The sequence below is a fragment of the Rickettsia aeschlimannii genome (assembly GCF_047973405.1).
Classification (GTDB): domain Bacteria; phylum Pseudomonadota; class Alphaproteobacteria; order Rickettsiales; family Rickettsiaceae; genus Rickettsia; species Rickettsia rickettsii.
The window spans coordinates 57672-115342 of record NZ_JBFQGO010000003.1 but is presented as its reverse complement, the minus strand read 5'-3'; the positions used below and the strand labels follow the sequence as shown (position 1 = coordinate 115342).

Below are 57671 nucleotides of genomic sequence, written 5' to 3'. Positions count from 1 at the left end.
TAAAAATCAAAAAGTTTTTTAACAGCTAAACCTTCTTTTTATCTTAAAGTATCATTAATTTTTTAATTATTTATTAATAATATCTATTGACACACAACCCAACATTTAAGTTATAATTGCGTCACGATTTAATTTTAAGAGGAAAAATCATGACAAAAAACTATACGGGGCCACAAACTTCAAAAAAAACATCTAGTTACTTTGACAGTGCTACAATTCATTTTCAAAATGCTACCAAAGCTGCGACAGATTTCACAATGTTATGCTATTAGCAACGGAACATGCTATTAATGTGATAGAAAACGGTGCAAAAACTGTATGTTCCATTCAAGGTTTTGTTTCTGATGTGAACAACTCTAATTATTCTGTTGTATCTGCATTTGCTCAAGCAACTGTAGTAAGCCTTGCAACTTTTGCTTATTATAATCCTCCGGTCCTTATTGGTGCTTTTACCTTAGGAGCAATTTTAATTTCGCCGTCCGATTCTATCGAATGTGTAAAAAATACAGTAAAAGCAGGGCTAACTGCAGGATATGTAGCTTATGAAACTGTGGAAGGTTTAGTAGCAGGAACAGCAGGTATAGTTTCTCTTATTGCCGATAATATTTACGGTGATACAGCAGAGCTTGCTGGTGCTATTAATACTAACATGATAGAGTATTATAGTTAAAATATTGTCATACTCAATCGTCATTGCGAGGAGTTGCGTGACTCTCTATGTCATTCCCGCGAAAGCGGGAATGACATAGAGAGTCACGCACTAGTTAAACGCTTTATTATCTCTTCTCTATCAATCAAAGGTAAAACGCCTGTAATTTCCGGTCCTGATTCTCTGGCGGTTAAAGCAAGACGAAGAGGTAAAAATAACTCCTTACCTTTCCTGCCTGTTGTATTTGTTATTTCTTTGGTCCAAATGCTCCAGCTATCTTTAGTGATTTCACCTTTCGGTAATAATTCTGCTGCTTGCTTTAAATATTCCTTATCTAAATTTAGATTTTCTACATTCGGAGTTTGATGGCAAATTTCCCACCAATCTTTTACATCACGTAATTTTTGCAAGTTAGGGCTTACCGATAACCAAAAATTTTCATCAATATACTCGGCATCTATTTCTTTAAGGCGTTCTTTTACTGTATCAAAATCTAAACTTATAAGTAATTTATGATTTAATCTTTCTAAATCTTCCGGTTGATAGATAGTTGGACTTTTAGAGAAACTACTTATCTCAAATTGATTTGCTAGCTTTTCCATTGATTTATAAGGCAAGATTTGTGCTGATGAACCAAGTAAACTAAAAAAGCTAGCGATTGCCATAGCTTCGATTCCAACTTCTTTTCTAAGAGTTGCGATCTCAAACCCTCCAACTCTTTTAGAAATTTTCTCATCTTTATTGATTATTAAACTTAAATGCCCAAAAGTCGGAGGAGTAGTATTTAAAGCCTCAAACATTTGAATTTGAATGGCGGTATTGCTAACGTGATCTTCACCCCTAATAATATGAGTAATATCATAATCAATATCGTCAATAACTGAGCATAACATATAGGTCATACTACCGTCTGCTCTTATTACTATTGGGTCGCTTAAAGCCTTGCCGTCATATTTAACTTCGCCTTTGATCATATCATGCCAGCTAATCGGTTCATGATTTATCAAAAATCTATAATGCGGTTTTCTTCCTTGTCCTATATATTTCTTTGCTTGCTCTTCAGTTAGATTTAAGCTAGCTCGATCATAAATCGGTGGTAAACCTTTAGATAATTGAAATTTACGCTTTAATTCTAGCTCTTCAGGAGTCTCATAGCAGGCATATAATCTTTTTTTGTCTAGTAATAGATTTTTGATTTCATCATATCTACTTAAACGACTTAATTGATTAAATGTCTGATCCCAATTAATATTTAAAAATTTTAGATCTTCCTCGATAGCGTCTTTATATTCCTGTTTACTACGCTCTAAATCCGTATCGTCAAATCTTAAAATAAACTGTCCGTTATGCTTCTTTGCATATAGCCAGTTAAGCAATGCTGCCCTGATATTCCCGACATGTAACATACCGGTCGGTGATGGAGCAAATCGTGTTATAACTTTTGTCATAAATAAGTAATTTTATTAATTGTCATCCCGCGGCTTGACTACGGGATCTTGTATTACAGCCTGTGTCCTGAGACCTTGTGATCAAGTCACGTGGTGACACTAAACCATTTATGCTTGTTTCTTCTCTAATTTCGCTTTATTCTCTTCAATTAGCTTCATCGCATCATCTAAGCTTAAATTTAGAAAATCATATTTTTTTTGCACCGAAATAAATTTACCCATATATTTTATGTAAGGACCGAATTTACCGTATCCTATCATAATTTCCTCGTCGCTATCTTTATGAATACCTATTTTTAGCGGTAAGCTTAGAAGCTTTAATGCTATATCAAGTGTAATATCATTTTGGTTCAAGCTAGCAGGCACAGGGCTACGTTTTGGCTTTACTTTGCCTTCTTGTTCGCCAAGTTGAATATAAGGTCCGTAAGGTCCTTTTTTCAGGTATATTTCTACTCCGTCTTTATCCGTACCTAAAACTTTATTCTCATTAGGCATAGCGGCAGGCTCGCCTTCATTCTCATTATTATCGTTACCACTAACAATAGATTTTCTAAAAGTACATTCAGGGTAATTACTACATGCTAAAAACGCTCCGAACTTACCAAGCTTTAAGCTAAGCTCGCCCGTGTTACATGAAGGACAAACTTTAGATTCTTTATTCTCACCGAACAAGTGATAATCAAGGGCTTTCTGTACATAGCTAATAATCTCGGTTATTTTCTGTTCGTTTACTGATTCAATATTATGGTTAAAACCGCTCCAAAAATTATTTAAAGCAGCTTTCCATTCAAGTTTGCCGGCTGCTATTTCGTCTAATTCGTTTTCAAGTCCTGCAGTAAAATCATATTCAACGTATTTTTTGAAGAAACCGACTAAAAATACCGTTACCAAACGTCCAAGCTCTTCAGGTATAAATCGTTTTTTCTCAAGAGCAACATATTTTCGATCTTGTAAAACCGATAAAATACTAGCATAGGTCGAAGGACGACCGATCCCAAGCTCTTCAAGTTTTTTCACTAAACTTGCTTCTGAATATCTTGGAGGCGGTTCGGTAAAATGTTGATTTGGAATAACTTCTTTAGTTTTAAGCGGCTCTTGTTTTTTTAAAGGCGGCAGCATTTTATTTTCTTCTTCAGCTTCATCGTCCACACTTTCACGATAAACCTTGTAAAATCCGTCAAAGGCTATAGTCGATCCGTTTGCTTTTGCCAAATATTCTTTATTTTCCGAAGCTAAATTTGCAACTACCAAATCCATTATAACATTTTCCATTTGGCAGGCTATAGTTCTTTTCCAAATCAACTCATAAAGCTTATAATAATCCTTTTCTAGCTTTTCTTTTAAGCTATCAGGAGTATAAGTAATATTTGTGGGTCTTATTGCTTCATGAGCTTCTTGAGCATTTTTTACTTTGGATTTATAAATTCTAGGGCTAGTCGGTAAATATTTATCGCCGTAACTTTTATCGATTAACTTACGTATATCTGCTATTGCATCATTTGATAATGTAACGCCGTCGGTTCTCATATAAGTAATAAGCCCCATAGTTTCCTTACCTATATCAACACCCTCATAAAGTTTTTGTGCTATTTGCATAGTCTTTTTAGCACTAAAACCTAATTTTCTCGCTGCTTCTTGTTGTAGTGATGAAGTAATAAAAGGAGGTTGTGGTTGACGTTTTTGTTGTTTTTTTTCTATCTTATCAACATGAAATTTTTGAGATTTTAATTTTTCGGTTAAATCTTTGGCGTTTTTTTCGTTAATAATTGAGAATTTTTCTAACTTCTGATCATTTACGTGAGTCAATTTAGCAGTAAATAGTTCGTTATTACTATTTTGCATTTTAAGGCTAATATCCCAATATTCTTCTGACTTAAAACGCTCTATTTCATCTTCTCGCTCACATATTAATCGCAGAGCCACGGACTGCACACGTCCTGCTGATTTACATCCCGGTAACTTACGCCATAAAAGAGGTGAAAGGGTAAAACCGACTAAATAGTCTAAAGCTCTTCTTGCTTGTTGGGCATTTACTAAGTTAGTGTCAAGTTTCCTAGGGTTTTCAACGGCATGAATAATTGCTTTTTTAGTGATTTCGTTAAATGCTACCCTTTTGAAAAAATCATCGGATTTAACTTGATTCTTTTCTTTTATTACCTCTGTAATATGCCATGAGATAGATTCACCCTCACGATCAGGATCGGTTGCAAGATATACTGCATCAGCTTTTTTAGCATCTTTAACTATGGCATCTACATATTTACCGGCTTTATCGGAAATATCATATTTCATTGCAAAATTTTCATCAGGTAATACCGAATCTTTTTTAGAAGGTAAATCTCTAATATGACCGAATGATGCAATGACCTTAAACTCATCACCTAAATATTTATTTATCGTTTTTGCCTTTGCCGGCGATTCTACTATTACTAATTTCATCTACTTAATTATAAACTAATGATATTTTATTATCGGCGTGACGCATTACTGTCCCGGCGAGTTCTAATTCTAATATTACCGTATATATTGATAGGAAGTGGTAATTCTATTTCTTTTTGTAAATATTTAAAGTCTATGGGTACTGCCGATAATAATTCCAATATAGCAGTACGCTTCTTTTGTGACGGTTCTTTAACATATCTCGTATTTACTGTTCCTAGCTCAACAAAATCCTTAAATAATCCATCATCTTTTTTCATAAATTCTTCATATTGCAGTAAATTAGCTACAATATCGTCTACTGATTACACTAAATATGCTCCATCTCTAATCAATTTATTTGTACCTTGACATCTTGGATCTAAAGGAAAGCTGGGAACGGCAAATATTCCCCTATTTTGTTCAAGTGCAAATTTTGCAGTTATTAATGAACCGGATTTTAAGCTTGCTTCTACTACCACTACTCCTAAGGCTAGTCCCGATATTATCCTATTACGCTGTGGAAAATGTTTTCCAAGCTGGGTAGAGCCGATAGGTAACTCAGCTAATATTAAAACTTCTTCTGCTAAATTTTCAAATAGTTTTTTATTTCCCGGTGGATATATATGATCAATACCGCCTGTAATAACTCCGATAGTTTGAGAAATTGCAGCTTGATGTACTATCTATTCCTCCTGCTAACCCTGAAACGGTTATATAACCTTCTTTTACTAAATACATTTGCAATTTTATGAGCAAAGCTTCTTCCGTTCGCAGCAGCGTTTTTTGCACCTACTATTGCAACGCATTTATTATGATTTAATAACTCTATATTACCTTTATAGCTTAATATTGGCGGCATAAATTTCAAGTAATAATTTTGATATTCCGGAGATTTATATGTGATGATCTTAGCATTGTCTTTTTCGAGAAGCTCTAATTCTTTTTCAGCATCGCTTTTACTGAAAATTTTAATTGGTTTTGACTTTCCGCCTCGCAATGAAAAATCTGGAACGTTATCTATGGTAGTTGCTGCATCACCGAATAATTTAATTAAACTAAAGAAAGTTTTAGGACCAATATTTTCACTTCTAATAAGACGTAAAATATTAATTGTTTCAATATTATAAGATATTCTAGGAGCAGAAAATAATTCTTTCAACATTATTTAGGGTTATTTGATATTGCATTAGTGCTGTATGTCATTCCTGCCTAGGCGGGAATGACATCAGAACCATACAACAACACTAGACAAGCCACGGTAGGACAGTTTTCCACTTTAATAACAGTAATATATTACAGCTTCTCTGCATGTGAGCTTAAATAATGCGCTATACCTTCATGTGATGGGGTAATTGCTTCCTCACCTTTATGCCAGCCGGCAGGACAAACTTCGCCGTGCTTTTGATGATGAGTTAAAGCATCGATTACTTTTAATGTATAATTAATATCACGACCGATAGGTAAGTCGTTAACTAGCATGTGACGTACTATGAAATCCTTATCGATTAAAAAAGTTCCACGCAAAGCAACACCGTCTTCATTAAGTACATTATATTTTGAAGAAATATCCTTTTTTATATCGGAAACCATTGGAAATTGTACTTGTCCAAGTCCGCCTTTATTATGCGGAGTATTTTTCCAAGCTAAATGGCTAAAATGAGAATCAACGCTAACAGCTACTACTTTAGTACGTCTTTCGGTAAACTCACCAAGCTTATTGTGAAATGCTATAATTTCCGATGGGCAAACAAAAGTAAAATCTAGGGGATAAAAAAATAACACTATATTATCCCCTGCAGCATAATCGCTAAGTTTAAACTTATCGTCTATATTATTATTAGGCATAATAGCTTTAGCTGTAAAATCCGGAGCAGTTTTGCCGACAAATACTGACATATTCATAACCTTTTATTAATTAATAATCTGATATGATATATAAAACTAATTATTATTACAATAATAAATCTTTATAAATTGCTACTTATCTATTTTCGTTCCCGAAGAAGCTTTTAATTGGTTAAATATAGTTAACGCTCCGGTTACAAAACTACTCGGTTCTGAAAGATTTGCGGGTAAAATTACGGTGTTGGTATCTTTAGCCAAATTACCGAACGCACTAATATATTGCTCGGCTATTTTAAGAGCTACTGCATCACTTCCTCCCGTTTTTTGTATAGCAGTTGCGACAATCTCAATACTATTTGCCGTAGCGGTAGCGACTAAGCCTATTGCTTCAGCTTCACCTTTTGCCCTGTTAACTTGATCTGTATAAGAAGCTTCTGAATTCAGTACGATTTGTGCTTTTTCACCTTCTGCATGGTTAATTTTTGCTTGTCTATTACCTTCCGACTCTAGAATTTGAGCTCTTTTTTGACGCTCTGCCGCTACCTGCAATTCCATAGCTTTAAGTATAGTTTGCGGAGGTTGAATATCTTTAATTTCATAACGCATACATTGTATGCCCCAATTTATAGCAGCCTGATTAATAGCTGCTACAATTGCTACGTTTAAAGTTTCGCGCTCTTCAAAAGTTCTATCTAAAGGGAGTTTACCGATTTCCGAACGCATAGTAGTTTGAGCAAGCTGTGTTATGGCATAGTAAGGATTATTAACACCATAAGATGCTGCTATTGGATCAATGATCTTAACATATAAAACACCGTCTATAGATAATGTTACGTTATCGTTTGAAATAGCTGTTTGAGCGGTAACGTCTATTGCTTCTTCTTTTAAAGTATGTTTGTATGCTACTCTCTGAATGACAGGGATGAGTAAATTTAAGCCAGGTTGCAGTACCTTATCGAATTTTCCAAGTTTTTCTACTACCCATGCTTGTTGTTGCGGTACAACTTTAACCATTTGTATTATAACTAAAATCGCTATAATACTGAAAATTAATAATGCATATTCCATAATTCAATACCTTTTTTTATTTCCACTCTATATTATTTTTAATTATAAAAAAAGGATTTAAGTTAAACGGTACTTAATTATATATTTTTTTATCACTAAAATGGGTTTTAATTACTTTGAGTAAAGAAAGAATGCTTGAATATTCTTCAAGTTGTTCATTTACCTTTTTTATCTCATTTAAAGCGCTATTAAAATCTTTCTGCAATAAATACGTTTCAGCAGCTTTATTTTGTTCTAGTGTTTTAAGTAAAATACTTTGTAAAAATCTATAATAATAGTCGTCTAGTTTAGGTATATCAGACATAATAATAAATCATATAATTATTGAGTTCTTAATTTATATATAAATTTTTTAATAATTCAATAATTTTTAACTAGATTTACATATACTTAAGTCTTTATCTATTATGTCGGAATCTATATTTAAACAGTCAAGGATTGAATGAAATACATAATCATGGCTAATTTCGGTATTAGCATAATTTTTAATTGAAGATACTGCTTTAGGATATTTGGCTTGAAAATTATCTGATACCCAAACTATAAGAGGTACGGTTATTTGTTCTGCAAGTAGTGGACCGCCGTGACCGTAATAACCATTTTCTCCGAGAGACTCGCCGTGATCAGATACATATAATAAAAATGCATTTTTATCTTTAAGCAAATCTATTAAATTAGATAAAAAAAAATCGGTATATAAAATAGAGTTATCATAACTGTTAACTAAAGCAAGCTTATCGCAATCACTTGCATCTCCCTTAACCTTAATAGGACAGGTAGGGGTAAAATACTCAAACTCTTTTGGATATCTCGCATTATAGTTCCAATGGCTGCCGGAAGTGTGAACTACTAAAAATTGTTTCTCTGAGTTTGTTATTATTTCTTTTATAAAAGGCAATATTTTTTCATCATGATCATTTAAAGAAAATAGGGTAGAGCCGCCCGGTACTATAGTAAAATTAACGTCATTATATATATTACTGAGGTCAAAATTTGCAAAACTCCTCATTAAAGTTTGAGTACCGATCCAGGTAGTATTAAAGCCAAGATTTGTTAAAATTGATAAAAAGCTGTTCTCTTGTCTACTATTTTCAATTTGACTTGCAGGATAACGTGAAAGTAACGACGGTACGGAAAGATAGGTAAGGTTAGAAGAAGATTTAGCTTTGAAAGAAATTAGGTTTTGAGTAGTCTTTAAGTAAGGAGTCGTATCTCTTTCATAACCGTTAATGCCGAAATGATCAAATCTTGCTGATTCTCCTATAACTAAAACACCGATAATATCTTTATCTGACTTATCTATAAAGTTATATTGTTTGCTAATATCTATACATGCATAATTTTTATCACCGAAATTTCCGGCAAAATTAAGGTAGCTATTATGTAAATACTGAATGGGAAAATAATTTTTTAGTATCTTAAATGAAGGAGTAATAATATTATATATAAAAATAAGTAAGCAAGCGGCAGATAATAGTTTTGTTACGAATGATTTAGAATTTTCAGCGGCAAAAGATTTGAGAGTATAAAAACAGGTAAAAAGGCAAAAAATTATCCATATTATTAACTTAATGCTGGTTAATTCATAAACTTCGTTTAAATCTGTTGAGAAAAAACTACCTATTACTTGTTTAGTAGGATTGATTTTGAAGAAATAAATGTAATAACTAGCAATAGCGGATGTTATAAATAAAAACCCCACGCCGATTTTTAACACTAATCTATGTACGCTAAGACCGAAAAACGCTATAAAAGAAAATATATAAATATAGCAAAAATCTTTTGATAACTCTAATATCCCTCTAAAGATTGTTGCTTTATAATAATCAAATTTATAAATCAATATTGCGGTATTAAATAATAAACAATAAATAAAGGCTAAAATCGCCGATAATTTCATTAATTTCGTATCTAAATGTTTCTGAATAGTTTTTAGCATAAATAATAATTAATAAAGTAATTTTTATAACTATCATGATCATAAAAAATCTTCAAGAATTTTATCGGCTTTTAATACCAAATGCTCCGCTTATCGCTATTGATTACGGAAGCAAAAAATTAGGAATCGCATTATCTAATCAAGAACGTAGTATTGCTATGCCCTTAAATACTATAACCGAGATAAATAAAAAAATTGTTATTACTTTCTTGCTTAATATCATCAAGAAATATAAAGTTTGTGGTGTTATAATAGGTCTACCGATTGATATGAGCAGAGCAGTAACGGAGCAAACAAATATAGTGATGAAATTTGCTGAAAAGCTAGCAAAATCTATAAACTTGCCTATATATTTACAAGATGAAAGATTAACTACTAAAGCTGCAAATAATTTCCTTAAATCGTTTGGAGTGAAAAGAAAAGACCGTAATAATAACGATGATGCAGTAGCTGCTAGTATGATTCTTGAAACCGTGCTTGATTCTATAAAAAATATTTAATTAGGAAAGAATTGAGGAGTTGTTGCATGGATCGAAAAACCTACTCAATGTCATCTCCGCAAAAGTGAGGATCCAGACTAAAAAATCTTTAAAATGAAAGATTTTTTAGTCTGGATTCCCGCCTTTGCGGGAATGACATAAAACGGTCAATGCAACAAAGCCAAGAATTTATGACAAACAAATTACCTCCTATTTCACCCGGACAAATTTTACTAGCAGAATTTGTGGAACCTATGGGGATTAGTCAAAGCAAACTTGCTCGTGATATTGATGTACCCGTTATTAGGATCAATAATATAGTTAAGCATCATCGTTCAATTACCGCTGATACAGTCCTTCGTTTGGGTAAGTATTTTAATATTAATCCTCGTTGGTAGATGAATATGCAAGACCAATATGATTTAGAGCTTGCAGAAGATGAAGGTTGGAAAATTACAGAAGATAGAATAAGAACCCTTTTCTATGGCAAGTTAATTATTTATAACTCAATATTGTTACGCACTCAAAACACTATTGTAAAGATATATTATTTATGATAGAACCGATTCGGTCAAAATAAATAATATACTATGAAAATATTAATTTTAGGTGTTACCGGTATGCTAGGTAATAGCATATTTAGGTTTTTAAGTAGTGATAAAAAATTTGACATTTTTGCGACAGCCCGAAATAATTCAGCTAGTTCTTACTTTTCTAAGGATTTATCCGATAAATTAATTACAAATGTAGATGTTGAGAACCATGATTCGTTAGTTGAGGTATTTAATCAAACAAAACCCGATATAGTAATAAATTGTATAGGGCTTGTAAAACAATTGGCAGATGCTAATGATCCGTTAAAAGCATTACCGATAAATAGTTTGCTGCCTCATAGGCTAGCTAATTTATGTAAACTAGCTAATTCAAGGTTAATCCATATTAGTACTGATTGTGTGTTTTCAGGAAAAAAAGGTAATTATAAGGAAAGCGATTTTTCTGACTGTTATGACCTTTACGGTCGTTCAAAATTTCTTGGTGAGGTAGATTATCCGCATGCTATCACATTGCGTACTTCCATTATAGGTCATGAGCTAGCAGGCAATAGAAGCTTAATCAATTGGTTTTTAAGTGTAGAAGGTTCAGTGAAAGGGTTTGAGAAAGCTATTTATTCAGGATTCCCGACAGTAGAGCTTGCAAGAATAATAAGGGATTTTGTGTTACCTAATAAAGAGTTGCACGGGCTTTATCATGTTGCCTCAAAACCGATTAATAAGTTAGAATTGTTAAAATTAGTAGCAGAAATATATAATAAAGAAATCGATATTATTCCATCAGATGAGCTTGTAATAGATCGCTCACTAGATAGCACTCGTTTTAATGAGGTGACGGGATATACGCCTCCTGAATGGCGTGAGCTTGTAAAGCGTATGTGTGAGTTTAAGTAAATTGTCGTTGCGAATATAGGTTTATCCACTCTTGTCATCCCGTGGCTTGTCCTATAGTACCGGACAGTTTTTAAAAAGATCTCAATGGAAAGCGAGGATCCAGAATAAAAAATCTTTCATTTTAAAGATTTTTTATTATATAGTTTTTTTAAGTAAAGCTTTTAAAAAAAGCTGTACTTTACTGGATTCCCGCCTACGCGTGGATGACATAGAAGAAAAATGTCCGGTTACTATAGGCTTGTACACGGAATCCAGCATAAAGTGAGATAAATCGAGCTTTTTATGTTTGTATTTTTATAACTGGACCCTGTGGACAAACCATAGGATGACTACCTTAGAGTGTTTCTCGATTGACACAATGACAGAATGAATAATAACAAAATAGGTATTATATATAATGTTTGTAGATAAAACTTTAATGATTACAGGAGGTACCGGTTCGTTTGGTAATGCGGTGCTTTCTCGTTTTCTTAAATCCGATATTATTAACGATATTAAGGAAATTCGTATTTTCAGTAGAGATGAAAAAAAGCAAGAGGATATGCGTATTGCTTTAAATAATCCGAAACTTAAATTCTATATTGGGGACGTACGCAATTATAAAAGTATTGATGAGGCAATGCACGGTGTAGATTATGTATTCCATGCCGCTGCTTTAAAGCAGGTCCCGACTTGTGAATTTTATCCTATGGAAGCAATAAATACTAACGTCTTAGGTGCTGAAAATGTTTTAAATGCTGCTATTAATAACAAAGTTACAAAAGTTATTGTATTGAGTACCGATAAGGCTGTATATCCAATTAATGCAATGGGATTATCTAAAGCATTAATGGAAAAGTTAGCAATAGCAAAAGCACGTATGCATTCTTCAGGTGAGACTGTGCTTTGCGTCACTAGATACGGTAACGTTATGGCTTCTAGAGGTTCGGTAATTCCTCTTTTTATCAATCAAATAAAACAAGGTAAGGAATTAACCATTACAGAACCGTCAATGACACGTTTTTTAATGTCGCTTGTAGATTCTGTGGATTTAGTTTTATATGCGTTTGAGCATGGTCATCAGGGTGATATTTTCGTACAAAAATCTCCGGCAAGCACAATTGAAGTACTCGCAAAAGCGTTACAAGATATATTCGATAGCAAAAATGAAATACGTTTTATCGGTACACGTCACGGCGAAAAACATTACGAATCATTGGTATCATCAGAAGAAATGGCAAAAGCTGATGATTTAAGGGATTATTACCGTATTCCTATGGACGGGCGCGATCTTAATTATGCAAAATATTTTATTGAAGGTGAAAAGAAAGTAGCACTTTTAGAGGATTACACTTCCCATAATACAAAACGTTTAAATTTAGAAGAAGTAAAAGAGTTATTACTGACTCTTGATTACGTACAAGAGGAGCTAAAAAATGCTTAAGGTAATGACGATTGTCGGTACTCGTCCTGAACTTATTAAATTATGCTGCGTGATTTCTGAGTTTGATAAATATACTAATCACATCCTAGTTCACACCGGTCAAAATTATGCATATGAATTACATCAGGTTTTTTTTGATGATATGGGAATTAGAAAACCCGATTATTTCTTAGAAGTAGCAGCAGATAATACGGCAAAATCTATCGGGCTTATTATCCAAAAAGTTGATGAAGTACTTGAGAAAGAAAAGCCAGCCGCTGTTTTATTTTACGGTGATACTAATTCATGTTTATCGGCAATTGCCGCTAAACGCCGTAAAATTCCGATTTTTCATATGGAAGCAGGAAATCGTTGTTTTGATCAGCGTGTACCTGAAGAAATAAACCGTAAAATCATTGATCATATTAGTGACGTTAACATTACGTTAACCGAGCATGCAAGACGTTATTTAATTTTCGAAGGTTTACCGCCTGAGCTTATTTTTAAATCAGGTTCGCATATGCCTGAGGTCCTGGATCGCTTTATGCCTAAAATATTAAAGTCTGATATTTTAGATAAATTGTCACTTACCACAAAGCAATATTTCTTAATTAGCTCACATCGTGAGGAAAATGTTGATGTCAAAAATAATCTGAAAGAATTATTAAGTAGTTTACAAACGCTTATTAAAGAGTATAATTTTCCTGTAATCTTCTCAACACACCCAAGGACTAAAAAAAGGCTTGAGGATTTAGAGGGGTTTAAAGATCTTGGCGATAAAATAAGATTTTTGCCGGCCTTTGGGTTTACGGACTACGTCAAACTTCAGATGAATGCATTTTGTATTTTATCCGATAGCGGTACTATCACTGAAGAGGCATCTATACTTAATTTACCTGCTTTAAATATTCGAGAAACACATGAACGTCCTGAAGGTGTGGACGCCGGAACGCTTATTATGTCAGGTTTTAAGGCTGAACGGGTACTACAATCAGTGAAAGCTATTACAGAAGAACACGAGAATAATAAACGCTTGCAAGATATCGTGCCGGATTATGCAGAAGCAGGACTTATATCAAAGAAAATATTACGTATAGTTTTAAGTTATGTGGATTATGTTAACCGTACAGTATGGTTTAAAAAGTAATCCTATTCATTATTATCATATCAAAAACATGAAATTCTTTAAATTAATAAAACTTAACACTTTATTTTTAAGTGTTTTTTTACTAATAACTCTTATATCTTCTTTTTGTTATTCCAAAGAAAATTCTTATAAAAAAATAGTTTTCCTTGTTAGTACAGAGACATTCGGCGGCAAAGGCGTATATGCAATGTATAATGAGATGAAAAAAATAGGTCATGATGTCAAAATTGTAATAGTACCTCATCCTCATCCCAATATTCAAGGAGGAATAGATACCGGGTTTATTAGTAAATTTGATACACAAGATGTGATATATCCATGCGGTAAGTATGCTTCTTATTCAAATGTTAATACAAAATGTGAAATTTCTGAATTAAAAAATTATCAGCCGGATTTTATCTTTACGCAAAACCCTTACGAAAATTTTCAAGGCTATATATCAGAACCTTTTACGGCTGCTAATTTGTATAAGAGCTTTAGAGGAACTAAAACAAAAATTATGTATATAGTCTATGGTCCGCATATCTTTCATCAAAAAAATATTGATGATGATAAGTTATCAAGTTGCATAGAGACGGTATTTGTTGATTCAGAAAGTACAAAGGATATCTTTATTAGTAATTATAAATTTCCTAAGGATAGAGTTATTGTTTCAGGTTATCAACCATACTATGAAGTAAGAAATTATAATATTAAAGAAAAACCAAACTCGGAAACCATTTTATGGCTTCCTAGATGGGAATTATCATTTAAAAATAGAGATTTATATGAAGGAGGTTCTACTTTCTTAAATTATCACTATTTTTTCTATAATTATGCATTACAACATCCTAATATTCATTTTATTATAAGACCGCATGTTACACTATTTACCTATGCGGTCAGTAAAAATTACTTAAGCCAAAGTGATATGGATAATATATTAAGTAGATTTAACTCTTTAAAGAATGTTACTGTTTCTGCACATGCATTCAGGTCGTTACTGGATGATATAATGGTGTCAGATATTGTAATAAGTGATGGTACTTCATCTCTTGCTGAAGTAGTGGTTGCCGATAAGCCTATAATTTACTTAAGTAATGGTTGGAATAATGAATTTAATAGCAATGCTCTATCTAAAGAATTAAAAAAATATATGTATTTTGCTTATGAGCCGCAAGATATTATTAACTATATAGAATTTATTAAGCAAAATCATTATTTACCTTATCATGAAAATAGTAGTGGCAGAAATCAATTTAAAAAGATGCTTGATCCTGTAGAAAACCCTGCTGCATTTATCGCCGAATATTTATTAAAATTATAATAGTTTAAATAATTTATGTTAGAAGAAATTTATAATGATGGAGAAAGATTAATTCCTGGGGAAACTTATGATGTTTTAGAGGTAATGCGTCATAAAAGTAGCTATAAGATTTTTAAAAAAATTATAGAAGCCGATATACTTAGTAGCCTATTAATGCTAATCAAAAAATAAAAATTTTAGATATAGATTGTGCAATGGGACACGGAACTTTCATGCTTAGCGATATATTAGGAGTAGAAATTACAGCAATAGATATCAGTAAAGAATTTATAATTTATGCTGAACAAAATTATGGAGCATCTAATATACAATATATTAAATCTGATTTAGTTAGTTTTATTAAAAAGGCAGAAGAATATGATTATATTGTATCACGATATGCACTTGAGCATATTGAAGATGGGTTAAATCTAGCACTTAATCTTAAATATAAAAAACGATTAATAGTAAATGTACCTTTTAATGAACCGGAAGGGAATATACATCATTTAGTTAATTGAATTACTGAAAAAGACTTTGAATCATATCCGAACAAAGAATTTTTCTATAAGGAGTAGATGGTGTAACTAACGACACGCATTCTGAAAAAATCCTCCTAATTCTATAATCTGTATATCTAGTAACTCAGATTTAAAGCCTATAAAACAATTATTTAACTATCCAATCTTAGCTTGGATTCTAGAATTTTTAGAAAAGCTAGGTTTGCAATCCCAAGATATATTAAAACAGTTGCTGCACACTAGAGATGCATTTAAAAATAGCAAAGAGAAAAACTTAAACTATGAAATTAAATTAAATAATACTGTAACAGAGCTAAATAATGCTTTAGAAGAAATAAAAATTCTTAAAAATAAACTAATTATTAGTGAAGAAGAAAAATCTATTTTTCTAAAGCTCTATAGAAAATTTAAACAATAAAACTAACATTTTATAAATTATTTTTAAAAGTTATGACAACTAGAAAAGATAAACCTCTAAATATTTATCATACTTTAGTTTCCATTATTATACCTGTCTATAATGGGACTAATTATATGAAAGAAGCTATAAATAGTGCTTTAGCACAAACTTACAAAAATATTGAAATTATTGTTGTTAATGATGGTTCAAAAGATAATGGAGAGACAGAACGTGTAGCATTATCATATGGTGATAAAATACGCTATTTTCATAAAGAAAACGGAGGTTGTGGTTCGGCCTTAAATTATGGTATAAAAAACATGAGAGGGGAATATTTTTCGTGGCTTAGCCATGATGATATATATTATCCTAATAAAATCGAGCATCAAGTTGACATATTAAATAAATTAGATAATAAAGATACTATCATTTACGGTGGTTATGAATTAATCGATGAAAAAGGCAACTTTCTACGTTATATTAAACCGGATAGTGTGCTACCTATAAATAAACTTAATATTTCTTTATTACCTTTATTACGAGGATTAATACATGGTTGTTCGTTATTGGTTCCTGCTAAATATTTTCATGAAGTCGGTATATTTAATGAGGCTTTACCGACAACGCAAGATTATGATTTATGGTTTAAAATTTTCCGTGTTGCCCCTATTCATTTTGACGAATCTATCCTAATTAAATCTCGTTTTCATTCAGAGCAAGGTAGTAAAAAAATATCAAATCATAACGAAGAATGTAATGTATTATGGTCATCGTTTCTTCACGAGTTAACAGAAGAAGAAATGATCAAAATGGAAGGTTCTCCTTATTTATTTTTAACTCGTACAGCTACTTTTTTATCCAATAATACTCCGTATAAAAAAGCCTGTGATTTAGCAAATACTATGGCTAAACAAGTACTAAATGATACTAAAATTAGTATTATTATACCGGTATATAATAGAATAAATTGGGCAATTGAAGCTATAAAAAGTGTACTTATTCAAACACACAAAAATTTTGAGATACTTATAATAGATGATGGGTCGACTGATGATATATCAGAATTAACTTCAATATGCAAAAAAGATAAAAGAATAAAATATTTTCATAAAAAAAATGAAGGACCTGCTGCTGCACGTAACTTAGGTATTAAAAATGCTATAGGAAAATATATTGCTTTCCTTGATTCGGACGATTTATTTTATAAGGATAAAATAGAAATCCAATTAAAGTTTATGGAAGAAAATAATTTTATATTTTCTCATACTTCATATCAAAAAATAAATGAAATAGGAAAATATATAGAATCTGTTCATTCCGGGTTTTTTAGTGGCAATGTTTTTCCTCAAGTCATACAAACTTGTCCAATAGCAATGCCGACAGTTATGGGAACTTTGACATTATTCCAAGAAAATTTATTTCCTGAAAATATAAGAAGCGGTGAAGATTGTTGTTTATGGATATCTATTGCTAGTAAAAACTCAATAGGCGGTATAGACAAAGAATTGTCTAAAGTACGAATTAGCGGTGGTACTAATACGTTTATGGACCCAAATAAATATTCAGTAGGTTTAATAAATATTACTTCTTATGTTCTTAATGATTCTTATTTAAGTAAATTTAGTCCGTTTACTATTAATTTGTTATTAGCAGCTGTTACACAATTAAGATTACTAGAAAATAAAAATGAAGACTATAAAAAAAGTAATATTTCTTTTTTCAAAAATAACTATGTAATTCAAAAAATACGAACCTATTGCTTTGTGACAAAAATTTTGATTTTATTAACTATTACTTCTATAAGGCAAGAAGGAATACGTGCAACAATCTCTAGAATACAGAGATGGCTTAAAAAGCATATATAAATAACTATTCCTCAAGTATCTTAACTTTTGAGCCGTCACCAATTTTAGTCATACCTTCGGTAACGACTAAATCACCTGCTTTAATATCGTCAGAGATAATTTCAATTAGACCTTCTGTACGTGTACCGATTTTTACATATAATTGTTTTATCGTATAACCGTCTATTTTATAAATAAAATTACCTTGATTATTTCGTTGAATACAACTTTCAGGAACGGTTAGGTTTTTATGAGGGTTAATTATAAGCATAACATCTACAAAGCTATTATGCAGGATTTTTGTACTCATAGGTAAAATAATTTTAGCTGTTAAAGTACCATTATCTGATAAGTAATGCGATACTGCCCCGATTGTACCTTTAATTTTTCCTGCAATTAAAACTTCAGTATCGACTCCAACTTTTCCGCTTAAAGATTCCGGCAATTCAATAAAAATACTTTGTGAGTTTTCTGTTCCGGTAATGCTAAAAAGATAGTCACCTATTTTTACTTCATCGCCGACCATAGACTTAATTACGCCTATTTTACCGGAGTAGGGTGCAGTAATTATCATATCATTATATGTTTTTAGAGCTTTGGAATAATTAAATTTTGCATTTTCAAGTTCGCTTTTTGACCTTTTATATTCCTCGTTGCTTACAAATTTTTTAGCGAATAAAGCTTCTTTTCTATTATAATCTTCTTGTTTTGTATTTAATAACGCTGCTGCTCTAGATTTAGTGGTTTCTGCTATGTTTTTATCTATAACTAGCAATATATCCCCTTTTTTTACTATTTCTCCTTGATGTGCTGAGACTTGTTCCACTACTCCGGTGGCATTAGCATAATAATCACGACTATTATCATTCTGGCATTGCCCTACAATATTAAATATGTCGTAAAGCTCGGCAATTTGTACTTTAGTTGCTTTCACTCCTATAATTTTTTCTTCTTCCTTTTTACTTGCCATAGTAGAAAGCGAGATGAGTAAGGTAAAAAGAACAATAAGTTTTGCAGACATAATATTATACTCTAAGGTGAATAGGTGTCATCTAGTAGTTTGTCCACGGCATCTAGGAAAAACAACTAAAAATGTATGTTGTTGTGACATTTTTAGTTGGATACTGTGGACAAACTACTAGATGACAAAGTATGCTTTTTAAGTTCCTCATCCGTTAACCATTTATATTCTTTTTCTAGAATTTCAAATCTAATTTTTTCTAATTGTGCATCAAGAACAGGTTCAGGAACGATAGCAGAACCGGTAAACTTAAATCCTTGATAGTTAATTTTTAGTTTCTTACAAATTTCTTGTAATGATAATAAATTTTCTTCTATATCATCGATAAATATTATTGATTGTGGATAATAATTTGTTTTTTGTAATACATACTCAAGCATGCTTCCTTTATCATATTCCGCAGTGTAAATTATTCCGTCTTTTAATGTAGGTTTACCGTAGCCGGCATTAAAATCTTCCACTATTATCTTATCTTCTAAAGGTGAAAATTCTTGAAAATTTACCTTTAATTCAGTGAGTTCACGAATTCTCCATTCGATCATATCTTCAATTACGCCGAATTTACCGGTAGGAAGTTTAGTAAGACCCATTGCCGGTACATTTTTTTCTGTAAGCAGAGCAAATATCGTTAAGATATCTGGGTTAACAAATCTAGCTTTCCTATCTTTAAGAACAATACTAAGTAATAATTCACATTCTTTTCTAGTAAGTCTTTTTTCAATGTTCTTCATTAATTCTTTTCTATAATCATGTGTTAACCTAGATTCATCACTATCCATTACAATTACTTCATCTACATCAAAAAGCACCAAGCTAGTATTATCGGCTTGTTTTACCGCTTCTATAACTTCTTTAAAATCATGAACTTTATTTATTTTGCTATACATATTTATTGTTTATTTAATATTACTTAAGAGTCTAATTACTTCTTCTAAGGAATTTGTCATTACCGTTAAATCTTCTTCTCGAGATAAATTATGGTAACCATCTTTAATTAGCTTCATTACTATTTGTTTGCTCGTTATTTTTTCTAATAATTTTACTGAAACATTATAAGGCACGTCTTCATCTAACATCCCATGAATTAGATGTACCGGTATATTTATATCAATATGTTTCTTTGTCAATAATAAATGTTTTTTTGCATCTTCTATCAGTTTATAGCTTATAGGATATTTATGCTCACAATTTTTACCGCTTACTTCTAGTATTTCCTCTTTTTGCATCTTATTTTGATCATTTAGAGATATATTTTGCCAAATATTTTCAGTAAAATCTGGAGCAGGGGCTACACACACAAGTCCCTTTATTTTATCAGGAAATCTTAAAGCCGCAAGAAGTGCTAGCCATCCTCCCATGCTCGAACCTACTAATATTGCCTCCGTATTAATTAATTTGTCTAAAACTAGTGATACTCCTTCTAACCAATCACTAATTGTTTGATCCTTAAATTGTCCCGATGCGTTTCCATGGCCGAAATTGTCAAAAATAATAAAATTATAATTGTTTTTTTTACAATAATCTATTAAATAGATAGCCTTAGTTGATTGCATACTAGACATCAAGCCGTGTAAAAAAATTACAGATGGAATATTTGTATTAATTATTCTATAATTATCATAGACAATAAATTTGTCTTGTGTTTTATTATAAAGCTTGTGCATTTTAAATAATTATTTTAATAGATTGAGATTTAATGTCTTCATTAAAGTCAAGTAAACGATACAATAAATATACTATTTTACAAGTAGTTCCTGCTCTAGTTTCGGGGGGGGTTGAAAGAGGTACTATAGAAGTTGCAAAATATCTTAAAATTCTCGGTCATACTCCTATCATAATTTCAGCAGGCGGTACTCTAGTTAAAGAGTTAGATAAGGAAGATATATTGCATATTGAAATGAATAGTAGCAGTAAAAATCCTTTTGTAATTCTGAATAATGCAAAATTGATAGCAGAAATAATCAAAAAATATAATGTTGATATAGTTCATACAAGATCAAGAGCACCGGCATGGAGTTCATATCTAGCAACAAAATGGACAAATGCTAAATTTTTGACTACCTTTCATGGGGTTTATAATATTTCGAATAGTTTTAAAAAATATTATAATAGCATAATGCTAAAAGGCAAGAAAGTTATTGCTGTGTCTAATTTTGTAAAACAACACTTGCTCGAAAACTATAAAATTGATGAAGATAAAATAGTAGTAATTAAGCGTGGAGTGAATTGTGATTATTTCGATCCCGCAAATTTAACGCCGGAAAAACTTGTAAAATGTTGTGATAAATATGATGTACCGAGTAACGTGCCGATAATATTCATGCCTTCTAGAATGACAAGCTGGAAAGGACATCTTGTTCTAGTAGAAGCATTAAGTAAATTAAAACATAGAGACTTTTATTGTTTAATGGTCGGTGATATATCTAGACATCCCAATTTTACTAATAGAGTAAAAGATCTTATAGCTAATCTAAAACTTCAAAATAAAATTCAAATTTTCGGTAATGATTCGGATATAATAAACCTATATGGGATTTCTGATATTATCGTTTCTGCCTCAATCGAACCTGAAGCTTTCGGGCGTACTATTATAGAAGGGCAGGCGATGGAGAAGCTTGTTATTGCAACTAATATCGGCGGGGCAGTAGAGACAATAAATAATAATATAACCGGTTTCCACGTAGAACCAAATAATGCCGAAGCGTTAGCACAGAAAATCGATTATTGTTTCTCGATTTTAGGTACTGATACTGCTAAGAAAATCCAAGAAGCGGCAAGACATACGGTAATTAATAATTTCTCTCTTGATCTGATGCTAAGAAAAAACCTTGAAATCTATAAAGAAATCTTAAAAAACTCCCATAATTGAACATCTAGATTTAGTATATACTCATGATAAATGAAAAGTAGTCAAGTATATAGGGTTGAATAGAATAGCTATTCTCCTAATAATTTTATTTCAGCATACAAATCTTCAAGATTTATATACTGATCATAAAAATTATTATAGTCATGAGATTTACCGTCATGATGTACTACAAGCATTAAAGTTTCCGGTAAAAATTCTTTTAAAGCTTGTTGTGTATTTTCTATAGGTATTTTATCAATATTAACAAATATCTCATCTAAAATTAATATTTTAGGGTTTTAAATTATAGCTTTAATGATTCCAATTTTTTTCTTTTGACTGTCACTTGGTGCATTTATTACATCATAATTTTTATCACTTAAGTGCATAATTAATGTGCTCAGATCTAAATTTTATAAATAGTGTGTTAATTTTTTCTTCTAATAATTGCTGATTACTTTTAATGATTGATTGATCAAGGCCGGAGGTTATTATTTCAAATTAAGTAGATTAAACCGGTATATAATTATTCTGATCAATAAATATTATTTTTGGATTTTGATAATGGGTAGGTATGGAAATTTCACCAATGCTATGGCATGGATCAACAATACAATTGATTAAACTCTTTAAAAAAGTAGTGTTGCCTTTTCCTGAGGAAGCTGAAAGAAGATAATGTGCTCCTAGTTTGAATACTAATTTTTCAAAACTCAAAATAGTTCTTTCTTCTATAATTAGGTTATAATCAGAAATTGCAAGTTCATCGTTTGTATCATTAGTAGACCATGTTATTCCTTTTTTATTCTCAGAAGAAATTGCCTCTATTAATTTTGTAATTCTCGCTTGTGATATAACTGCTCCACTAAAGATTATTTTTAATAAGGAACTTATTAAGAATGATTTTAAGGTTTCAAACCAAGGATTAAGTAGTAGAGCTTGCTCAGGTGTAATCTCTCCATTTTTTACTTTATAAATATAGTAAAGTGATTTTATGAATTTATCGGAGATATCTAGTATAGTAGTTATAGTATTTTTTGTGCTATCTAAAAACAACATTTTCTTTGATATTTCTTTTTTAGCTTTAAGTTGCTTGGCATAGAGGATATATTTCTTACTATGGAAGCTTTATTCTCGTTAATTTTCTCTGCTTCTTGCCTGTAAGAAATATCCAGTTGATATAATATATTTAAAAATCCTTGCTTAATATTTTCAAACTCATTAAATATAATAGCTCCTGGAACTAAATTCATTATATCTTGCAATGCAATAAGCTGTATAATTTTTTGAGTGGTTAAATTCCCTAATTGTAAAATTCCAATAGTGAAAGTATTATTAAGATCATTAAATAAATTATTAGTAATAGCTTCTTATATCCTTTAATCCTAAGATTTTACTTTTATATTCCTCGTTTAGTAACAGTTCTAAAGCTTTTTGTTCGATTAAATCTTGAGTATTTTGTGTTAAAGAAGCTTTATAGAATAGTGTGCTTATTATATTTTTTCCACACCATAAAATACTGATTTTTGCTCCTTGAGAAACAAGAGGTCCTATAGCAGCATTAGGGTTCTGTATGAGTAAGGTTAATGCAATTAATGTATTGCCATCATTTCCGGTATAGTTAATAAAACTACTATTTATGTATGCTTCAATTAAATCTAAAACCCTTGGGTTACATCTTTAATTTCATTTTTTGAATCATTTTTAAAATTGTTAGAAAGTATATTAGGATCAATTACCCTAATATTAGGAGTTAAGTTTGTCTGAATTTCTTTTAAATTTTCCTGATAATTAAAGAAATCAGTCCCATAATATGCTAAGCCTACTACTATTGCAGCTGTAGAAGTTAAATAAATTGGTACTGAATAATTAGGAAAAGTTGTGATGAGATTTGTAGTAATAGGGTAGATTAAATTTCCTTTAAACGTGGCAGAAGTAAGATAATGTTTCTGAAAATACCCTTCGGTTATTAAGATTTCATCAGCAAGAGTTGCTGAAACAAAAAGACTGCTTCCTGTTGTCCCATTTACAATAAAACCAGTTATACCGCTAATTATTAAATGCGTTCCATATGCTAACTTCTTGGAAAAGGTAGAAGCAGCATTATTTTTATTAAAAATAGGTATCGTCATTGTGAGCGGGCGTTGTTGTGTGTATCGAAAAAGGCACTCGGTGTCATACCGTGGTTTGAACACGGTATCCAAAAACAACTAAAAATACTAATAATGTTAGTATTTTTAACTGGATCCCGTGATCAAGTCGCGGGATGACAACTGAAAAACTGATCCACACAGCAATACCTTTCGAGCGATTGAAAGTAGCGTGGCACTCCATAAAAATAATAAAAAAATGCTAAAAATTAGCATTTTTATACTTTCTTGCTTCGTCACAAATTATAGTCTTTTATTAGCTCAGACGTTAAATTCTTAACTAATCTATCTTTAATAAACGCTGCCGAATTAGGTGATAAGTTGTATTATAGTATAAAGAAAAAATGTAGGTGTAGGGAAGAAAGTAAAAAGACAGATAAATAAAACCTGCCTTTTTGTAATTATTAACGAGAATATAACTCGATTACTAAATGCACTTCTGCTTCAAAAGGATATGGGACATCAGAAAGAGCAGGAACTCTTAAATATTTACCGGTTAATGAAGGTACATCAAATGATAAATACCCCGGTGTTGTTTGACCTTGTTTTGAAACGGATTCTTGGATAAGCGGTATTTGTTTTACAGATTCTTTAACTTCTATAACATCGCCTACCTTTAGTCGTATGCTTGCGATATCGGCTTTCTTACCGTTTAATTTAATATGTCCGTGTGAAACTAACTGTCTTGCAGCAAAAATAGTTGGAGCTATATTCATTCTATAAACTACCGTATCAAGTCTACTTTCAAGTAACCCAATGAAGTTTTCACCGGTATTACCTTTCATTTTTTGAGCAAGTGCAAAAATATTTCTAAATTGTTTTTCAGTGACGCGACCGTAGTGGCATTTCAATCTTTGCTTAGCTTTTAAATGTAAACCATAATCTGAAGTTTTAATCATGGTGGTATTCTGCCCATGTTGTCCGGGACGATAATTTCGTGTATTGAAAGCATCCTTGCTATCACCCCATAGACTTACTCCAAGTCTTCTACTAGCTTTATATTTAGAACGAACAATTTTTGTCACTGATAATATCCTTAACTTATTATTTATTATTTGAATTACAAAAAAATATATACATTTCTTGCATCAAAGTCAATCATTGATTTTTAACCTAAAACTTTTTATATTTAATTAAAAAATATTTCATATGAGTTCTTTAGTAAGACCAATCAATTTAGGTAAAATCAATCATTCACAAAGTACTGTTAAAGACTATATTTTACTTATGAAACCGCGTGTAATGTCGCTTGTGATTTTTACGGGTTTTGTAGGTATGTGGCTTGCTCCTTATTCCGTGCATCCGTTTATTGCTGGTATTGCAGTTGTTTGCATAGCTCTTGGGGCAGGTAGTGCAGGGGCAATTAATATGTGGTACGATAGAGACATCGATAGCTTAATGAAACGTACCCAAAAAAGACCGATAGTAAGAGGAGTTATAGAATCTGATGAAGCTTTATCTTTTGGTTTGATAACGGGATTTTTTGCAGTATTTTTTATGGCTTTATGTGTTAATCTACTTGCATCCTTTTTACTGTTATTCACTATTTTTTATTATATCTGTATTTATACTATTTGGTTAAAGCGTCGTTCTATACAAAATATCGTTATTGGCGGAGTATCGGGAGCCTTACCTCCTGTGATAGGTTATGCAGCGGTAAGCAATACTATATCTCTAGAGTCGATTATATTATTTTTGATTATTTTTATTTGGACGCCGCCGCATTCATGGGCTCTTGCTTTGTTCTGTAACGATGACTATAAAAACTGTAAAGTACCGATGATGCCTGCAGTAAAAGGGACTTTATATACTAAAAAACAAATTCTAATTTACAGTATTCTTTTATTTATTGTTTCGCTAATGCCTTTTTTTATTGGAATGAATAATTTTATATATTTAATAATTTCTGGTATTCTTGGGGTAGTATTTCTATATTATGCTGGTTCTTTATTCTATGACACCTCTGATAACAAACAAGCTAAACGATTTTTTGCCTATTCGATATTTTACTTGTTTTTTATATTTTTACTTTTGTACTCAACTAACACTATATTCCACTATTAGCTGAGAGATAATAGTGTTGGGTTACTTTTATGGAAGATAAAATTGAAACCCAATGTGAAGAAACATATCATAAGTTTATTTTCATGCAAGTGATTTTTTATTTATAACTGTAATTTTTAAATTTTATGCTTTTGTTCGTAATTTTGATAAGTAGGAAGAGTTAGAATATATAGTATTTTATTCCATAGGGACAACCTGTCATGCAACACACTCCATCGTTGGATAAAACTACTCTTAATACCGGCTTTATAACGTACCGCTTTGCCTACATATTCGCTTACTTTATTTTCCTGTATATTTGGTTGCCAAATTAAAGCTTCACTCTCTAATCTATTTGAGGCAATATTTCTTTCATGCTGCTTATCGTTATGTGTTAAAAATATGCATTCCGCTTTTATAAACGGTTTATATTGGTTATTTATATATTGAGCTAAATCTTCAAATAACTTTGTATATTTGGTAAGCCAGCCTTCATAAGCAATAATAGGAGCAAAGTTTAGATGAACTTCGTAACCTGCTTCAATAAAAATATTCACCGCTTTTATTCTCTCGATAATTGGACTCGTTTTTGGCTCTAATATCTCACTCATTCTTGCCAGCATCAAACTAAATCTAATCCTTATTTTGTTTTCAGGATTAAAATTAAGTAATTTAGGATTGACATATTTAGTAGCAAAAGTTGCTTTAGCACGTGGATCTTCTTTAAAGAAATTAAATATCTTTAACCAATTAGTGTGTTTCCAATTCAAACTTACATCGGTAGAACAACCTATATCATATGTCCAATATTTAGAATCTGTTTGATTGGAAATTTTAGTCGGTAAATTTGCTATATGTTTATCCAATACGTCAAGTATTTGATCTATATTTTCATTGATATATAATGTCTCGTAGTTATAACGCATAACATAACAATAACTATTTCTGCAACCTCCGGCACAGTCATACATGAAGTTAGGTGTTATGTAATCAGCTGATCTTCCATTAGGACGTACGTGCAAAGTTTTCGTATTTTGTACTATTTTCTTAATCATACGATTTTAAATTAAAGTTTATTTAAAATACTTACATTGAAATTGTAGTTATAAATTATTAATTACAAATACATCATATTTGATAATAAAAGTTATAAATGGAAAAATGATATTGAGTATCGTAAATGCCCGGAAAGCTATAGAGTAGGTAAAGGTAAGCAAGGAGTATGCATTTGTCAACCATATAAAAATGAAATTTTGCCTTATTGGAAGTTTAAAACTCCTGAAATTGCTAAAGAAAGTAGTGAAAAAATATATGAAATATTTTTAAAATACTTAGAGGATAATGATTTTGTTGGAGCTGATATGGTGCATAAATATTTGTAGATGGGTTTTACTAGAAGTAGACGTTATGCTAATTATAAAGGTGGGAAAAAATATAACAAAGAACATGATTATAAGAAATTAGAAAGAGGAGGGGAATCCAAAAAAAAGTGAAAAGTGCCGATATATTTTTTAAAAAATGACAAGCAGCAGCAGAGCATAGAAATATAAAAAGATGAAAATAGGATGGAAGAAACAATATGGGTAAATATTAGCTTTACCAAGTTAGTGTTTTTATATTATAGTAGATTAATAGAGGATAAATTATGACTAAAGATGAAATTGTGGAGCTGTTTAAAAAATATCTCGATCTTCATAACAGATATCAATATCAAGAAAAAAAAAGACAATCTACGAAAATTCGTTGACACTGATCCTGAAGAACTTTCAAATTTTATGAAACTTATGATAAAACTGAAAAATATAACAATAGAGAAGCTGAAGTTTTTCATAGTTTAAGTTCTATTTTAATGGAAAAACAACAAGATAATGCGATTAAATTATTAAAGAAAGCTATTGAACTAGATCCAAGTAAAGCATACACTATCACGAAGAGTTTTTTAATAAATTACATAAAATAAATCCGGAGGAAGCACTCGCTTCTATCAAAAGAGCTATAGGGTTAAATCCAAATAAAAAATCATTATATGAAGACCTTATTATTTTGTTGAAAAAGGCAAATTATGATGAAGAAACAGCAAAAATTACTAAAGCAATTCAATATTTCCCTAAAAACATACCTAATTTAGTATTAGATACTGAGGAAACAAAGGATGTGTATCCATTAGGTTTGGCACAGGAATAACTGTATCAAAACGTGGGTATTTACGAGTTTTTCACTGTCATCTAGTTTGCTTGCTAACTAAGTCTAGAAAAAATAACTTCAACATTGTTACTACACTATATGTTTTGCTGGATGATGACATAGAGAGGAATAATAAGTCATACAACACCCGTGACGGTCACATCAAAACAGTTTCTTCAATCCTTTTTGTAGAAGCTTATTCACAGGATCTGCTTGTTGGTTTTCCTGCAGGGGGCTGCTTTGTTCCTCTGTATTTGTATCCTTTTTCTTTCTGAGACCCAAAGCATCTTTAATAATATTTTCAGGTTTCTTCTCTCCGCTTTTTAAGTCTTTAATAACGCTATTAAATACGTTTTTAACTAAATATGTTTGAAAGGCTTGAACGTCTAATTTATGCTGCAGATTATTTATGAATCCGTATAATTTAACGGCTATAGGCGGTAAATCCGCAATAGTAACGCTTGCACTAACATCCATCATATATTGTGGTAAGTTAATTTGACCGCTTGCATTTGTTGTGGCAGGTGAAGCATCTAAACTACATTCATTTAAATTAAGATTGCCTTGCGTTATATTTCCGCTGGCAATTAAATTTTTGAAAGATGTGGATCCGCCACTAAAGGAGCTGTTAATAAGTCGCAATACTCCTTCGGTATTTTTAGCATTATTTACCGCATCTGCGATTCTGTTTAAATCAAATCCGCTTATTTTCCCGTTATCGCTATTTACGTTAAATTGTCCATTTAGATTATTAACATATGTATAAACGCTATTACCGTGAGAAGTAAGATCGGCTTTAAAGCTTAGTCGCCCATCAGTTATTTCTATTTTACCCGATTGCGGAGTAAAACTTTTGAGATAGGCATTTTTTAAATCGATTTTAATTGCAGCGTTTTGATCTTTTGCTGAACTCACATAACCGGTGCTACTTAGTTCGCCACCGTAAATGCTTGCATTAACTGAAGTAATATTCAGTGTGCCGCCGGTGATATTTAATTTTGCTTTTAAATTATTTATGATTAATGAGTTGTTAGTTAATTTATCAATATTTGTTGATAATTGCCCTTCAATTTTATTTAAAAACCCTAAATTAATAGGATTATTTGACCAAGGAGAATTATTTTTAGCTGTAGGTATGTTTTGAGTAGCAGGACTATTAGTTTTATTTGGAGCAGGAGTAGGGCTATTACTTGTGAGAATTTTATCCAAATTAACTAACGGACTGTATAAGTTAAGATTAAAATTTGGCTTCTGAGTTGCTAAATTAATATCTCCTTTAATAGATATATTAGTATTAAAAGCGGATATTTTATTATTAATATGGAAAGTATCTTTAATTTTTTGTACTTCCCCGTTTAACTGCAATACTCCAATCTTACTTAAATTACTTACTTCCATAAGAGACATAAACGACTCAAAATTATTAATTTTTAGATTGTGCGAAATAGTTATATCTTGTGCTAAATTTTTAAGCTCAATATCTCCCGTTAGATTACTATTTGCAGCCGATAAATTAATATTTTGTAATTTTATTGCTTGAGAATTACAAATTACATTAGAAGTAAGTATAAGTTTTTGATTAATAATAGGCGGTAATTTATCGGTCTTTAGTTTTAGAGCATCAAGTATAGGTTTTAAACTATCAACTTGTAGCATAATATTTGTCTTATCTAAATTAGATCTAATCTCGGTTATAATGTTCCCGGGATTGATAATAATATTTGATTTTAAGTTATTACGCTCTATATCATAATTTGTATTTGCTAGTAATTCTATATTTGGATAATTAAGTCTAGCATCTTTAATAGCTATATTTTTACTATCGGCAGTAATTGTCGTAGTTAGCTCGTAGTCATTTTGTAAATCAGCAGGCATACCTAAAGTTTTAGTATTACCTTTAATATTTGCGTTACCTATGAAAGAATTATTTTTGCTATCAAATTTTCCTTCAATTTTAATTTTTTCACCGGCAAGATTAATATTGGTACTTAACGGAATTATTTTACCGATTTCTTCAATATTTCCTTCTATATTAATTTGCTGTTCCAAAGCCTTTAAAGCTAAAGTCAAATCTATAGGACCTTTAAGGCTTTTAATTTTAGTCTCTAAGTTAATATCGTTAAATATTTTCTCACTGTTTTTTTCTATATATATTACTTTGCCGTCTATAATTTTAAAATGACTAATCAAAATAGGAAGTACTAATTCAGTTTCAGTATCGGTAGATTCTACAGAGCTAATTTCATTTGTTTTGGATGCATTATTAGGTGTAGAAAATTGCCAATTTTTTTGTCCATTACTTAAAACTTCTAGATTTATAATCGGTTTTTGCAGTTCTATAGAAGCTACTTCAATTGCTCCTCTAAAAAGAGGGAAAAGTCGCAATGACGCTTTAGCACCTTCAACGGAAACTAGATGAGGTTCTTTTGTACCGTTTATTGATGATAATTTAATTTCTGATAGTGATATTGCGGGATTCGGTAGTAAAGATAATTTTATGTCGCCGTTAATAGTTAAATCTCTATTTGTAGCCTCTTTAACTTTATCTATTACTATTCCTTTATAATTATTTAAAGGAATAAAGAAAGGAATAACAATTAATAATAATATTATACTTATAAATATAATAAGTGAGTATTTTAAAGTTTTAGGCATAGAGCTTAACCTTCTATTTATATACATGTATTAATTATAGTATTTAAGGATTAATTGTCAATTTTATATAATTTACTCAATTAAGGATTGAAATAATTATATTCTATGTCATTCACACGAGGCGTTGTTGTGTGGACCGGTAAAACCCACTGCGTCACCCTGTCCCCGTGGCTTGACCACGCGGTCCATAAAAACAATAAATACTAATAAATTTAGTATTTTTAACTGGATCCCGTGGTCACGCGACGGGATGACAGAGGTGAATAAGAATCGTAGGGTACTATAAAGAAATTGAAAACTATGGTAAATTATTCAAGCTTCTCTTTGATAATTTAAAATTACATAATCTTTAGTTATAATAGGAAAAAATTCTTTATTGAAAGGTAATAATTCGGTTGTTTGATCTGAAAATTCTATTTCAATTATGTCACTGGCACCAAAGTTAAGAATATTTTTAATTTTGCCTATTTCTTTATGATCTTGGTTTAATACCGGTAAATGAGTTAAATCCGCTATATAAAATTCATCTTCTTCTAGTTCCGGTAAACTTGCTCTTAAGCAAAATATTTTATAACCTTTTAAATTTTCAGCTTCATTTCGAGTAACTATATCATTAAATGTACAAATTAATTCTCCTTTGGCATTTTGGCTAATTAGCTTAATATGTATATTTGCTCCTGACTCATTTACTAAATTTCTTTCAAGTATTTTTGTAGCAGGATCGGTAAAAGATTTTAACATTACATGACCTTTAATTCCGTGACATGATTTTATTACACCGACTAAAATTAAATTTTCTAAAGAATTCATTAATTTGCCTTTAAATTTTGATAATTATATATAATAATATATTTAAAAACTTTTTTACAGACATGATAAAAAAAATAGCTGCCGGCGTCATAATTTGTTTCTCATTATTGTTATTTATAATGTTTGGTGCATTATCGTTTGTTAACTATAATTCGGTTACTAATAATTTTACCAGTCATTTAGGAATTGCGAAAGAAAATATCGGAAAAATAAAGGTGAATAAATTTCCTTTGTCCTATTTAGTTATTGAGACGATAAGAGAAGAAGGAAAGTTAGATTTAGAGCAGATTAAAATTTATTTTTCGTTGTGGTCGCTTATAAAATTTAATCCTAAAATTAATAAAATAGATATATTAGATGCTAAATTTTATTCACATTCTAATGTATTAAATATTTATAATCATGAAGAGTTAATAAAGAATTTCTTTAAATATAAATTACAAAATATAAATCTAAATGTTACTAATCTAAGTATTATTAATAAACAAGATTATTCTATTTTAAATTTTAATAATTGTATATTAAAAAAAGAAAATGCTTTATCGTCCAATTACATATTTAAAACTACAAGTAACTATATAGGTAAAATTTCAGGTTCAATTAATAAACGTGACGATATAGTAGATTTTAGTCTTAATATTGATAATAATGACTATGGTTTTAAGTTATCGCAAATTTACAAAGATTCTAAGCTTACTAGCGGTAGTGGTGAATATCAGATTAAAAATTTAGCATCGGTAATGTATAATATATTACCGGATTTAAACCATCTTTTTAATAAATTTAATCAACATGAGGTAGTAAACGTTAAATTTAATATTTCAAATAATGAAGATAAAATAGAGCTAAAAGGCATAGTAATAGCATCGTCTTTTATTATTGGTAATGGATTTGTTAATATTGCTAAAAATGATAATATTACTACTAATGTAAAACTAGATTTTCCTAAAATAGATTTAAGTTCGTTAATTTCTCCAAATGCAGAGGTAACATTTAATACTTCTTCTTCAAATATTAGATTTATTTTTGCCGATAAATTACTTAAAGCAGACGTAGCAATTAACGAAATAATCTTAAGTAATAATGAAGCACTAGAAAAAATAGTCTTTTCTTCTAACTTATCAAAGGGTACTTTAAAGATAAATGAATTTTCAGGTAATATTAAATCAGGTGGAGAATTTAAGCTTACAGGTAATGTAACACAGAATGCCGTTAGAAGTATGTTTGATGGACAGCTATATTTAAAGCACAACGATATAAATTCGTTACTGAATATTTTAGGATTTAACGACGTTACTATTAAAGAAGCTATTCCTTTTAGCTTGTCATCGGATTTAAAACTCACTTTAATAGATTTATTTTTTAAAAATTTATTACTCAAAACAGATAATTTAAATTTATCAGGAAATTTTTCTAGTAAATTTATTGCTCAAACACCTCGTTTAGACGCTACTCTTAATATATCTTCGCTTGACTTAAGCAGTAGAACGTATCCAATAATTTCGCCGCTTATCGAATTTACAAAAAATTTAACTAAAGATATGAAAGCTCTAGATTATCCAAGTAAATTCATCCCTATTAGAACAATAGGATATTTAGCTAATTTAGATATTCTGATAGATAGCGTTAAATATAACAATCATGTATTTGACAAAATGAATTTGCTTGCTAAAATCGTACCAGCTAATATAAAAATTAGTAATTTAGATTTTAAAACTGCTAACAGCTATTTATCAACTAGCTGGAACTTAGATGCATCGAGTGTATTCCCGTCTTTGACCGTAAAAATTAAGGACGGTAATCTTACTACTGATTTATTATCACCGGCAGGAATGCTTAATTTAAGAAATAAATTAATAAATGATTATAGTTTAGATAAAGCTACCTTACAAGTTTCCGGTACATTGTCGACATTATTACAAAATGATTTAATATTGAAAAATGTTAAATTTTATGTAGCAAATAATAATAATTTATTACAATTTAATAATATTGAAGCAGAATTATTAGGCGGTAAGCTTCAAGGTAACGGCAATATTTTATTAGAACCTTATGCTATAAATTTCGTATATGCTTTAAATACAATAGATTTAAACAAAGTTTCGGCTCTTATGCCTAAAATATTTACTGCAAGTAGCGGAAAAATAAGTATAAGCGGTAGTTTAGGAACTAACGGTAACACTCTTCAAAGCCAGCTATATAACCTTACTACAAAATCACAATTTGCTATAAACAATATAGATGTTAATAATTTTGCAATTGATTCTTTTATAGAAAAAATTGATACAGCTGATTATAAGGTACAAAATTTAGATAAAGATATAAATAGTGCTATAACCACAGGACAAGAAAATATTAGAGGTATAAGCGGTGATATTGAACTACAAAAAGGTATTGCCCTTTTAAAGAAAGTAAAATTTGCAACACAATATAGTAACGGTGCGGCCTCTTTTGCAGTTAATATATATAATTTTGATATGGATGCATCTAGTATTTTATCATTTTACGTACCGGCAAGGCTTGTTAAGTTAAATACCTCAAATACAAGTTCTGATAAAGATAGTGTGGCACATCTTAATATAAAAATGCAAGGGAGTATTTTTGCTCCTAAGAAAACTTTTGATAGCAGTGAGCTAAAAAAATTACTTATACCCCAAAACAACTGAAGACAAAACTACTACAGATAACCATTTAAAAATAAAAATAAATGACTAATACTAAAACTTTAGAAGCAAATATTAGCTTTGAAGAAGCTTTAAAAGAGCTTGAGGAAATTGTTAAAAAAATAGATAACGGACAAGAGAGTCTAGAGACGGCAGTTAATAGCTTTGAAAGAGGTATTTTACTTAAGAATCATTGTGAGAAAAAACTAAAAGAAGCTCGGTTAAAAATTGAAAAAATTACTAAACTTGCTGATTCTACAGTGGTCTTAGAAGAGACGGAAGTGTAGTATTGATATAAAGCATACATTGTACTAATATCATAAGATGACAAAGAAATGTAATTATAGCTTTTCTGCTGAAAAAAATTATAAGTTAATAAGTGAGCGCAAGGTAAGTTTTGAAGAAATAATATCAGTTATAGAAAGTAATTGTTTATTGGATATAATAGAACATCCAAATCCTAATAAAAATATTCAGAGCAAAAAATGTATATAGTTAAATTTAATGAATACGCCTATTTAGTGACTTTTATTATTGAAGTTGATGGAACAGTTTTTTGAAAGACTGTTATTCCACGTCGCAAAGCTACTTAGAAATATCTAAAAATAGGAAAAAGTAATGAGAAATAAAGAGAATATATCAAATATAATACTAGGTGCTGAAGAAAACGCCTTGCTAGAGTCTTTTGAAAATGATGAATAGCAAAGAATTAAAAATTTTGAACAAGAGAAACATATAGCACAAGTGGCAGCAGTTAATTATTTAAAAAAAGATACTCGAATAAATATTCGTATTTCTAGTAGTGATTTAATGAGAGTAAAACAAAAAGCTGCTTATGAGGGATTACCTTATCAAACTCTTATTTCTAGTATATTACATAAATATTCAGCAGGACATAATAATACCTATGGTTAATCATATAATTGACTTTATCTATACCGTTCCTAATATTGTTTTATTCATCATAATAAATATTGTTTTGATGAGTTTTTGTGCTGGATGTTACATTATTCCTAATAATTTTCAAAAAGAAGAGCTTGGAAGTCTTGGCGGGTTTTTTTATCGGGTGTAGTCGGTAGTATGTATGTATGCGGTCAACCGGTTTTGTATTAATTTATTTACTCGGTAATTTTAATAAAGCACAAGAAGGGGTGGCAGCAGAATCTATAGTGTTGATGAGGCTTGCAGATAGTGTAGGTTGGCTTCCCTATGAAATGAGACCTGCAATTTATCTAGATATTAAAAATTATACCGAAGATGTAATGCAGCGTGAATGGCAATTAATGAAAGACGGCAAGCAAATCGGTCATGAAGCTCTTAGTTTCCTCCAAGATATTAATAAGAGACTACAAGCTTGTAAAGCAAGCGAGCAAATGCAGCTATTGACTAAGCAGAAAATCATTGAGGAGATAAAAGAGCTTTATACCGTAAGGTATAACAGGATTAAAATGTCCTATTTTTCCTTAAATATTCAATATTGGATAGTTGTATGTATAATGACTGCTATTAATTTAATTTTTGTCTGTATGCTTGGTGCCAAGCTTTATTTACATAAGATTTCGGTTGGTTTAGTTTGTATCACTTTATCATCAATGCTTTTGTTATTATTTATATTAGACAAACCTTTTCGAGGTCCTTTCGCCGTAAATCAATATGACCTTATTAAGGCTATACATTATATTGAGAGATTAAATTAGTGATATCTGTAACAACATAACGCCATAATTTATCCGTGCCTTTAGTAATACCTATACGAGCAGTAGTAGAGTAGGGTAGCTTTAAGCCGATATCGCCGACAAAAAATTCGTTGTTATTTATAAGATCGCATTTATTATGAGAAATATTAATTCCTAAATATTTGCATAATTTACCCGGACCGTTGAGGTATAGATTTTTAGGCGAAATAACATGTACGCCTCTTATTAAGGTTGCAGCAGGGAAGCCTTTAGCTTCAGTTACGAAATTTAAACAATAATACATTCCGTAAATTAAATAGACATAGCTAAAGCCTGCAGGACCAAACATTATATCCGTTCTTTTTGTCCGCCCTCTTGCTGCATGGCAAGCAGGATCATTCTGCCCTATATAGCTTTCAGTTTCAGTAATGATAGCTGTTTTACCTTGGAAATAAAGAGCTTTACCGATTAACTCAGTACTTACTACATTAGTATCTTTTGCAAAAAATTCACGAGGTAAAGGGATTAGTTTATTCATGTTTTTGAAAAAAATATTTAAATTCTTATGCTATTTTGTAGGAGTGAAGTTAGTAATTTCATATTCAGCTATATTATTTATATAAAAACTTCTCTTAATATATCTTTAAGTTGACTTAGTTTTTCTATATTAGCTAAAATAATACCGCCAATTCTTGGATGTATAGGACCTGATAAAATAAAATATCCTTTATCATAACATGTATCTAAAAATTTTCTATGTTCCGTAATAAATTTTTCAACAGAAGAAAGGTCTAAGCCTAAGGTATATTTAAGGTTTACAATAAACATAATTTATATTTTTTTATTAAGTGGTTTGGAATTTTTTATAGAGATTGGAACGGTATCATATCCGCCGTCGCGAAACGGTTGGCATTTGATGATTCTTTTAAAGGTAAGCCACAAGCCTTTTATGCTGCCGTGCATTGATATAGCTTCTTTGGCATATTCAGAACAAGTCGGGTGAAACCGGCAATTATTGCCAAGTAGTGGAGAAATGAAATATTGATAAAATCTAAGTAATAATAATAAGATTCTAGTCATTTTGAAGCTTGTCTATTATTTTTTCCATTTTTTCTTGAGTTAGATGTTCATAATAATCGTCATTAATCTGTACGACCGGAGCGTTAACACATGCTCCCAAACATTCTATCTCGCTTAAAGTAAATTTTTGATCTTCAGTAGTTTCTTTGAGTTTTACACCTAATTTCTTTTCGCAAATTTTCATTATATCATCACTACCACGCAGCCAGCAAGGAGTAGTAGTACATACTTGGATATGATATTTACCAACTCGCTTTAAGTTAAACATAGTATAAAATGTTGCAACCTCATAAGCCCGTATATAAGGCATTTCTAACATATTTGCAACATATTCGATAGTAGGAACAGGTAGCCAGCCGCCGTTTTGACGTTGTGCTAGATCAAGCAGCGGAAGTATTGCACTTCTTTTTCCATGCGGTGGATATTTTTTTATAATCTCTTCTGCTAGATTTAAATTTTTCTTATCAAATGTAAAATTTGTAATTTTTGTATTCATATATTTTTAGTACGATATAGTTTTATGTCATTCCTGCGAAAGCAGGAACCCATAGAACTATTCAATTAAATCTTTCCATTCAGGATTAGTTTTTTCTATCAGTTTTATTTTCCAACTACGTTGTCATTTTTCAAGTTTTTTTCTCTTGTAAGTGCTTCTTGAATATCAGTCAATTCTTCTGTATAAACAAGCTTTATAATATTAAATTTTGAGGTAAAACCTTTTATTATTTTTTGTTTATGTTCATAAGCACGACGTATTATATTATTAGTAATACCAATATATAAAGTACCATGCTTATTAGAGCATAATATATATACTCAATACATTTTTTGTTTTTTAGTTTTATTTTATGGATTCCTGCTTTCGCAGGAATGACAGAGCAACGCAAGTACAAGCCCACGGCATGACCAATATATTACCTATCTATCTCACCAAATACTATATCAAGCGTTGCAATAATAGTAATAACATCTGCCATTAAATGACCTTTAGACATAAAATCTAGTCCTTGCAAATGAGCAAAACCGGGTGCTTTAATACGACATCTATAAGGTCTATTACCTCCTTGCGAGTATAAATATACACCAAATTCGCCTTTAGGGGCTTCTACGGCTTTATAGGTCTCGCCGGCTGGGACGTTATATCCTTCCGTATAGAGCTTAAAATGATGAATCATTGCTTCCATCGATTCTTTCATTTTGGCTCTTGTCGGTGGTGTTAATTTAGGATCATCGGTTTTAACTGCACCTTTCGGCATTTTTTCTATACATTGCTTGATTATCTTGATTGATTCGTACATTTCAAGCATACGAACGAAATATCTGTCGTAACAATCACCGTTTTTGCCGATTGGTACTTTAAAGTCCATTTCATCGTAAACGTCATAAGGGTTTGACTTGCGTAAATCCCAAGCTATACCCGAACCTCTAAGCATTGGTCCTGAAAACCCCCAGTCCATTGCCTCTTTTTGAGACGCAACGCCGACATCTACTAAACGTTGTTTCCATAATCTATTTTCATTTAGTAGACTTTCAATATCGTGAAGTTTAGGAGGAAACTGTTCTATAAACTTATCTATATCATCAAGTAAACCTTCGGGTAAATCTGCTGCAACCCCGCCCGGTCTAAAGTAGTTTGAATGCATACGAGAGCCGGAAACATGCTCGTAAAATTCCATGATCTTTTCTCGCTCTTCAAAGAGCCATAATAAAGGAGTAGTAGCACCGATATCTAAAGCTTGGCTGCCAATATTCAAAGTATGGTTCAAAATTCTTGTTAGTTCTGAGAATAGTACCCTGATAAACTGAGCTCTTCTTGGGACTTCGCATTCTAATAACGACTCGACAGCTAAAGCAAATGCATGTTCCTGACACATCGGCGAAACATAATCAAGACGATCAAAATATGGTATAGCCTGCAAATATGTTTTATGCTCAATAAGCTTTTCTGTACCACGATGAAGTAACCCAATATGAGGGGCGGCATTATTTACTACTTCCCCGTCCATCTCAAGGATTAACCTTAAAACTCCGTGAGTTGCCGGATGCTGTGGACCAAGGTTTAGAGTTATAGTTTTCGAGTTGTTAGTCATAGTATTTTTCCTACTGTCACCTAGTTCGCTTGACCACGGGGGCCAGTCTTTTTTATTTTTTCTGGATCACGCGGTCAAGTCACAGGATGACATTCATTTTATTTCTGGATTCCTGCTTTCGCAGGAATGACATCGGTTGTCTTCTCATCACCTGGCAATACATAACTCGGGCTATGCCAGTGCGAGCTAAAATCAAACTCACGATATTCTATGTCTAAATCGACAGGTTCATAAGCTACTTTCTTTAGCTTCTCATCATATTTAACTTGTGTATAGCCTGTTAACGGGAAATCTTTACGTAATGGATGCCCCTCAAATTCGTAATCGGTTAGTATGCGTCTTTTATCGTCATTACCTTCGAAATTTACCCCGTACATATCATAAACTTCACGCTCATACCAACAAGCGGCACTAAATATATTCATTGCTGAAGGTATAGTTTCTTTTTCAGATATATATACTTTTATTATAAGACGCTTATTTAATTTTAAGCTTAATAAATTATATACTACTTCAAACCTTTTATAGTCAATTGATTTGGACTCGCCTACATTGTCGCTCGTCGCTCTCCTATTAGTTATAGGTTTTGCGCCTTGCTCCTTGTAGCCAAGCCCAACTGAATTGACTACGTTATTCTGAGGAAAATCAGCCCCAAATAAATCAGTAAGTAAAGTGAAGCGTAATTCTTCCGATTCTTTTAAAGCTTTTAAAAACGGCAATAAAAAATTCGGCTCGATTTTATAAGCTAGGTAATCTTTAACCGTGATTGGAGTTATTAAAATACTAGATTTAGCTGCAAGTCTTTCAATGAGTTTGTCTAGCGTCATACTTAAAACCTGTAGTGCGTTTAATTTTTTTTTGTAACTGCATAAGCCCGTAAATTAATGCTTCGGCGGTAGGAGGGCAGCCAGGGACATATACGTCAACCGGTACGATTCTATCACAGCCACGCACTACCGAATAGGAAAAGTGGTAATAGCCGCCGCCATTGGCACAGCTACCCATTGAAAGCACCCATTTAGGTTCAGCCATCTGATCATATACTTTACGTAGAGCCGGTGCCATTTTGTTAGTAAGCGTTCCTGCAACTATCATAAGGTCGGATTGTCTTGGACTTGGTCTAAATAACATACCGAAGCGATCCATATCATATCTACTTGCTGCTGCCTGCATCATCTCAACAGCACAACAAGCAAGCCCAAAAGTCATAGGCCATAAGGAATTAGCTCTTGCCCAGCCTATAACGTCATCAACTTTAGTGAGTAAGAATCCTCTATTAGAAAGCTCATTACTTAATAATTCGTCTTCTTGATAAAAATTATTTTTCATATTACTACCAGTCTAAAGCTCCTTTCTTCCATTCATATATGAACCCGATAATAAGTACGAATAAGAAAAACATCATTGAGAAAAAGCCTATTTTACCTATCGTATTAAGACTAATAGCCCAAGGCACTAAAAATGCAATTTCAAGATCAAAGATAATAAATAAAATAGCAACTAAGTAAAAACGTATGTCAAATTTTGATCTTGCATCGCTAAAAGGCTCAAAACCGCACTCATAAGGTTCTAGCTTATCTTTATTATATTTTTTTGTCGATAATAGGTTAGGTAGAATCATTATTAAACCGGAAACCAATACCGCAATACCGAAAAATATAGCAATTGGTAGATATTCTTGTAAAAGTTCTGGGTTTTGTAGCATATGTTTTTTGTTATATTTTTCCGTCATTGCGAGAAGAATTGCACAGTAATTCGACGAAGCAATCTCAGGATATTTGATGAGATCGCCACGCAGCCTACGGCTGCTTGCAATGACGTAGGTTTAATGACACTTAACTCTATATTTACCTCAAATAGCATCAATTATCAATGACAATATCAGGTTTAACTAGTAGCTTCATTAAAACTAGTACCCAAATACCGCTTGATATCCACCATATTTGCCAAATATTATATGAAATCATGCCGATAATATAGTAATTTATAAAACATGCATAGGAAATTGCCTTGAAATTTTTATTTTCGAGATTACTAATTTGTTTGAGATATTTATAAACTAAGCATAAAAATAATATTAAACCTATTATACCGAGTTCAAGAGTAATTTGTAATATATTATTATGAGGATGAAGCGGCAAAGGATGCCATTTTTCTCCGTTGTAATCGATCATTTCACTATCACCAGCTTCGATATATTTAGAAGAAGCTAAGCCATAGCCTAAAATCGGCTTTTCAATGATTTTGTTTGCGACGAAATGCCAAATAAATAAACGATGAGCAGCGGAAGGTTGTGTAGCTAAATATTTTTCAGATAAATCTCGTGGTTCTATTTGTTTAGCTATCACAGGAAATAGTAACGAGCCGGTAATTAAACTTATTGCGATTAATTTGAAAAATATCGGCTTCATAAATCCTGTTAAAATAAATATTACTCCTCCTATACCGAAGCCTAAAAAACTTGCTAAACTATCGGAAATACTTAGTAAATAAAGCACTAATATATATAGCATTAATGCATGTCGTTTTTTACCGTTAGAAAGTAAAATTATAATCGCTACCCAAGCGGTAATTGAAAGTAAAGCACAACCACGATCTAGCATATATAAGCCAAAACTAGCTTTGAATATTCTTGTTAAAAATCCATGAGAAGAATATTCGATGAAGAATAATAATATTGCTGTGAGAATTCCGAATATTAAGGCTTTTTTAAGCTGTAAGCGATTTTGAAAAGGAGCAGAATTACTAACTGCAAAGCCAAGAAATAAGAGTATAAAAACTTGAGTAAAAGTAGCTAAGCTATTAATAAGATGAATTGCGAATAAACAAGATATAAAGCACCAAGCGGTGAATAACATTGTCATCCCGCGAGCTTGTAGCGGGATCCAGTCTTTTTTTATTTTTTGGATACCGTGGTTAAGCCACGGTATGACATTGTTACTGGATTGCCACGCTACTTTCAGTTGTTCGCAATGATGATTAATACCTCGCAGGGATGATATAAGCAAAAAAATTGTAACAGTAGCTGCAGCTGATAAGCCCGCCAGCATCCCAAGGCTTGGAATTAAAAATATTAAACTTGAAATTAAATATTGCATCTAAAAACAATCTTTAGCAAAAATTTCGTATATTGGGTGTTCAAACGTTGAAAGTGAAATGCTTGAAGAAATCATCCATCCTTGAAAGAGTAAATTAGGATCTTCGTCTATTTTATATTCCGTTATGGTCATCAACAAATAATTATCTTCATTATATGGATCAAGTTTTTTTATACATTTGTGCAATTTGATTTTTATATTACCGAAATATTTTTCTTCCCCGACTTTAAAATCTATCTCTTCAGAAGTAGCAGTAATGTTATTTAGAGCAATAATTTTGCCATTTGTATAATTCTTAAACTCAGAACTATCATTAATATTATCGTTTGGATTTAAAATAGGATGATTTTCATCAAGAGGGATAAATACGTCGTTTTCAATATCTTCGGTTATAGTAACCGACTCTAAATTTTCTGCGAATATAGGAAAATTAATGCATATAGTAATGATAAAAATAATTTTTAGTAATTTCATAGATAAATATATTATTTTTCAAAATTATATACTATAGGGGATTAATGGCAATGATAATTTATGATAAGGTTTTAAGGTCATTGCGAGTGACTTCAAGGAGCGTGGCAATCTCAGGAATCTTGCCTGAGATTGCTTCGTCAAAACTTACAATTTTTCCTCGCAATGACGATGTAGGACAATATGCTCCACTCTAAAGAGCTCTTAAATTCTATTTTACGACAGGATTTTCATAGTTTTATAATTAAGGTATTTAATACTATTAATCCTGGAGCGGAGTATTATCCAAGTAAGCATATAAGAATAATTACCGATTATTTAAATGCCGTGCAAAGCGGTGATATTAATCGTTTAATAATTAATATACCGCCAAAGGAGCTTACAATCTATTTGTGTTAGTGTTGCTTGGCCTGCTTATTTATTGGGGGTTAATCCTACCAAAAGGATTATGGTTGCCAGCTATTCTCAAATACTTAGCATTAAACACTCACTAGATTGTCGGTTCATTTTAAATTCTAATTGGTATAAGAACTTTTCCCAAGTACTATCCTTAGTAAAACCCATAATCAAAAAAGTAAGTTTTTAACGACAGCTAATGGCTTTAGATTTGCAACATCGGTTAGAGGATCGGCAACAGGTGAGGGTGGTAATATCTTAATTATCGATGATCCTCATACCCACAAGCAAATTCATTCTTATAAAATACATAAGAAAGTTATAGATTGGTTTGAGCAAACTTTTGTTAGCAGACTAAATAATCGTAATAAGGGAGCGATAGTTTTAGTTATGCAGCATCTGCATACGGATGATTTATCAGGTTATCTACTTAATAATAGCAATTCATGGCATCATTTAAAAATTTCGACGATTAGCATTCAAGATTACTCCTTTAAATTAATGAATAAAGAATATCAATATCTTGTGGTAATAAAGTATTAGACAGCTATAAAGAACCTCCTGATTGTTTAATGAAATTAGAGCAGGAAATAGGTAGCTATAATGATAATGCTTAATATTTACAAGAACCGATAGCACAAAGGTCATCGTTACTGAATATGGAAGATATTAGCTTTTATGAAAATCTACCTTCAAGATTTGATTATTTTGTGCAAAGCTGGGATGCGGCAATTAAGATTTCCGAAGATTCCGATTATAGTGTTTGTACTATATGGGGGATTCTTGAACAGAAATATTATCTAGTATCATTAGTACGGAAAAAAATTAATTATCCTGAGCTTAAGAATTTGATGGAAAAATTAGCTAGAGAATATCAGCCAAAATTTATATTAATCGAAGATAAAGTAAGTGGTCAACAATTGATTCAAGATATAGGATTTTTAGGTGGTAATATTAGAGTGATAGGGGATTAAGCCAAGATTTGATAAAGTTACAAGATTCGTCTCGGTAGTTCCTTTATTTCAATCAGCTAGTGTTCTAATACCTAAACAATCAAGCATAGTTTTAAAGGAATTACTGAATTTTTCCCATATTAAAAATGACGATATAGTAGATTTAGTTAGCCAGTTCTTGAATTTTATGAAGGATAAATTGTTTAAATATCCTGCAAGGATTAGGAGTGTAATATAAAAATAGTTGCTTTTTTGTATGGATGTTGGTAGTATTCATGTCATTCCCACGAAAGCAGGAATGAAATAGGATTGTGGTATGACATTGATTAGGCTGGGTAGCAAAGTGGTAATGCCGTGGACTGCAAATCCTCTATTCGTCGGTTCGATTCCGACCCTGGCCTCCATTATAGAAATTAAAACATCTTATGGAATTTATTTCGCAATTCCTAGAAATGCTTTTAGTCGAGAGAGCATTGTCAAAAAATTCCATACTTAGCTATAAGCGTGACTTATTCGATTTTCAAAATTATCTTGCTAAACAAAAATTATCCGAATTAAATATTACTACTGAGAATATTAGAGACTGGATTGAGTATCTAGCAAGTAATGATTTGCAAGCACGCTCAATCAACAGAAAAATCTCAACTATAAAAAGTTATTATGAATTTTTAATTAGCGAAAACCATAATGTTTTTAATCCGGTTCTTAACGTAGATTTGCCCAAATATCAAAATAAACTTCCCGAAATATTATCTATAGATCAAATTAAATCGTTACTTGAACATTGCTCTGAAGATAATTCTCTTGAAGGTATCAGGCTTAATGCTATGATTCATTTGCTTTATGCTAGCGGTCTTAGAGTCTCGGAGCTTGTTAGTCTTAAGCTTGCTGATATTCTGACTAATAAAACGTCTAAAGGAGAAGTAAGAAAAATATTTTCGGTACTTGGTAAAGGTAATAAGGAAAGAGTCATAGTAATAAATGAACAGGCAGTTATCAGTATTGCTAAATATCTTGCAATTAGAGATGTTTTTGTGAATAAAGCTAAACCAAGAAATCTAATTTATTTATTTCCCTCATCAGCTTTAGCGGGTTATATGACTAGGCAAAATTTTGCTATTCTGTTAAAATCTGCTGCCCTTTATGCAGGACTTAACCCTGAGCATATTTCTCCGCATATATTACGTCACAGTTTTGCAAGTCATTTGCTTGAGGGCGGAGCAGACTTAAGAGTAATTCAAGAGCTGCTTGGTCACGCTGATATATCTACTACCCAAATATATACTCATCTTCAAACTAATCATCTCAAAAAAGCATTGTTGCATCATCCTCTCAATAAAAATTAATTTATCTTAATCTTCTATAAAGTACTTGTTAATATTTCTTAACTAAATATAATACTCTTTTTTAATGTAAGGAATAAATTATATGAAGCTAAAAGAAATTATGATCTCTTGTATTAGTAAACCTAGAGAAATTGAAAAAGAATATTCTAGATTAGCTCAAAAGAAAGAATCAGGATGCAATGTTTATGTGGGGTTAGGATGCAAAAATCAAGAAGTAGAATTTAGCAACTATTATGAGTTACTTAAAAAAATTCAACAAGGAGCAATAACTTTAGAAGTTCTAGAAAATTTAAGGAAATTAAAAGTAGATGATAAAAAATCTTTTCTAGCAGATGCAGAAGAGATGATATCTAACAATAGGTTACATGAGCTTAATGAAAGAATAATGAAACATGCTTTAGATTTAGTTGATTCTAAAGATGCAGCTTTTTTACTTCGTAGAACAAAAGAGGATAGTATATTTCGAGATCTAATATATTTAGAAGCAAAAGAAAATAGGTTTACTGTAGAAATTGATAAAAAAGGAACTTTGAAAATTAACTTTCCTAGTGGGGTACTTGCGCTTTACAAGCTATTAATTGATAATTTCTATTTGAAAAAATTTGAGGAGGAGGAATTGCAGAAAAAATTATATCAAGAATTATTACCTGATTTCAAAATTCCTTTTGAAGAACTAATTGAAAAAAAGGAATTGCAGAAAAAATTATATCAAGAATTATTACCTGATTTCAAAATTCCTTTTGAAGAACTAAATTTTTTTGAAAATTTTATTGAATGCTTAAAAGAATTTTATATTAAAAATAGTTTAGCACGAAGCATAATGAGTTTATTTGTAAGTAGAGATATTAAAGAACATGCTGTATGTGAAGAATTACTTGAATTAGATACATTTAAAAAATTATTTGAGGCAAAAATGTCATTATATGGAACTTCTACTGATTCTAAATTATTAGTGGTTGATTATGTATTAAATGATGTAAAAGGTGTTTATATTAGCAATTTAGTATCTTCAAATATTTTAGATTTAGTAATGCATAGTCAATCAAATAATGAAACAATAGAATCAATAGAAATTTTGGGTAATAGCTAAGGACCAGTATGACTTGCTAGATACTGTTTTAAAGTTTTGATTATAAATATAGTAAAAACATCTAGAAATTAATTTAATCTATCATTTATATTTAAATAATTATAAGTTAGATTAATACTAAATATGGCTACAAAAAATAAAAAAGAAACAGTGAATACTGAAACAAAAATTTTGATTTTGGTGTTTTGCAAAAGATGCAGCAGGCTTTTAGTACTGCAAGTAAGCAAAAACAAAGAGAAGCTTTTATAAGTTTGTTAGATAAAAAGCTTAATAAAGAGCAATTACATAAACTTAATCAAGCAATAATGGAAAATGCAAATGAATTAATGCCGGATAACGATCCTAATTTCGTTTGTCGTACTCCTAATAATAAAGTTTTTCAAGAAATATTATTATTGGAAGCCAAACGCTCAGGTATGAAAGCAAAATTTAATGATAAAGGAGAATTACAATCTCTTGATGTAAAAGATATAACACAGGAAATATTATACACTATCGTATTTTACAAGAAAAATTTTATCCCAAAAGAGATTCTAAAGATTTGATAGATAGTAGAATAGCTCAAAGTATTAATTTTTTATTATATGCTCCGCTTTTCCGAGAATCAGATATATATACAAAATTAGGTTTAAAATCTGCTGAGATAGAGCGAGAAATACAAGATCCTAACGGTAAGTATGCTAAACAATTAGTAGATGCTAAAATAGGAACTAATATAAATTTTAATACCAAAGAAAATTTAGAAAATAAAGCACATGAAGGAAAAGAAACCAAGATATCTTCAATAATTGAAAAAGCAATAACAAAACTCAAGAAAGACAAAAAAGTAAATATTGAAGATAAGAGACAAGGAGAAATAAAAAGGCATTTATCTAAATCCTTAGAAGGAGCCTCTGATTATATATTAACATAAAAAATGATTTAGTAGATATAATATATCAAGGATTAGATAAAAGACAAACTTGGTGGTCAAAGATTGTTAATTATATAGGTATAAAATCATATTCCATTTCTAAAAAAAATCTTAAGAAAATAGGCACAATAATAAATAGTGAAATGAAAAATTCTCATACTCCTTTAAAGGTAGAAGTACAAGAACAGTTAAAACAAATCTCAAAAGAGTTAAATAGATTAAATAATCCGGCATTGCCGTTAGAGGCTAAAAAGGTTCAGGCAAAATCTAAAAAACCGTCTATTCCTCCAAAACCTGAACACCTCAAAAAAAGAAATCATGGATTGTGATGATTTTGTTGTGTGACTTGAAAAATACAGTTGTCATCCCGTGATTTATTCACGGGATCTAGCTTAAAATACTAATAATATTAGTATTTTTTATTGTTTTTATGGACCCAGTGGTCAAGCCACGGGGTGACACAGTGGATTTTATTGGTCCACACAAGCGAGCCTTTTGTGGGAATGACATTAATCCCTACAATTTACTTCCCATAATATTATAACCGCAATCTACATAATGGATTTCACCGGTAACACCTTTAGATAATTCACTAAATAAATATACTGCTGCTCCTCCTACATCTTCTTGGGTAGTATTACGTTTTAACGGTGCGGTTGCAGCGTGAGATTTAAGCATAGTACTAAAACCACCTATTGCACTAGATGCTAAAGTTTTGATAGGTCCTGCCGAAATAGCATTTATCCTAATATTATTTTCTCCCATATCGTTTGCTAGATATTTTATACTAGCCTCAAGTGCAGCTTTGGCTACTCCCATAACGTTATAATTAGGTATAACTTTTTCAGCGCCGTAGTAAGTTAATGTCACAATGCTTCCGCCGTCATGCATTAAGGCTTCTGCGGACCTTGAGAGTTCTAAAAGAGAGTAACATGATATATGTAAAGAATTATGAAAATTTTCTAAGCTAGTATCAACATAACGTCCTTTTAATTCATTTTTATCGGCAAAAGCCATACCGTGAAGTAAGAAATCGAAGCTACCCCATTTCTCTTTTATATCATCAAATAAATTACTAATTGATTTTGGATTCGTAACATCAAGTTCGCTAACAAAATTACAACCTATTTCCTCAGCGAGTGGTTTAACTCGTTTTTCTAGTACTTCTGATTGATAAGTAAACCATAGCTCTGCTCCGTGTTTTTTAGCAAGCTGTGCAATCGCCCACGATATTGACATATTATTTGCAATACCTGTAATTAAGCCTTTTTTTCCTTGTAGTAATCCTGTAGTCATTTATTTACTCATTATATTAAAACTTGCTGAAATGATAGCATGATGTATTATTTTGTAAACAAATAATCGATAAAAATGTATAAACCTAAAATCATATGTTTACTGCTAGGGATATTAAGCGGGTTAGTTTTTGCTCCGACTTTCTTTATACCGGCATTATTAACGTTATCTTACTTATGTTATATAGTTCAAAAATCCAAGAATTGGCAAGAAGCCACAAAATCTGGTTATTTATTCGGTTTTGGGCATTTTTTAAGTGGAATGTATTGGATAAGTATCGGTGTTAGCGTTTATATTGCAGATTTTTGGTGGGCAATTCCTTTTGCGTTATTTGGACTACCTATAGTTTTAGCTTGCTTTATATCGGCAAGCTGCACGCTTAGTTTTTTTGCTAAAAATAATAAATATTACCAATTTATATTCTGTTTATGTTGGGTATTATTTGAGTGGGTACGTTCGTGGATTTTTACCGGTCTTCCTTGGAATTTGATCGGTTATGCTTTTTCGTTTTCAGATATTTTAATACAGCCTTTAAGTATAATAGGGATATATGGGCTTAGTTTTATAGTTATATATATTTCTACATCAGCTTATCCTTTATTTAGCAAGCAATTTACTCAGTTAAAAATATTAGTAGCTAGTTCAGTCCTAGTATTAACCGTAATTGTCATTTACGGAGCAGTAAGGCTAAGTAATAACCATACAAATTTCACTGATATAAAAGTACGATTAGTGCAACCTTCAATACCTCAAACCGAAAAATGGAATGAAGAAGAATTTTGGCATAATTTAATACTACATATTAATTTATCGGAAAATTTGGAACCTACCGATTTAATTATTTGGTCTGAGGCAGCATTAGTAGTACCTGATGATATACCGCAAGTTAAATCAAAATTATTAAAAATGCTAAATTCTACAAATGCTATTTTGATAACAGGAGGAATTTCGGATAATAAAAAACAGGGTGATGAGTTTGAACTTTACTCAGCTATGTATGCTCTTGATAAAAATAATCATAAATTATTTGAATACCATAAATCACATTTAGTACCTTTCGGTGAGTATATGCCCCTTAAAAAGATACTACCGTTTAAAAAATTAACTCATGGTTTAATTGATTATAAAGAAGGGAACGGAGGGCTTGTTTATCTTGAAAAATATAATCTTAAAATTAAACCTTTGATTTGTTATGAATCTATTTTTCCTGATTTTGTACGGACGAATAATGAAATAGCCGATGTAATAATTAATATTACAAATGATGCATGGTATGGTAAATCAAGCGGTCCATATCAGCATTTTCATATTAGTAGAAGTAGAGCTGTAGAGAACGGTTTACCTATGATTAGAGTAGCGAATAACGGTATTTCAGCTATAGTAGATCCTTTTGGCAGAACAATAAAAAAACTAAATCTAAATGAAATAAATTATACTCAAGGTTTAATTCCTAAAAAACTAATCTCTCCCACTATATTCTCGCAATTCGGTAATTTTACTATTCTATTACTCATCGTTTTTATACTTTTAATTAATTATTTATTAGCCTTGATTCTTGATAACCAAAGGGCTTTATTAGCATTTTTATATTAAATTTTTAATAAAGTTGCTTGATTAAATATAAAGTAATATATACTACATTTAAAGTTGAATAAGCTTTATTAATAATTAAAGCTTATTGTTAAAATGAATTATTTAATAAAACATCCGGACAAACTCGTAAGTGAACGTTTAAAAGAACGACATCTTGCTGTAGGTATTAGCCAAAAAGAATTAGGGTAAGCTTTAGATATTAGTGCTCTCCAAGTTAAAAAATATGAAGAAGGTTTAAGTAATATACCTATAAGTAGGTTATATGTTTTTACAAAAGTTTTAAATACGCCTTTAAAATATTTCTTTAATAGTTCTGAAGAAGAAAAGTTAAAAGCTGACGATGAAAATACTCCTAATAATAAAATTGAATATCTATTCAAAGAAATAGAAAGTGATTTTTTAAATAATATTGCTGAAGAAGAAGGGCGATATGAACATGACGTCTCTTTTGATTATAAAGAATTATCAAGGACTATGGAAAGAGCACTTTTATTGTTTATTAGAGCATTTACTAGAGTACAAAATCTAAATATTAGAAAAATAATCATTGAACTTGTTAGATCAGTATTGATACTTGTGAATAATATTTAAATTTTCATTGACTTAGCATTACCACAGTATTAATTTTTGTTAAGGTTTAGTAAACTCTGAACCATCAACAATTATTAAATATATTGGAGGAAGTTTATGAGTAAAAGTAAGGCTATCGAAAATAACGGTATTAGTAATATAGTAATACCAATAGTCCAAACGGTAAATATATGGTTCCAAGACCGGAAGGAGTAACACCTAGCTGTGTAGTAATTACTTATTCTGTAAGCAAAGATATTAAGGCTGTTCGTGAAGTATTGGATAAGCAAGGTGCAAGTGTTCATTACATAATTGATAAGGATGATATCATAATGATTTAACAGATCAAGCTTTTTATGCGGGCAAGAGTAGTTGGAAAGGAGAAGTAGGTGTTAATATAAGTTTGGTATTGGAGTCATGCTTATTAATGATGCAAAAAGTGATTTTCTTGAAGAGCAAATAGGGAAATTAAAAGAATTTCTTAAGGATGTAGCAGAAAGGTATCCAGATTTAGATTTAAAACATGATTTAGTCGGTCTTGGTGAAGTAACTGTAAACCGAGAAGGAAATGTTCATATAGCTCCTGGATCAAAATTCCCTTGGAAAGAATTAGCTGAAGCTGGTTTTGGTAGATATTTTGAGACTACGCAAGAGCAAAAGAGTGAATTATTATTAAGTCTTGATAGTACTGGAGAAAGAGTTAATACTTTACAGGAAAATTTAAAAGAATGTGGCTATGGAGTAGAATCCACAAGTACATTTGATCAATTTACTCAGCAAGCAGTTAGAGTATTTAATGATCGTTATGGTACAGGTTTGCCAAACGAAGAGCCACCTGTAAGTTGGACTGAAGCAGGTCAAGATGTTCTATCGCAATTACTGGGGCAAACGGTATTAGAACAAACAGAAAATGCATAGTTTAAGAAATGAATTCCTTTTTCATTGAGGCTGAATGGCTTGTTTAGGTCATCCCTGCGTGGGTGGTCGATTCCACCCCTGTCATCCCGCGACTTGATCGCGGCTAAAAATTTAGTATTTTTAAATTACTTTTATGGATACCGTGGTCAAGCCACGGTATGACATGACACCAAATGCATTTTTTGATCCACGCAACGATGTTATGCAGGGATGACATCGAGTAGGTTTTTTTTGTAGCTGTGCAACAACTTTATGCAATAATAACGTTTCGCAAAAGCGGTCATGACATCGAAGTATAGGCTATCTCAAGTAATTCTTTTAGGCAATACTATTTATTGGTTATTGACATAACTTTATATTTCTACAGTTAAAAATATTTATGATATCTTTAAAGGTTAATAGTTTAATACAAAATTGGCGTTAGCGTAGATAATTTTTTGTGTTTATGTGTTTGCTATATGCAAATTTAAATTTTGATTATTAAATTATAACTTATAACAGGATATTAAAATGTTTATCTCTAATATTTTTCAAAAATTTTTTTCTTTTCTTTTTGTTTTATTCATCGCAGCTGCAGTTTATGCGGATCAAAAAAAAGTAGCAGTCATTGTTCCACTTGAACATGCCGCAATGACTGAGATTATATCAGGAATTAAAGAGTTGCTAAAAGATATAGATGTAGAAATTATAGTTAAAAATGCTCATGCTGATTCTAATATTTTACTTGCCATTATAAAGCAAATAACAGATCAGGATATTGATGTAATAATTCCAATAGGCACGACAGCCAGCCAAACTGTTATTTCTCATATAACAAATAAACCGATTGTTTGTGCTGCTGCTATGATTAATAGTAAAAACCTACCTTTATGTTAACGATGAGATAAAAATCACTGACACCATTAGTAAATTACCTTTTTTACAGAATATCACTTTAATTTATAGCAGTGGCGAGAAAGTTATATCTGAAGTAGAAATGTTGAAATTATATGCTGGAAAAAACAATATTTCTCTGCACACGGTAATGATACAAAATTTCAATGATATGCCTGTGGCTGTAAAAAATGCTCTTGAAAATACGCAGAGTTTTATAATTTTGAAAGATCATTTAATAGTCAGTGGGATTAATATTTTAAAGCAAGAAGCATTTAAACGCCGTATTCCGATAATTGCTTCCGATGAAGGTTCGGTGATTAGCGGGGCAACTATTGCAATAGGAGTACAAGAGAAGCAAATAGGCGTAGAAGCAGGTTTAATGGCAAAAAAAATCTTACAAGGAATAGAACCGAAAGATATTCCATTTGGGGATATGAAAGACTTAACTTTATTTATTAACCTTAAATCATTGGTTAAACAAGATATTCTTATTAAAGAAAATTTATCCGTACTTCCTTTCACGCGTAAAGAACTTGAAGAGTAGTAACATGAACATTTTAGTTACTGCTCTTGAGCAATCCTTAATAATGCTGCCGCTTATTTTAGGGATGTATATAAGTTATCGGATTCTCAAAATTACCGATCTTACCGTAGACGGTACTTATGTACTTGGTACGGTAGTGTTTGCCCGCAGCCTTTCATTTGGTTATTTCCTGCATTAATATTTGCCGTAATAGCAGGCGGAATTATAGGCAGTATAGTTAGTTTTATGCAGAAGAATAACCGCATTAATGGGCTTATAGCCGGAATACTTGCAAGTTTTATGCTTTATTCGGTTAACTTACAAATTATGCAGCGTCCTAATATACCGGTTCTTGGTATGCCGACTCTATTATCTATATTAGATCTCGAAAATTGGTTAATACCTTTAGTAATAATCAATTGTCTTATTATATGTTCAGTTATAATGTTATTAAAAGGTAAGCTCGGTTTATTTCTTCGTGCTTTTGGCTTTAATAAAGATTTATTGATTAATTTAGGAAAACCTGCCGAGCTTTACCGTACTATCGGTCTTAGCATAAGTAATTGTTTGGCTGCTTTAACCGGTACTTTATCTGCACAAGTGAATGGTTTTGCTGATATTAATATGGGTTTCGGAGTGGCACTAGTCGGTATTGGTGCGATTGTTATAGGGCGTCATATTTTAATCCATGCTAATAATTTTAATGCGTTTAAAGAGATATTTTCTTGTTTGATAGGTATATTATTTTACTTTATTGCTCTGGGCGTTTTACTCCGAATTGGTATCGATCCCATAAATCTTAAGCTTATTTTAGGGATAGTATTGTTTATTTCGTTGAGTTCTGTAAAAAGAGAGGCTTTATGAAACCTTATTTATATGCAGAAAATATACAGTTCAAAGTTAAAGAAAGAACCGAACCTATAATTGCTGAAACTACTTTAAATATTGCTAAAGAAGAGTTTGTTGTAATATTGGGGCATAACGGTAGCGGTAAGTCTACTTTAGCTAAAATACTTGCCGGCTATTTAAAACCTACTAGCGGGAAAGTGTGTCTAGATCAAGTCAGAATCGATAAAATACCTAAAGGACAAAAAGCTTCTACATTAGTTACATTAACATAAAAAGCTGAAGAGAGACTATTTACCGAGCTAACCCTTGAAGAAAATATCATTTTGTGGGAAAGTAGATTCTCTAGTAATGAACGGTTAACAAGTAGCGGGTTGTTAGAGCTTACAGGTTCGCCTAAACGCTTTTTGTCTTTACTTTCACAGCCATTAGGTAAATTCCCCGGCGGAGAAAAGCAGATTATACTGCTGGCACTTAGCATAGCTCATCCACCTAAAATATTATTTCTAGACGAACATACGGCAAATTTAGATCCGAAAGCTTCTTTAGAAGTGATGAAAAAAACAGCACAGATTATAGAGAAACATAAGATAACTTCCGTTATGATCACGCATAATTTAGAAGATGCCGTAAATTACAGCAAAAGGCTTATAGTCTTAGATAGTGGTAAGGTAGTACTAGACTACCTAAAATCACTGGGTTTTTCTTTAAAAGAACTTAAAGAGATTTTAAATTAGAATTGAATATCTGCACCTATCTGTCCGGCTAATTCAGTACCGAAAGAATATTCACAAATATAATCTATTAACTCACTTTTTACATTCTCGTTAGTAGTCTGATAAAGAAGCACGATAATATCATCCTTATTTTCCCTATTGTAAAGGCGTGTCTTCACTTCAGCCGATAACTTTTCTTCTGTTGAAGTTGATGGAGCCGGTACTACTCTATAGTGGTTGCTACAGGAGTAACTAATGCTGGAGCTGCTACAGTATTATTATCATTAACATTATAATTAAAAACTTTTTCTATTAACTCTGCTCTTGTATCTTCATTAATACTAATCTTAATTAATGTATTAATAATGCCATCTTTATCTTCACCGTTTTTAAGACGTTGCATAACATCTTTTAATAATTTTTCGTGTGTATTTTTTGCAAACCCTTCTTCATCCGTTAAATCATAATCTTTATAATTGTTTGCTGATTTTGCACCTAAGTATTTTTGTATGGTGTTAATTTTTAATTGTTCATTAATATGAGAATTATATTTTTTTAATGCATAAACTATCTTTTCTTTATCAACACCTATCTTTACAAGTTCTGCTATACTTGTGATCGAATGGATTACGCAATAGAACGCCTTATCCTATATCAGCCCCTTTAGATATTAACTTCTCAAGTAACCATTTATCTCTTGATGTTAGTGCGTGATTAAAAATTGACTTACCACACGCATTAATGTTGAGATTAACGTTATTATTTAAAAAGAAGTCCAGTAACGTTTTATTTTGACCTGATTCATACTTTAGTAGCAAATAGAAAAAAGGTGTGCCGCCATAATTGGCTACTGTATCAATTTCACTGCCGGGTTGTAATAAAATTTGTGAGTTATTTCGTGCTGTTTAGAATAAGTTGCATAATGTATAGGTATAGGTATACGTCCCTTTCCATCTTTAGTATTAACATCCACATTTTTTTTAAGTAAAAAGTAAAAAACTCCTTATTTCCTATTGTTGCCGCATAATGTATAGGTGAGTATAGATATTCATGCTCAACTTCGAAACATGCCCCTTTGTCTAATAAAATTTTAGTTATTTCTTTAGTGCTGGCATAAAATAATGCCATATTTCCTTTTTCATCCTTAGTATTGACATCATGACCTTGCTCAATTAATTCTTCAACAATATTTGCATTTCCGGCTGAGGCTGCTTATACTAAGTGGTGTACAGTTGGTTGTCTGGAAGTCTGTAATTAGCATTATTTATTGGTTGATTCATCATATAAATATTTCTTTATGTTTAAATATTATTTTGTCGTGCGAGTATTATACATAATATTTTGAATTTCTGCAAGTTAATAGTTAATTTTTTAACCATTTATTAGATTTTGGATAAAACCAAACGAGGAGTAAACAGATTAGAAGACCAATATTTAAGAGTAGATTATACTCTGCCATAGAAATACCAAAGATTTTGATGGCAGGTTTCGTGCAGGACGTGATTGGCTGCGAGTAGAACATTTGTTTGATGTGTTGTATAGATAAGCCTTTTGGGATACGAATCATTGATGAACAAAGAGCACTTGGTTGTACTATGTCTCTTTCTATGAAGCTATGATAGGTTGATAATATGCAAGAGCTAAGGATAGTTAGGAGAATGAATATTAAAGTATACTTACGTAACTGTCGGATGGTTAAAGCAGTTAAGCAAATTTTGATTAGGGTTAAATAGGGAAATCGTTCGTAAACGCATAAAGGACAGGGTGTATAATGGAATATATATTCAGCAATATAAGCGGTAGCAAGTGCTATTATAGAAATTGCAATCAGTCCTAAATGTAGAACTTTATAGCTATCTTTTCTGATGTAATTTATAATAGTATTAAATGGCATGTTTTTTTGTTCTTAATGTAATTGCGAGCGACTGCCAGGAGCGTGGCAACAATCTCAGGAAGTTTGATGAGATTGCCACGTCGCTTCGTTCCTTGCAATGATGGCGTTTAATTTGATATTTTACAAATAAATAAATTTAGTATATTGTTGCTGATTATTAATTAAAGTGCAAGAAAAATAAATGTCAGAAATTTTGGAAGATGCTATTAAGTCAAACGCGTGGCCTTTTGTTGAGGCTAAGAAGATATTAGACAGCTTAAACGGTAAAATTCCTGACAAGGGGTATGTATTATTTGAAACTGGTTACGGTCCTTCAGGTTTACCTCATATCGGTACTTTTGGTGAAAATGCCCGCATGGTGATGGTACAGAAAGCATTTGAGCAATTATCTGATATTCCGACTAAACTAATTTGCTTTTCCGATGATATGGATGGGCTTCGTAAAGTACCTAGCAATATCCCAAATCCTGAAATGGTGGCACAGTATATGGATATGCCGCTTACTTCTATCCCTGATACATTTGGTGAATGTGAAAGTTATGGGCATTATATGAATGCAAAGCTTCGCTCATTCCTTGATAAATTCGGCTTTGAGTATGAATTTTATAGCAGTACTAACTGTTATAAAGCTGGTATGTTTGATGAGATGCTGATAATGGTGCTTGAGAAATATGATGAGATAATGGAGCTAATGCTACCAACTTTTAGAGAAGAGCGCAAGGCTACCTATTCACCTTTCATGCCTATATGTCCGAAAACAGGTAAGGTACTGCAAGTACCTATAGAGAAATGGGATGCTAAAGCAGGCACTGTAACGTATAAAGACGAAGCCGGTAATTATATAGAAGTACCGGTAACGGGAGGGCATTGCAAATTACAGTGGAAGCCGGATTTTGGTATGCGTTGGGCTGCGCTTGAAGTCGATTATGAGATGTACGGCAAAGACCATTTGGCAAATGCTTGTCTTTATTCGGAAATTTGCCGAATCCTAGGAGGAAAGCCGCCGGTGCAGTTATGTTATGAGTTATTCTTAGATGAAAACGGTGAGAAAATATCAAAATC

57 protein-coding genes, 1 tRNA gene and 12 pseudogenes (1 of these 70 only partly in view) are annotated in these 57671 nt (G+C 31.3%); 34 read left to right on the top strand and 36 right to left on the bottom strand.

Features of this window, described 5'->3' with window-relative positions; translation table 11 throughout:
• The first annotated feature begins 262 nt into the window (after positions 1-262).
• Positions 263-670 carry a hypothetical protein gene (locus AB4K15_RS03110; RefSeq protein WP_032074075.1) on the top strand — a complete coding sequence of 136 codons (408 nt, stop codon included), beginning with the start codon at positions 263-265 and terminating at the stop codon, positions 668-670.
• An 83-nt stretch (positions 671-753) separates the two neighbouring features.
• Here the strand turns inward: AB4K15_RS03110 and gltX are convergent, their stop codons facing one another.
• The 9 genes from gltX to AB4K15_RS03065 all read right to left on the bottom strand — a co-directional run bounded on the left by gltX (position 754) and on the right by AB4K15_RS03065 (position 9370).
• Positions 754-2097: a glutamate--tRNA ligase gene (gene gltX / locus AB4K15_RS03105; protein ID WP_500224451.1), complete on the bottom strand. Its 1344-nt coding sequence runs from the start codon at positions 2095-2097 to the stop codon at positions 754-756.
• A 108-nt stretch (positions 2098-2205) separates the two neighbouring features.
• Positions 2206-4536: a type I DNA topoisomerase gene (gene topA, locus AB4K15_RS03100; protein ID WP_032074077.1), complete on the bottom strand. Its 2331-nt coding sequence runs from the start codon at positions 4534-4536 to the stop codon at positions 2206-2208.
• Positions 4537-4565: 29 nt separating this feature from the next.
• Positions 4566-4796 carry a hypothetical protein gene (locus tag AB4K15_RS03095; protein WP_500224449.1) on the bottom strand — a complete coding sequence of 77 codons (231 nt, stop codon included), beginning with the start codon at positions 4794-4796 and terminating at the stop codon, positions 4566-4568.
• 45 nt (positions 4797-4841) lie between these two features.
• The gene (locus AB4K15_RS03090) at positions 4842-5141 is read right to left on the bottom strand and encodes a DNA-processing protein DprA (RefSeq protein ID WP_500224524.1); all 300 of its coding nucleotides are present in this window, start codon (positions 5139-5141) and stop codon (positions 4842-4844) included.
• Positions 5142-5197: 56 nt separating this feature from the next.
• A complete protein-coding gene (locus AB4K15_RS03085) occupies positions 5198-5680 on the bottom strand; it encodes a DNA-processing protein DprA (protein WP_084698808.1) in 483 nt (160 codons plus the stop codon).
• A gap of 131 nt (positions 5681-5811) precedes the next feature.
• Positions 5812-6414, bottom strand: coding sequence for a peroxiredoxin (locus AB4K15_RS03080; RefSeq protein WP_473199419.1), 603 nt, complete (start codon positions 6412-6414; stop codon positions 5812-5814).
• A gap of 81 nt (positions 6415-6495) precedes the next feature.
• Entirely contained in the window at positions 6496-7431 is a 936-nt protein-coding gene (locus tag AB4K15_RS03075; protein ID WP_032074079.1) for a stomatin-like protein, read from the bottom strand.
• A 73-nt stretch (positions 7432-7504) separates the two neighbouring features.
• Positions 7505-7735 carry a hypothetical protein gene (locus AB4K15_RS03070; protein WP_500224447.1) on the bottom strand — a complete coding sequence of 77 codons (231 nt, stop codon included), beginning with the start codon at positions 7733-7735 and terminating at the stop codon, positions 7505-7507.
• A 66-nt stretch (positions 7736-7801) separates the two neighbouring features.
• Positions 7802-9370, bottom strand: coding sequence for a phosphoethanolamine transferase (locus AB4K15_RS03065; RefSeq protein ID WP_032074080.1), 1569 nt, complete (start codon positions 9368-9370; stop codon positions 7802-7804).
• Between the two features lie 35 nt (positions 9371-9405).
• Between AB4K15_RS03065 and ruvX the strand changes: the two genes are divergently transcribed.
• The 10 genes and pseudogenes from ruvX (at position 9406) to AB4K15_RS03015 (ending at position 17914) form a co-directional block, all read left to right on the top strand.
• A complete protein-coding gene (gene ruvX, locus AB4K15_RS03060; RefSeq protein WP_032074081.1) occupies positions 9406-9870 on the top strand; it encodes a Holliday junction resolvase RuvX in 465 nt (154 codons plus the stop codon).
• Positions 9871-10103: 233 nt separating this feature from the next.
• Entirely contained in the window at positions 10104-10247 is a 144-nt protein-coding gene (locus tag AB4K15_RS03055; protein WP_500224521.1) for a helix-turn-helix transcriptional regulator, read from the top strand.
• A gap of 6 nt (positions 10248-10253) precedes the next feature.
• Positions 10254-10406 (top strand): hypothetical protein, encoded by a 153-nt coding sequence (locus AB4K15_RS03050; protein WP_500224443.1) that lies wholly within the window; start codon positions 10254-10256, stop codon positions 10404-10406.
• A 33-nt stretch (positions 10407-10439) separates the two neighbouring features.
• Positions 10440-11294, top strand: a complete 855-nt coding sequence (locus tag AB4K15_RS03045; RefSeq protein ID WP_032074082.1) for an SDR family oxidoreductase — start codon at positions 10440-10442, stop codon at positions 11292-11294.
• Between the two features lie 397 nt (positions 11295-11691).
• Positions 11692-12717 carry a nucleoside-diphosphate sugar epimerase/dehydratase gene (locus AB4K15_RS03040; protein WP_032074083.1) on the top strand — a complete coding sequence of 342 codons (1026 nt, stop codon included), beginning with the start codon at positions 11692-11694 and terminating at the stop codon, positions 12715-12717.
• On the top strand, positions 12710-13843 hold the full coding sequence (gene wecB, locus AB4K15_RS03035; RefSeq protein ID WP_032074084.1) for a non-hydrolyzing UDP-N-acetylglucosamine 2-epimerase: 1134 nt from the start codon (positions 12710-12712) through the stop codon (positions 13841-13843). Before AB4K15_RS03040 ends, wecB begins: the two co-directional genes overlap by 8 nt.
• The gene (locus tag AB4K15_RS03030; RefSeq protein WP_500224442.1) at positions 13803-15149 is read left to right on the top strand and encodes a hypothetical protein; all 1347 of its coding nucleotides are present in this window, start codon (positions 13803-13805) and stop codon (positions 15147-15149) included. The genes wecB and AB4K15_RS03030 overlap by 41 nt, the downstream gene beginning before the upstream one ends.
• A 15-nt stretch (positions 15150-15164) precedes the next feature.
• Positions 15165-15649, top strand: a pseudogene (locus AB4K15_RS03025) (class I SAM-dependent methyltransferase).
• 202 nt (positions 15650-15851) lie between these two features.
• Positions 15852-16067 carry a hypothetical protein gene (locus AB4K15_RS03020; RefSeq protein ID WP_500224438.1) on the top strand — a complete coding sequence of 72 codons (216 nt, stop codon included), beginning with the start codon at positions 15852-15854 and terminating at the stop codon, positions 16065-16067.
• Between the two features lie 32 nt (positions 16068-16099).
• Positions 16100-17914: a glycosyltransferase family 2 protein gene (locus AB4K15_RS03015; protein WP_500224436.1), complete on the top strand. Its 1815-nt coding sequence runs from the start codon at positions 16100-16102 to the stop codon at positions 17912-17914.
• A gap of 4 nt (positions 17915-17918) precedes the next feature.
• Here the strand turns inward: AB4K15_RS03015 and AB4K15_RS03010 are convergent, their stop codons facing one another.
• The 3 genes from AB4K15_RS03010 to AB4K15_RS03000 all read right to left on the bottom strand — a co-directional run bounded on the left by AB4K15_RS03010 (position 17919) and on the right by AB4K15_RS03000 (position 20578).
• Positions 17919-18917: an efflux RND transporter periplasmic adaptor subunit gene (locus AB4K15_RS03010; RefSeq protein ID WP_500224520.1), complete on the bottom strand. Its 999-nt coding sequence runs from the start codon at positions 18915-18917 to the stop codon at positions 17919-17921.
• 89 nt (positions 18918-19006) lie between these two features.
• Positions 19007-19801, bottom strand: a complete 795-nt coding sequence (locus AB4K15_RS03005; RefSeq protein WP_500224434.1) for a DUF2608 domain-containing protein — start codon at positions 19799-19801, stop codon at positions 19007-19009.
• A 9-nt stretch (positions 19802-19810) separates the two neighbouring features.
• Positions 19811-20578 carry an alpha/beta fold hydrolase gene (locus AB4K15_RS03000; protein WP_032074103.1) on the bottom strand — a complete coding sequence of 256 codons (768 nt, stop codon included), beginning with the start codon at positions 20576-20578 and terminating at the stop codon, positions 19811-19813.
• Between the two features lie 32 nt (positions 20579-20610).
• Here AB4K15_RS03000 and AB4K15_RS02995 point away from each other — a divergent pair, with 32 nt between their 5' ends.
• The gene (locus tag AB4K15_RS02995) at positions 20611-21783 is read left to right on the top strand and encodes a glycosyltransferase family 4 protein (protein WP_032074104.1); all 1173 of its coding nucleotides are present in this window, start codon (positions 20611-20613) and stop codon (positions 21781-21783) included.
• 68 nt (positions 21784-21851) lie between these two features.
• Here the strand turns inward: AB4K15_RS02995 and AB4K15_RS02990 are convergent, their stop codons facing one another.
• The 5 genes from AB4K15_RS02990 to rpsD all read right to left on the bottom strand — a co-directional run bounded on the left by AB4K15_RS02990 (position 21852) and on the right by rpsD (position 24934).
• Positions 21852-21959, bottom strand: a complete 108-nt coding sequence (locus AB4K15_RS02990) for a hypothetical protein (RefSeq protein ID WP_014014165.1) — start codon at positions 21957-21959, stop codon at positions 21852-21854.
• Positions 21960-22272: 313 nt separating this feature from the next.
• On the bottom strand, positions 22273-22818 hold the full coding sequence (locus AB4K15_RS02985; RefSeq protein ID WP_500224430.1) for an ABC transporter ATPase: 546 nt from the start codon (positions 22816-22818) through the stop codon (positions 22273-22275).
• Positions 22806-23012 (bottom strand): hypothetical protein, encoded by a 207-nt coding sequence (locus tag AB4K15_RS02980; protein WP_032074105.1) that lies wholly within the window; start codon positions 23010-23012, stop codon positions 22806-22808. The genes AB4K15_RS02985 and AB4K15_RS02980 overlap by 13 nt, the downstream gene beginning before the upstream one ends.
• 405 nt (positions 23013-23417) lie before the next feature.
• Entirely contained in the window at positions 23418-23891 is a 474-nt protein-coding gene (locus AB4K15_RS02975) for a hypothetical protein (RefSeq protein WP_048751047.1), read from the bottom strand.
• 422 nt (positions 23892-24313) lie between these two features.
• Complete coding sequence (gene rpsD / locus AB4K15_RS02970; RefSeq protein ID WP_032074106.1) at positions 24314-24934, bottom strand: 30S ribosomal protein S4; 621 nt, start codon at positions 24932-24934, stop codon at positions 24314-24316.
• Positions 24935-25058: 124 nt separating this feature from the next.
• Between rpsD and cyoE the strand changes: the two genes are divergently transcribed.
• A complete protein-coding gene (gene cyoE, locus AB4K15_RS02965) occupies positions 25059-25973 on the top strand; it encodes a heme o synthase (RefSeq protein ID WP_500224426.1) in 915 nt (304 codons plus the stop codon).
• A gap of 116 nt (positions 25974-26089) precedes the next feature.
• On the opposite strand, the gene AB4K15_RS02960 is transcribed toward cyoE, so the two are convergent.
• A complete protein-coding gene (locus AB4K15_RS02960) occupies positions 26090-27007 on the bottom strand; it encodes a spore photoproduct lyase family protein (RefSeq protein WP_500224424.1) in 918 nt (305 codons plus the stop codon).
• 54 nt (positions 27008-27061) lie between these two features.
• Between AB4K15_RS02960 and AB4K15_RS02955 the strand changes: the two are divergent.
• Positions 27062-27445: pseudogene (locus AB4K15_RS02955) on the top strand (DUF4385 family protein).
• A gap of 550 nt (positions 27446-27995) precedes the next feature.
• The gene (locus AB4K15_RS02950; RefSeq protein WP_500224420.1) at positions 27996-28136 is read left to right on the top strand and encodes a hypothetical protein; all 141 of its coding nucleotides are present in this window, start codon (positions 27996-27998) and stop codon (positions 28134-28136) included.
• Positions 28137-28298: 162 nt separating this feature from the next.
• On the opposite strand, the gene AB4K15_RS02945 is transcribed toward AB4K15_RS02950, so the two are convergent.
• Positions 28299-30791, bottom strand: coding sequence for an AsmA family protein (locus tag AB4K15_RS02945; RefSeq protein WP_500224418.1), 2493 nt, complete (start codon positions 30789-30791; stop codon positions 28299-28301).
• Positions 30792-31103: 312 nt separating this feature from the next.
• A complete protein-coding gene (gene rimM, locus AB4K15_RS02940; RefSeq protein WP_032074109.1) occupies positions 31104-31601 on the bottom strand; it encodes a ribosome maturation factor RimM in 498 nt (165 codons plus the stop codon).
• A gap of 62 nt (positions 31602-31663) precedes the next feature.
• On the opposite strand from rimM, the pseudogene AB4K15_RS02935 reads away from it, so the two are divergent.
• The 5 genes and pseudogenes from AB4K15_RS02935 (at position 31664) to AB4K15_RS02915 (ending at position 35961) form a co-directional block, all read left to right on the top strand.
• A pseudogene (locus AB4K15_RS02935) lies at positions 31664-34316 on the top strand (exodeoxyribonuclease 7 small subunit).
• Complete coding sequence (locus AB4K15_RS02930; protein WP_014014175.1) at positions 34309-34551, top strand: exodeoxyribonuclease VII small subunit; 243 nt, start codon at positions 34309-34311, stop codon at positions 34549-34551. The pseudogene AB4K15_RS02935 and the gene AB4K15_RS02930 overlap by 8 nt, the downstream one beginning before the upstream one ends.
• Positions 34552-34588: 37 nt before the next feature.
• Positions 34589-34759 carry a toxin gene (locus AB4K15_RS02925; protein WP_500224414.1) on the top strand — a complete coding sequence of 57 codons (171 nt, stop codon included), beginning with the start codon at positions 34589-34591 and terminating at the stop codon, positions 34757-34759.
• 249 nt (positions 34760-35008) lie between these two features.
• Positions 35009-35179, top strand: coding sequence for a hypothetical protein (locus AB4K15_RS02920; RefSeq protein ID WP_500224413.1), 171 nt, complete (start codon positions 35009-35011; stop codon positions 35177-35179).
• A 67-nt stretch (positions 35180-35246) separates the two neighbouring features.
• Positions 35247-35961 (top strand): annotated as a pseudogene (locus AB4K15_RS02915) (bestrophin-like domain).
• Here AB4K15_RS02915 and AB4K15_RS02910 read toward each other — a convergent pair.
• The 11 genes and pseudogenes from AB4K15_RS02910 to AB4K15_RS02860 form a co-directional block, all read right to left on the bottom strand.
• Complete coding sequence (locus AB4K15_RS02910) at positions 35933-36478, bottom strand: DNA-3-methyladenine glycosylase (protein WP_032074111.1); 546 nt, start codon at positions 36476-36478, stop codon at positions 35933-35935. The pseudogene AB4K15_RS02915 and the gene AB4K15_RS02910 overlap by 29 nt on opposite strands.
• Before the next feature lie 77 nt (positions 36479-36555).
• Positions 36556-36768 carry a YciI family protein gene (locus AB4K15_RS02905; protein WP_500224411.1) on the bottom strand — a complete coding sequence of 71 codons (213 nt, stop codon included), beginning with the start codon at positions 36766-36768 and terminating at the stop codon, positions 36556-36558.
• A gap of 3 nt (positions 36769-36771) precedes the next feature.
• Complete coding sequence (gene yidD / locus AB4K15_RS02900) at positions 36772-37020, bottom strand: membrane protein insertion efficiency factor YidD (protein ID WP_032074112.1); 249 nt, start codon at positions 37018-37020, stop codon at positions 36772-36774.
• The gene (gene nuoE / locus AB4K15_RS02895) at positions 37013-37516 is read right to left on the bottom strand and encodes an NADH-quinone oxidoreductase subunit NuoE (RefSeq protein WP_032074113.1); all 504 of its coding nucleotides are present in this window, start codon (positions 37514-37516) and stop codon (positions 37013-37015) included. The genes yidD and nuoE overlap by 8 nt, the downstream gene beginning before the upstream one ends.
• 57 nt (positions 37517-37573) lie before the next feature.
• A pseudogene (locus AB4K15_RS02890) lies at positions 37574-37830 on the bottom strand (GIY-YIG nuclease family protein).
• Between the two features lie 104 nt (positions 37831-37934).
• Entirely contained in the window at positions 37935-39110 is a 1176-nt protein-coding gene (nuoD, locus tag AB4K15_RS02885; RefSeq protein ID WP_032074114.1) for an NADH dehydrogenase (quinone) subunit D, read from the bottom strand.
• A 98-nt stretch (positions 39111-39208) separates the two neighbouring features.
• Positions 39209-39937 carry an NADH-quinone oxidoreductase subunit C gene (locus AB4K15_RS02880; protein WP_032074115.1) on the bottom strand — a complete coding sequence of 243 codons (729 nt, stop codon included), beginning with the start codon at positions 39935-39937 and terminating at the stop codon, positions 39209-39211.
• Complete coding sequence (locus tag AB4K15_RS02875; RefSeq protein WP_004995988.1) at positions 39915-40439, bottom strand: NuoB/complex I 20 kDa subunit family protein; 525 nt, start codon at positions 40437-40439, stop codon at positions 39915-39917. Before AB4K15_RS02875 ends, AB4K15_RS02880 begins: the two co-directional genes overlap by 23 nt.
• A 4-nt stretch (positions 40440-40443) precedes the next feature.
• The gene (locus AB4K15_RS02870; protein WP_032074137.1) at positions 40444-40815 is read right to left on the bottom strand and encodes an NADH-quinone oxidoreductase subunit A; all 372 of its coding nucleotides are present in this window, start codon (positions 40813-40815) and stop codon (positions 40444-40446) included.
• A 157-nt stretch (positions 40816-40972) separates the two neighbouring features.
• A complete protein-coding gene (locus AB4K15_RS02865; RefSeq protein ID WP_032074116.1) occupies positions 40973-42208 on the bottom strand; it encodes an O-antigen ligase family protein in 1236 nt (411 codons plus the stop codon).
• Positions 42209-42682 carry a DUF2155 domain-containing protein gene (locus AB4K15_RS02860; RefSeq protein WP_032074117.1) on the bottom strand — a complete coding sequence of 158 codons (474 nt, stop codon included), beginning with the start codon at positions 42680-42682 and terminating at the stop codon, positions 42209-42211.
• A 44-nt stretch (positions 42683-42726) separates the two neighbouring features.
• Here AB4K15_RS02860 and AB4K15_RS02855 point away from each other — a divergent pair, with 44 nt between their 5' ends.
• The 8 genes and pseudogenes from AB4K15_RS02855 to AB4K15_RS02820 all read left to right on the top strand — a co-directional run bounded on the left by AB4K15_RS02855 (position 42727) and on the right by AB4K15_RS02820 (position 47706).
• Positions 42727-42876 (top strand): hypothetical protein, encoded by a 150-nt coding sequence (locus AB4K15_RS02855; protein WP_500224403.1) that lies wholly within the window; start codon positions 42727-42729, stop codon positions 42874-42876.
• Positions 42863-43078: a hypothetical protein gene (locus AB4K15_RS02850; RefSeq protein ID WP_500224402.1), complete on the top strand. Its 216-nt coding sequence runs from the start codon at positions 42863-42865 to the stop codon at positions 43076-43078. Before AB4K15_RS02855 ends, AB4K15_RS02850 begins: the two co-directional genes overlap by 14 nt.
• 387 nt (positions 43079-43465) lie before the next feature.
• Complete coding sequence (locus AB4K15_RS02845) at positions 43466-43618, top strand: hypothetical protein (protein ID WP_500225683.1); 153 nt, start codon at positions 43466-43468, stop codon at positions 43616-43618.
• A 116-nt stretch (positions 43619-43734) separates the two neighbouring features.
• On the top strand, positions 43735-44049 hold the full coding sequence (locus AB4K15_RS02840; RefSeq protein ID WP_500224396.1) for a phage terminase large subunit family protein: 315 nt from the start codon (positions 43735-43737) through the stop codon (positions 44047-44049).
• A gap of 308 nt (positions 44050-44357) precedes the next feature.
• Positions 44358-44432, top strand: a tRNA-Cys gene (locus AB4K15_RS02835).
• Positions 44433-44453: 21 nt separating this feature from the next.
• Positions 44454-45374 (top strand): site-specific tyrosine recombinase XerD, encoded by a 921-nt coding sequence (gene xerD / locus AB4K15_RS02830; RefSeq protein WP_500224395.1) that lies wholly within the window; start codon positions 44454-44456, stop codon positions 45372-45374.
• 82 nt (positions 45375-45456) lie between these two features.
• On the top strand, positions 45457-46464 hold the full coding sequence (locus tag AB4K15_RS02825) for a DUF5410 family protein (RefSeq protein ID WP_032074119.1): 1008 nt from the start codon (positions 45457-45459) through the stop codon (positions 46462-46464).
• 194 nt (positions 46465-46658) lie between these two features.
• Positions 46659-47706: pseudogene (locus AB4K15_RS02820) on the top strand (DUF5410 family protein).
• A 187-nt stretch (positions 47707-47893) separates the two neighbouring features.
• Here AB4K15_RS02820 and fabI read toward each other — a convergent pair.
• Positions 47894-48673 carry an enoyl-ACP reductase FabI gene (fabI, locus tag AB4K15_RS02815; protein WP_032074120.1) on the bottom strand — a complete coding sequence of 260 codons (780 nt, stop codon included), beginning with the start codon at positions 48671-48673 and terminating at the stop codon, positions 47894-47896.
• 75 nt (positions 48674-48748) lie between these two features.
• Here fabI and lnt point away from each other — a divergent pair, with 75 nt between their 5' ends.
• The 5 genes and pseudogenes from lnt to AB4K15_RS02790 all read left to right on the top strand — a co-directional run bounded on the left by lnt (position 48749) and on the right by AB4K15_RS02790 (position 54736).
• Complete coding sequence (lnt, locus tag AB4K15_RS02810) at positions 48749-50266, top strand: apolipoprotein N-acyltransferase (RefSeq protein WP_500224392.1); 1518 nt, start codon at positions 48749-48751, stop codon at positions 50264-50266.
• A gap of 687 nt (positions 50267-50953) precedes the next feature.
• Positions 50954-51754 (top strand): annotated as a pseudogene (locus AB4K15_RS02805) (N-acetylmuramoyl-L-alanine amidase).
• 510 nt (positions 51755-52264) lie between these two features.
• Positions 52265-53174 (top strand): annotated as a pseudogene (locus tag AB4K15_RS02800) (ABC transporter substrate binding protein).
• A gap of 4 nt (positions 53175-53178) precedes the next feature.
• Positions 53179-54017: pseudogene (locus AB4K15_RS02795) on the top strand (ABC transporter permease).
• Positions 54014-54736 (top strand): annotated as a pseudogene (locus AB4K15_RS02790) (ATP-binding cassette domain-containing protein). Before AB4K15_RS02795 ends, AB4K15_RS02790 begins: the two co-directional pseudogenes overlap by 4 nt.
• A gap of 79 nt (positions 54737-54815) precedes the next feature.
• Here AB4K15_RS02790 and AB4K15_RS02785 read toward each other — a convergent pair.
• The 4 genes and pseudogenes from AB4K15_RS02785 to AB4K15_RS02770 all read right to left on the bottom strand — a co-directional run bounded on the left by AB4K15_RS02785 (position 54816) and on the right by AB4K15_RS02770 (position 56609).
• Positions 54816-55226: pseudogene (locus tag AB4K15_RS02785) on the bottom strand (hypothetical protein).
• 250 nt (positions 55227-55476) lie between these two features.
• Positions 55477-55688: pseudogene (locus AB4K15_RS02780) on the bottom strand (ankyrin repeat domain-containing protein); the annotation flags it as partial.
• On the bottom strand, positions 55607-55903 hold the full coding sequence (locus AB4K15_RS02775) for an ankyrin repeat domain-containing protein (RefSeq protein ID WP_500224518.1): 297 nt from the start codon (positions 55901-55903) through the stop codon (positions 55607-55609). The pseudogene AB4K15_RS02780 and the gene AB4K15_RS02775, both read right to left, overlap by 82 nt.
• 175 nt (positions 55904-56078) lie before the next feature.
• Positions 56079-56609 (bottom strand): disulfide bond formation protein B, encoded by a 531-nt coding sequence (locus tag AB4K15_RS02770; RefSeq protein ID WP_500224388.1) that lies wholly within the window; start codon positions 56607-56609, stop codon positions 56079-56081.
• A 181-nt stretch (positions 56610-56790) separates the two neighbouring features.
• On the opposite strand from AB4K15_RS02770, the gene AB4K15_RS02765 reads away from it, so the two are divergent.
• Positions 56791-57671, top strand: the 5' portion of a protein-coding gene (locus AB4K15_RS02765) for a lysine--tRNA ligase (RefSeq protein ID WP_032074123.1). 688 nt of this gene lie beyond the right edge of the window; only the first 881 of its 1569 coding nucleotides appear in the window; the start codon lies at positions 56791-56793; its stop codon lies off the right edge, out of view.

Bases quoted from the DNA above. Each gene is read 5' to 3' on its own strand.
- ruvX (WP_032074081.1), top strand. From the start codon at position 9,406: ATGATCATAAAAAATCTTCAAGAATTTTATCGGCTTTTAATACCAAAT.
- AB4K15_RS02870 (WP_032074137.1), bottom strand. From the start codon at position 40,815: ATGCTACAAAACCCAGAACTTTTACAAGAATATCTACCAATTGCTATA.
- AB4K15_RS02860 (WP_032074117.1), bottom strand. From the start codon at position 42,682: ATGAAATTACTAAAAATTATTTTTATCATTACTATATGCATTAATTTT.
- rimM (WP_032074109.1), bottom strand. From the start codon at position 31,601: ATGAATTCTTTAGAAAATTTAATTTTAGTCGGTGTAATAAAATCATGT.
- AB4K15_RS03040 (WP_032074083.1), top strand. From the start codon at position 11,692: ATGTTTGTAGATAAAACTTTAATGATTACAGGAGGTACCGGTTCGTTT.
- AB4K15_RS02875 (WP_004995988.1), bottom strand. From the start codon at position 40,439: ATGAAAAATAATTTTTATCAAGAAGACGAATTATTAAGTAATGAGCTT.
- AB4K15_RS03070 (WP_500224447.1), bottom strand. From the start codon at position 7,735: ATGTCTGATATACCTAAACTAGACGACTATTATTATAGATTTTTACAA.
- AB4K15_RS02845 (WP_500225683.1), top strand. From the start codon at position 43,466: ATGCAGCATCTGCATACGGATGATTTATCAGGTTATCTACTTAATAAT.
- AB4K15_RS02865 (WP_032074116.1), bottom strand. From the start codon at position 42,208: ATGCAATATTTAATTTCAAGTTTAATATTTTTAATTCCAAGCCTTGGG.
- gltX (WP_500224451.1), bottom strand. From the start codon at position 2,097: ATGACAAAAGTTATAACACGATTTGCTCCATCACCGACCGGTATGTTA.
- AB4K15_RS02980 (WP_032074105.1), bottom strand. From the start codon at position 23,012: ATGAATTTAGTTCCAGGAGCTATTATATTTAATGAGTTTGAAAATATT.
- wecB (WP_032074084.1), top strand. From the start codon at position 12,710: ATGCTTAAGGTAATGACGATTGTCGGTACTCGTCCTGAACTTATTAAA.
- AB4K15_RS03080 (WP_473199419.1), bottom strand. From the start codon at position 6,414: ATGTCAGTATTTGTCGGCAAAACTGCTCCGGATTTTACAGCTAAAGCT.
- AB4K15_RS03050 (WP_500224443.1), top strand. From the start codon at position 10,254: ATGCAAGACCAATATGATTTAGAGCTTGCAGAAGATGAAGGTTGGAAA.
- AB4K15_RS03085 (WP_084698808.1), bottom strand. From the start codon at position 5,680: ATGTTGAAAGAATTATTTTCTGCTCCTAGAATATCTTATAATATTGAA.
- AB4K15_RS02930 (WP_014014175.1), top strand. From the start codon at position 34,309: ATGACTAATACTAAAACTTTAGAAGCAAATATTAGCTTTGAAGAAGCT.
- AB4K15_RS02880 (WP_032074115.1), bottom strand. From the start codon at position 39,937: ATGACGCTAGACAAACTCATTGAAAGACTTGCAGCTAAATCTAGTATT.
- AB4K15_RS03110 (WP_032074075.1), top strand. From the start codon at position 263: ATGCTATTAGCAACGGAACATGCTATTAATGTGATAGAAAACGGTGCA.
- AB4K15_RS03005 (WP_500224434.1), bottom strand. From the start codon at position 19,801: ATGTATAGCAAAATAAATAAAGTTCATGATTTTAAAGAAGTTATAGAA.
- AB4K15_RS02855 (WP_500224403.1), top strand. From the start codon at position 42,727: ATGGCAATGATAATTTATGATAAGGTTTTAAGGTCATTGCGAGTGACT.
- AB4K15_RS03075 (WP_032074079.1), bottom strand. From the start codon at position 7,431: ATGGAATATGCATTATTAATTTTCAGTATTATAGCGATTTTAGTTATA.
- cyoE (WP_500224426.1), top strand. From the start codon at position 25,059: ATGAGTTCTTTAGTAAGACCAATCAATTTAGGTAAAATCAATCATTCA.
- AB4K15_RS02905 (WP_500224411.1), bottom strand. From the start codon at position 36,768: ATGTTTATTGTAAACCTTAAATATACCTTAGGCTTAGACCTTTCTTCT.
- AB4K15_RS02925 (WP_500224414.1), top strand. From the start codon at position 34,589: ATGACAAAGAAATGTAATTATAGCTTTTCTGCTGAAAAAAATTATAAG.
- AB4K15_RS02990 (WP_014014165.1), bottom strand. From the start codon at position 21,959: ATGCTTGTAGTACATCATGACGGTAAATCTCATGACTATAATAATTTT.
- AB4K15_RS02910 (WP_032074111.1), bottom strand. From the start codon at position 36,478: ATGAATAAACTAATCCCTTTACCTCGTGAATTTTTTGCAAAAGATACT.
- AB4K15_RS02985 (WP_500224430.1), bottom strand. From the start codon at position 22,818: ATGTTGTTTTTAGATAGCACAAAAAATACTATAACTACTATACTAGAT.
- AB4K15_RS02850 (WP_500224402.1), top strand. From the start codon at position 42,863: ATGCTCCACTCTAAAGAGCTCTTAAATTCTATTTTACGACAGGATTTT.
- AB4K15_RS02975 (WP_048751047.1), bottom strand. From the start codon at position 23,891: ATGACGATACCTATTTTTAATAAAAATAATGCTGCTTCTACCTTTTCC.
- topA (WP_032074077.1), bottom strand. From the start codon at position 4,536: ATGAAATTAGTAATAGTAGAATCGCCGGCAAAGGCAAAAACGATAAAT.
- AB4K15_RS02825 (WP_032074119.1), top strand. From the start codon at position 45,457: ATGAAGCTAAAAGAAATTATGATCTCTTGTATTAGTAAACCTAGAGAA.
- AB4K15_RS02770 (WP_500224388.1), bottom strand. From the start codon at position 56,609: ATGCCATTTAATACTATTATAAATTACATCAGAAAAGATAGCTATAAA.
- nuoE (WP_032074113.1), bottom strand. From the start codon at position 37,516: ATGAATACAAAAATTACAAATTTTACATTTGATAAGAAAAATTTAAAT.
- AB4K15_RS02945 (WP_500224418.1), bottom strand. From the start codon at position 30,791: ATGCCTAAAACTTTAAAATACTCACTTATTATATTTATAAGTATAATA.
- yidD (WP_032074112.1), bottom strand. From the start codon at position 37,020: ATGACTAGAATCTTATTATTATTACTTAGATTTTATCAATATTTCATT.
- AB4K15_RS02960 (WP_500224424.1), bottom strand. From the start codon at position 27,007: ATGATTAAGAAAATAGTACAAAATACGAAAACTTTGCACGTACGTCCT.
- lnt (WP_500224392.1), top strand. From the start codon at position 48,749: ATGTATAAACCTAAAATCATATGTTTACTGCTAGGGATATTAAGCGGG.
- xerD (WP_500224395.1), top strand. From the start codon at position 44,454: ATGGAATTTATTTCGCAATTCCTAGAAATGCTTTTAGTCGAGAGAGCA.
- AB4K15_RS03030 (WP_500224442.1), top strand. From the start codon at position 13,803: ATGTGGATTATGTTAACCGTACAGTATGGTTTAAAAAGTAATCCTATT.
- AB4K15_RS03055 (WP_500224521.1), top strand. From the start codon at position 10,104: ATGGGGATTAGTCAAAGCAAACTTGCTCGTGATATTGATGTACCCGTT.
- AB4K15_RS02840 (WP_500224396.1), top strand. From the start codon at position 43,735: ATGGAAGATATTAGCTTTTATGAAAATCTACCTTCAAGATTTGATTAT.
- AB4K15_RS03095 (WP_500224449.1), bottom strand. From the start codon at position 4,796: ATGAAAAAAGATGATGGATTATTTAAGGATTTTGTTGAGCTAGGAACA.
- AB4K15_RS03000 (WP_032074103.1), bottom strand. From the start codon at position 20,578: ATGCACAAGCTTTATAATAAAACACAAGACAAATTTATTGTCTATGAT.
- AB4K15_RS03045 (WP_032074082.1), top strand. From the start codon at position 10,440: ATGAAAATATTAATTTTAGGTGTTACCGGTATGCTAGGTAATAGCATA.
- AB4K15_RS03065 (WP_032074080.1), bottom strand. From the start codon at position 9,370: ATGCTAAAAACTATTCAGAAACATTTAGATACGAAATTAATGAAATTA.
- fabI (WP_032074120.1), bottom strand. From the start codon at position 48,673: ATGACTACAGGATTACTACAAGGAAAAAAAGGCTTAATTACAGGTATT.
- AB4K15_RS03015 (WP_500224436.1), top strand. From the start codon at position 16,100: ATGACAACTAGAAAAGATAAACCTCTAAATATTTATCATACTTTAGTT.
- AB4K15_RS02995 (WP_032074104.1), top strand. From the start codon at position 20,611: ATGTCTTCATTAAAGTCAAGTAAACGATACAATAAATATACTATTTTA.
- nuoD (WP_032074114.1), bottom strand. From the start codon at position 39,110: ATGACTAACAACTCGAAAACTATAACTCTAAACCTTGGTCCACAGCAT.